This window comes from Streptomyces gardneri, from assembly GCF_006539185.1.
In the GTDB taxonomy this organism is placed as follows: Bacteria; Actinomycetota; Actinomycetes; order Streptomycetales; family Streptomycetaceae; genus Streptomyces; species Streptomyces gardneri.
In genome coordinates this window covers 1-53,131 of record NZ_BJMN01000029.1, presented here as the reverse complement: position 1 = coordinate 53,131, position 53,131 = coordinate 1, and the positions used below count along the sequence as shown (strand labels likewise).

Below are 53,131 nucleotides of genomic sequence, written 5' to 3'. Positions count from 1 at the left end.
GTGCGGTGGGCCAGGGGTACGCGTCGGGGCTGAGGGGCATCGCTCTAGACTTCGGGGTCAACGTTTCGTAAAGCCATGTAATTTCACGATGGGGTAGACAGTGGTTCTGAAAACCTTCGGCTGGTCGTTCGCGATCACTGCGCTCGGTCTGGTCGCAGCGGTGCTCTACGGGGGGTGGGAGGCATTCGGGATCGTCGCGATCCTCTGCGTCCTCGAGATCTCGCTGTCCTTCGACAACGCGGTGGTCAACGCCGGAATCCTGAAGAAGATGAATGCCTTCTGGCAGAAGATCTTCCTCACCATCGGTGTGCTCATCGCCGTCTTCGGCATGCGACTGGTCTTCCCCGTCGTGATCGTCGCGATCAGCGCCAAGATCGGCCCCATCGAGGCCGTCGATCTCGCCCTCAACGACGCCGAGCGCTACGAGCAGCTCGTGACCGACGCCCACCCGTCGATCGCGGCCTTCGGCGGCATGTTCCTGCTGATGATCTTCCTCGACTTCATCTTCGAGGACCGTGACATCAAGTGGCTCGGCTGGCTGGAGCGCCCGCTGGCCAAGCTCGGCAAGGTCGACATGCTGTCGGTCTGCATCGCCCTGATCGTCCTGGCGATCAGCGCCATGACCTTCGCGACCCAGGCCCACCAGCACGGCGGTACGCACATCGACGCCGCGTCGACCGTCCTGCTCTCGGGCGTCTTCGGTCTCATCACCTACCTCATCGTGGGCGGTCTCTCCAGCTTCTTCGAGAACAAGCTGGAGGAGGAAGAGGAGCGCGAGCACGAGGCCGAGGAAGAGGCCAAGCGCAGCGGCAAGAAGGTCACCGTGGTCCAGCTGGCCGGCAAGGCCGCCTTCTTCATGTTCCTGTACCTGGAGGTCCTCGACGCCTCCTTCTCCTTCGACGGTGTCATCGGCGCCTTCGCCATCACCAACGACATCGTCCTGATGGCGCTCGGCCTCGGCGTCGGCGCCATGTACGTCCGTTCGCTGACGGTCTACCTGGTCCGCCAGGGCACCCTCGACGACTACGTCTACCTGGAGCACGGCGCCCACTACGCGATCGGCGCGCTGGCCCTGATCCTCATGGTCTCCATCCGCTACGAGATCCCCGAGGTCGTGACCGGTCTCATCGGCGTCGCCCTCATCGCCTGGTCCTTCTGGTCCTCCGTCCGGCGCAACAAGGCCCTGGCGGCGGCCGAGGGCGGCTCGGGCGGTTCGGGAGACAAGACCGAGGTGTCCGCCGGGGTGTGACACCCCCGGTAACGAGGAACGCTTCACTGCGGGGCGGTCGGTGCACCCGGCCGCCCCGCAGGCATGTGCAGGGTGATCAGTGGCAGATCAGTGGGGGGTGAAGGCGTCATGGCCTTCTGGGACAACCTGTTTCCGGGGCGGGCGGCGCAGTCCGACATGGGCGGCGCCGCGTCGAACACGATCGACCTGACGAAGAGGCGCCCGTCGGTCTCGCTCACCAAGCAGGGCGCCGCGACCGGCAACCTCCGGGTCAACCTCTCCTGGCGGATGCGGACCTCCGACCTCGAAGGTCGCTCCCGCCAGAGCGGCCGACTGCTGCGCAACCCCTCGCAGCTCTTCAAGCCCGAGGTCGTCCAGGCGCACACCCAGGGCATGGTCAACGTCGACCTGGACCTGGGGTGCCTGTACGAGCTCACCGACGGCAGCAAGGGCGTGGTGCAGCCCCTCGGCGGCTTCTTCGGCGACCTCAACGGCGCCCCGTACGTGAAGCTCAGCGGCGACGACCGCTTCGGAGGCTCCTCCGGAGAGACGATCTTCATCAATCTGGACCACAAGGACGAGATCAAGCGGCTGCTGTTCTTCGCGTACATCTACGACCAGACACCGGCCTTCGACCGCACCCACGCCAAGGTCACGCTCTACCCGAGCAACGGCCCCCGGATCGAGATCGACCTCGACGAGCGAGCCCCGCAGGCCCGCTCCTGCGCGGTCTTCACCGTGGACAACACCAAGGGCGAGCTGACGGTCCGCCGCGAGGTGCGGTTCGTCTACGGCTTCCAGGCCGAGCTGGACCGCCTGTACGGCTGGGGACTCCAGTGGGGGCGCGGCTACAAGACCAAGGCGTGACGGTGCGGCGCCCCCGGGCCGCAGGGCGGTCCCGGCTGCCGGTGCTTCCCCGAGGCTTAGGGCGCTCCCGGCTCCCGGTGCTTCCCCGGGGCTCAGGGCCTGACGAACTGGGGGCCCATGGGGGGCATCCGGAACTCGGGAGCCGCGTGCGGGTCCGGCCGGTGGACGGGCTGGGGGTAGCCGTAGGCGGGGGCCGGGCCGTTCGCCGGCTGTCCCCCCGGAGAGGTCCCCTGCGGGTAGCCGTAGGCGGGTGCGCGGTCCGGCATGGGCGGCGCCGTCGGCTGCGGCGGCACGGGGGCGTGGACCACGGTCGCGTCGAGATCGGCGGTGCCGGGGGCGGGGACGCCCGGGGCGCCGGTCGCGCCGTCCTGGGCCTCGGGGAGGTCCTGGACCCCCTGCGCGGCCTCCTGGGCCGCCTCCTGCGCCGCTTCCTGGGCGTCCTCGTCGACCGAGATGCCGAAGTCCGTGGCGAGCCCGACGAGACCCGTCGGATAGCCCTGCCCCACCGCGCGGAACTTCCAGCCGTCCCCGCGCCGGTACAGCTCGCCGCAGATGACCGCGGTCTCCTCGCCGGTCTCCGCCGTCACGTCGAACAGTGCCAGCGGCTCACGGTCCGGTCCGGCCGTCGCGTCGTACAGCAGAATCCGCAGGTCCGAGACGGACCGGAAGGTGCCGCCGTCGGAGGAGGCCGCCACGACCACCCGGTCGACCGAGGCCTCCAGATTGCCCAGATCGGCCTCCACGGTGTCCGTCAGCCCCTGGGCCACCCGCTTCTTCGGCAGCCGCCGCACGCACCCCGAGGGGTGGCGCGGCTGGTTGTAGAAGACGAAGTCCTCGTCGGACCGCACGCGCCCTTCGGCGCCCAGGAGCAGGGCCGAGGCATCGACGTCAGGGACCCCGGGGCCCGGGGTCCAGCAGAGCACGGCCCGTACGGCCGCGGTGTCGAGAGGGACGTTGGAGCCCTTCAGCATCGCGTGCGTCATGACCGTAATCCTGCCCTCCCGCCCGACCCGTGGACAACGCGGGGGCGTCACCGATACCGGGACGAGATGACGGATGCTGACGAGTTACCTGAATTTCATCCTCGGAGGGAACTACGGACACCCGCACCTACGTACTATTACCGGCCACATGTCGTCAGGGCCCAGAGAGGCAGACGGGGGACTTAGATGCGTCATTTCGGGCACATCCCGTCCGCAACGCGGACCGGGTTGTTCCACAGCGAGCCGGCCGAGTTCACGGCCGACTCGCCTGCGCGCACGCTCGCCACGGCCCTCGGGGCCACGCTCTACAGCCCGGCCACCCGGCCGCGGCTGGCCGACGACATCCGCAAACAGGCGGCGCGCGGAGTGGTCTCCATGGTGCTCTGCCTGGAGGACTCCATCAGCGACGCCGATGTCGAGGCGGGCGAGACCAACCTCGTCCGGCAGTTCGCCGACCTCGCCGCCGGGGCCGAGGCGGATGCCCGGACGGACGCGGGGACCGCCGTCGGCGTGCCCCTGCTCTTCATTCGCGTACGCGATCCGCGCCAGATCACCGACCTCGTCGCCCGGCTCGGCGAAACGGTCCGCCTGCTGTCCGGATTCGTACTGCCCAAATTCACCGAGACGCGTGGCCGCGCCTTCCTCGAAGCGCTCACCCAGGCCGAGCGGACGAGCGGAAGGCGACTCTTCGCCATGCCCGTCCTGGAGTCCCCCGAGCTCCTCCACCTGGAGACCCGGGCCGAGACCCTCGCCGGGATCGCCTCGATCACCGACAAGTACCGCGACCGCGTCCTCGCCCTGCGCCTCGGCGTCACCGACTTCTGCTCCGCCTACGGCCTGCGCCGCTCGCCCGACATGACCGCCTACGACGTCAAGATCGTCGCCAACGTCATCGCCGACGTCGTCAACGTCCTCGGCCGCTCCGACGGCACCGGCTTCACCGTCACCGGGCCCGTCTGGGAGTACTTCCGTCCCGGCGAGCGCATGTTCAAGCCGCAGCTGCGCCGCAGCCCCTTCCTGGAGGGCAGCGCCGAGGACCTGCGCACCGCGCTCATCGAGCACGACCTCGACGGGCTGCTGCGCGAGATCGAGCTCGACCGCGCGAACGGCCTGCTCGGCAAGACCTGCATCCACCCCACCCATGTGGTGCCGGTGCACGCCCTCTCCGTGGTCAGCCACGAGGAGTGGAGCGACGCCCAGGACATCCTGCGGCCCGAACAGGGCGGCGGCGGGGTGCTGCGCTCCGCGTATACGAACAAGATGAACGAAGTGAAGCCGCATCGCGCGTGGGCCGAACGCATCCTGCTGCGCGCCGAGGTCTTCGGCGTCGCGAAGGAAGACGTCGGCTTCGTGGATCTGCTCACCGCCGGGCTTGCCGGCTGACGAAGGGACGTCGACGACGTGGTGTGGACCGGAACGTGGGTCGCGGAGCGACTGGGCGTCGAACTGATCGGCGGCGAGGAGCTACCGGCCCTGTTGGGCCTCGCACTGCGTCGTAACCCCAAACGGGCGCACCTGCTCGTCTCCAGCGTGCTCGGCAAGCACGTGCCGCAGCGGCCCTCCGTCGTGTACGGCTCCGGCCTCGGCCTCGGCGTGCGCGTCCGCGAGCTCCTCGGCGACGAGGAGGCGGCGCGCTCGGTCGTCCTCGGCTACGCGGAGACCGCCACCGCCCTGGGCCACGCCGTGGCCGACGGCCTCGGCCTCGCCCCATACCTCCACTCCACCAGGCGGCCGGTGGCCGGGGTCGCCCGCGCGGGCGGCTTCGAGGAGTCCCACTCGCACGCGACCTCGCACCTCCTGCTGCCCGAGGACCCGAAGCTCCTCGCCGGCGGCGGGCCGCTCGTCCTCGTCGACGACGAGTTCTCCACCGGCAACACCGTCCTCAACACGATCAGGGACCTGCACGCCCGCTACCCGCGCGAACGGTACGTCGTCGTGGCCCTCGTCGACATGCGCTCCGGCGCCGACCTCGGCCGCCTGGACGCCTTCGCGGAGGAGATAGGCGCCCGCGTCGACCTGATCTCCGCCGCGGCCGGGACCGTACGCCTCCCGGAGGGCGTTCTTGAGAAGGGCCGGGAGCTGGTGGCGGAGCACGAGACCGCGCACGCCGCCCCGGCGGCCGTCGACGGGACGCCGGCCCCTGTACGGGTGGCGCTCGGCTGGCCCGAGGGCCTGCCCGACGGCGGACGGCACGGCTTCACGCCCGAGCACCGGGAACACCTCGAGGAGGCCCTGCCCGCCCTGGCGGCCAGGATCGCGGAGGCCCTGCACGACACGGGCACCGAGACCCGCCCCGGGGCCGACGGGCGGCCCGCCGCGGGGGAGCGCCCTGGGGCCGGCGGGCGGCCCGGGACCGGCGACCGCGTCCTCGTACTCGGCTTCGAGGAGCTGATGTACGCGCCGCTGCGCCTCGCCGGCGCCCTGGAGGACGCCGGGCACGACGTCCGCTACTCCACCACCACCCGCTCGCCCGTCCTCGCGGTCGACGACCCCGGGTACGCGATACGCACCCGGATCGTCTTCCCGGCCCACGACGACCCGGCCGACGGCCCCGGCGAGCGCTACGCGTACAACGTGGCGGGCGCGGGCTTCGACACCGTCGTCCTCGTCGTCGACTCCGCCGCCGACACCCCGGAACTGCACGCCCCGGACGGCCTGCTCGCCCAGCTCTCCGCGCACGTCCCGCGCGTCGTGCTCGCGGTCGTCCCCGCGTACGAGCCGGCCGTCACCTCGTCCACGCCCACGGTCTCCGAAGCTCCCGAAAGGAGCTCCATGCTGCCCGAGCCCCTCCGCGGCCCCGCCTTCTCCTCGTACGCGCCAGAGGAGGTCGGCTGGCTGCTCCAGGACCTCTCGGGCGTCGAGCTGGAGGCGCCCACCGAGGAACGCGAGGAAGCCATCCAGAGCGGCGGAGCGCACTACGCCGAATCGCTCCCCGTCGAGTACCAGCCCAGCGCCCGCTATCAGGAACTCTTCCACTCCGCCCTGGACAGCTCCGCCGCCCGGATGGCCCGCGCGGTCGGCACCGTCACCGAGACCGTCCTCGCCGAGCTCCCCCTGCGCCGTGGACGGCACGGGAGGGACCCCCAGAGCCGCGGCCCCGTCCTGGTCTCGCTCGCCCGGGCCGGCACCCCCGTCGGCGTCCTCATGCGCCGCTGGGCGAAGGCCCGCCACGGCCTCGACCTCCCGCACTATGCCGTCTCCATCGTGCGCGGCCGCGGCATCGACGCCAACGCGCTGCGCTGGCTCGCCGCCCACCACGACCCCGCCGACGTCGTGTTCGTCGACGGCTGGACCGGCAAGGGCGCCATCACCCGCGAACTCGCCGACGCGATAAAGGAGTTCGAGGCGGCCGAGGGGATATCGGGCTTCGATCCGGAGATCGCGGTCCTCGCCGACCCCGGCTCCTGCGTCCGCACCTACGGCACCCGCGAGGACTTCCTCATCCCCTCCGCGTGCCTCAACTCCACGGTATCCGGGCTGATATCCCGCACCGTGCTCCGCTCCGACCTCGTCGGACCGAACGACTTCCACGGCGCCAAGTTCTACCGCGAGCTGGCCGGATCCGATGTCTCCGGCGCCTTCCTCGACGCCGTCGCCGCCCGTTTCGACGAGGTCGCCGAGACCGTCGACGTGGACGTCAAGGAACTCCTCGCCGCCGACCGCACCCCCACCTGGGAGGGCTGGGCCGCCGTCGAGCGGATCAGCGAGGAGTACGGCATCCACGACGTCAACCTGGTCAAGCCCGGAGTCGGCGAGACCACCCGCGTCCTGCTGCGCCGCGTCCCCTGGAAGATCCTCGCGAAGCGGGGCGCCGACGCGGACCTCGCGCATGTCCGCCTGCTCGCCGAGCAGCGCGGTGTGCCCGTCGAGTTCGTCGACGAACTCCCGTACACCTGCGTCGGTCTGATCCACCCTCAGTACACAAGAGGTGCGACAGGCGCCGACGGCAAGGCGGTGGTGTCCCAGTGAGCACGCCGCTGAACACCCAGCCGAGCGAGACGCCCAGTACGCAGCCGACCACACTGCCAAGTGCGACGCCGAGCACGACCCTGGTCGCGAGCGACCTCGACCGCACCCTCATCTACTCCAGTGCGGCCCTCGCCCTCGGCATGCCCGACGCCCAGGCGCCCCGGCTCCTCTGCGTCGAGGTCCACGAGTCGAAGCCGCTCTCCTACATGACCGAGGACGCGGCCGGCCTCCTTGAGCGGCTGGCCGGCGAGACCGTCTTCGTGCCCACCACGACGCGGACGCGCAAGCAGTACCAGCGCATCCAACTCCCGGGCGCCACACCGAAGTACGCGATCTGCGCGAACGGCGGGCACATCCTCGTCGACGGCGTCTCCGACCGCGAATGGCACGCGAAGGTGGTGAACCGGCTGGTCGAGGAGTGCGCGCCGCTCTCCGAGATCCGCGCCTACCTCACCGCCACCACGGACCTGTCGTGGGTCCGCAAGCACCGGGTGGCCGAGGACCTCTTCGCCTACCTCGTCGTCGAGCGCGAGCGGCTCCCCGAGGAGTGGCTGCGCCGCTTCGGCGAGTGGGCGGGGGAGCGCGGCTGGACCGTGTCGCTCCAGGGCCGCAAGGTGTACGCGGTGCCGAAGCCGCTCACCAAGAGCGCGGCCGTCCGCGAGGTCGCCCGCCGCATCGGCGCCACGCTCACCCTGGCGGCGGGGGACTCGCTGCTCGACGCCGACCTGCTGATGGCCGCGGACCGGGCGTGGCGCCCCGGCCATGGCGAACTCGCCGAGACCGAGTGGACCGCGCCCCATCTCGACGTCCTCGCGGAACGCGGCGTCGCGGCGGGGGAGGAGATCCTCCGCCGCTTCCGCGCGGCGGCGGCGAGGTAGGACCCCGCCGAGGGCGCGACGGCTCAGCCGCAGCAGCCCCCACCGCAGCAGCCACCGCCACCACCACCGCCCGCGCCCTGCGCGGGGGCGGCGGTGCTGCTGCCGCCGACGGCCACGGCCGAGAGCAGCTTCACGGTGTCGTCGTGCCCGGCGGGGCAGGAGGCCGGGGCGGAGGACTCGGCCATGGGACGGCTGAGCTCGAAGGTGTCGCCGCAGGTGCGGCAGCGGAATTCGTAACGAGGCATGGGGACAGGCTAACGGCGGAGGCCCGCGGAAGTCAGTGACGCAAGACGGACCCCACTCCTCCTAGCCTCTTTCCCTCCCCCTTCCCCCTCCCCAGGCTCAATGCCCGGCGGCGGCGGTGCCCCGATCCTCTCGAATCTGCTCGACGACACGGGCGGCGTCGGTACGGACGCCCTCCAGCTCGGTCAGGAAGTGCCAGTAGTCCGGGTGACGGCCCTCCAGCGTGCCGACCGCGCGGTCGAGCCGGGCCACGGCCTGGTCGAGGGGGCGGGCGTGCCGCGGGTCGGGGGTGTTGCGCCCCGCCATCGCCAGCCGCTGGGCGTCCCGTACCGCGAACCGCGCGCGGTCGGTCTCCGCCTTCGGGTCCTTCGCGACGGCGTCCAGGCGGCGCAGCCGCTCCCCGGCGGCCGACACGGCCTCGTCGGTCGAGTCGAGGAGCGCGCGGACGGTGGAGAGCCGGGAGGTCGCGTCGGGCCAGTGCTGCTCCTCGCGGGCCTTGGCGGCCTCGGCGAGCCGCTCCTCGGCCTGCCGGAGCGTGCCGGCGGCCTGCTCGGGCACGTGCTGGAGGTCCTGCCAGCAGGCCGCGGAGAACCGCCGCCGCAGTTCCGAGAGGACCGGCTCGACGCCCTCGGAACGGGTGGTCAGCGCCTCGGTGCGGGTACGGAGGGAGACGAGCCGCCGGTCGATCTCGGCGGCGAGCTGCGGCAGCCGCTCGGCCTCGGCGCGTACGGCCTCGGCGTCCCGCAGGACGCGGTCGGCGCGCTGGAGGGTCTCGGGGACGCCGTGCCGTCCGGCGCCTTCGTTGAGCCGGGTCAGTTCGGGCCCGAGCTGGGCGAGCCGCAGCGCGAGGTCGTCGGCGCGCAGCCCCCCGTCCCGTACGGCGTCGAGGGCGCCGCTCGCGCCGCGCAGCGCCTGACGGGCCCGCTCGACGGCGGGGGCGAGCCGGGCGAGCTGGGTCTCGGCGCGGTCGAGGAGCGGCCCGAGGCCCTGCTCGAACCGGTCGAGCTCGCCCTTCACCACGTCCAGCTCGTCCTTGGCGCGGGTCAGCTCGGCGCGGGCGCGGTTCGCGGTCGCCGCGTCGAGCTCGTCGCGGTCGAGGTCGTGGGCGTCGACGGCGGTGATGTAGCCGTGACTGACCTCGTCGATCCGACGCCCGAGGGCCTCGAAGCCCTCGACGGCGCGGCGGGCATCGGCGGAGCTGTCCACGGCGGTGATCGTCTCGATGGAGATCCGCAGCCCGCGCTGGGCGGTGTCGAGCTCGTAGAAGGCGGCCGCGGCGGCGTCCTTGGCGGCCTGGGCCTCGGCCCGCTGACCTTCCCCGCGCCCGCCGAACCAGCGACGCGTACCGCCGCCGGCGAAGGCCTGCGGCAGCAGCGCCGCGACCAGCAGCGGCAGCGCGAGGGCCAGCCGGACCGTGGACGGAATCCTGGGCGTCGCACTGCCCCCAGGGGTTGTCCTGCCGTCGCTCGCCGCCACGTACCTCTCCCCGTGCTGTGTCCGCCGTCACCGGTCCGGTTCATTCTCCCACCCGGTAAGGACGAACACACGGGCCGGTCAGTTCGCCGTTCGGACGGAGATGTCGCCGTCGTCGGTGCGGACGTTCAGGGAGTGCTCGCCGCCGGCGCGGCGGGGGACGTCGAGGTTGACGTCGCCGTCGGCGGTGGAGGCGGTGGCGTCGTACTCGGCCGTGGGCACGGTGACGGAGACGTCGCCGTCCTTGGTGAGGACCTCGACGCTGCGGGGCACTGCTCCGAGGGTCAGCTGCACGTCGCCGTCGTCGGAACGGGCGAGGACCTTCGGCGCGCGGGTGTCGCCGTCGACGGCCAGGTCGCCGTCCTTGCTGCCGAGATCGACGTCCCCGGTGCTCCCGGCGACCCTGACGTCACCGTCGTCGGAACGCACCTTGAGGGGCGTGGCGAAGCCCTCCGCCGTGATGTCGCCGTCCTTGTTCTCGACGGTGACGGCGACGTCGCGCGGGACCTTGATGCGGTGCACGGCCTCGCAGTGGGAGGCGACGGCGTCACAGTCCACCCGCAGCGTGAGCCGCCCGCCCTCCAGCTTCCAGGTGGTGTCGGGCCCGGACCCCATGACCACCCATCCGTCGACCTGCCGCTCGACGAGCACGTCGTCGACGTCGGCGGGCGTGAGGACGAGCGCGGAGTCGTCGGAGTCGACGACGAGCGTGTCCCCGTCGAACGCGAAGGTCTTCTTCTCGACCGGCGCCGCTCCGGCATCGGCGGTCCCACAGGCACCGAGCGCGAACAGAGCGACGAGGACCCCGCCGGTGGCGAGGAGCGGGTGGCGTGCGTTCATGGCGATCTCGAACCCCCAGAAGAAAACGTCGTTCCGTCGAAGGTACGAGCCCCCCACCCCCCGTCACGATCCGGCGACCCACCGTCCCGGGGTGGGGCTACCCCCCTACCGAACCCTTCGGATTCGGCCCCCACCCATCGGCCATGTACGCTGTTGTCTCTTCCACGGGTGCGTAGCTCAGGGGTAGAGCGCTGCTCTTACAAAGCAGATGTCGGCGGTTCGAAACCGTCCGCGCCCACCAGTGCAAAGGCCCCTCGCCGATCATGGCGAGGGGCCTTTGACATCTACTTTTGACATCAACGGGTGCGGTCACTCACGACCGGGGACGCCTCCTGAGCAGCCGGTCCATGTGGCTGATGGCGTCGCGTTGGGTGTCCTGGACGACGTGGGCGTAGACGTTCATCGTGACAGCGATCTGGCTGTGCCCGAGGATCTCCATGACGACGCGGGGCGGGACGCCGGCGGCGGTGAGGAGAGTTGCCGTCCCGTGCCGGGCGTCGTGGAGTCGGATGACGCGGAGGCCGGCGTTCTTCGCGACGCGGGTGAACGAGCGGTAGAGGTTGCGCGGCTCGATCGGCCGTCCCGTACGTGTGGTGAAGACGTACCCGGTCTCTTCCCAGTTCTCCCTGGCGAGCTCGCGGGCAGCGGCCTGCTTGAGGCGCTGCCATCGAAGGGGCGCGACGCAGATCCCGGGCAAGGGAAGCGTCTGCTTCCGGCGGCGCCCCTTGGGATCGTCCTCGTACACCTCGCCACCGACCCGCTGACGCTGCGTCCTGACCCGGATCTCCCGCCTGTCGAGGTCGACGTTCTCCCAGCGGAGGCCGACGATTTCGCCGCGGCGGAACCCGAGCGCGATGGCGAGCACGAACGCGGCGTACAGCGGGTCCTTCCGGGCGGCGGCGAGGAAGTCGAGCGTCTCATCGAGCGACCAGGGGTCCAGGTCCCGATCCGCCACCGTCGGCGGCTCGACGAGGGTCGCGACGTTGCGCGGGACGAGCTCCTCGCGGCAGGCGGCGGTGAGAGCGGTACGCAGGACGCGATGCGACTCCTTTGCCGTGGCGGCGCTGCTCTTCCTCTCCAACTCGACTAGGAACCGTCGTACGTCGGCGACGCTGAGGGACTCAAGCCGCTTGGAGCCGATCATCGGGACGAGGTACAGCCGGACGTGCACTTCGTACTTGGCGGCGGTGGTCCGCTTGCGGCGGGGCTTGACGATGTTGTCGAGCCAGTACGGCAACCACTCGGCGAGCTTCATGGACCGGGTGGGGACCGGAATGCCGTTGTCGACCTTTTCCAGCAGCGCCCGGCGCTTGGCGTCGCACGCGGCCCAGGTCTTGCCGTACACGAACTTGCGGGCGCGGGTGCCGTCCGGCTGGAGGACGTAGACGGCGGCCTGGTAGCGCCCGTCCGTGCGCTTGGTGACGGTGCCGGAGCCGTTGGGGTTGCGCTTGGGCTTTCGCGGCGCGGCCATCAGGCGGCCTCCTCGATCTCGTGGTTGATGAAGTCCCGTACGGAGTCGGCGGGGACGCGCCGAGCCCGCCCGATGGTGATGGACGTCAGGCGGCGCGAGCGGATGAGGTCGTAGACCGTGGAGCGACCGAGCTTGAGCCGTGCCATGACTTCGGGCACGGTCAGCAGCTCGGCGGTGGCGATAGCGGTGGTCATGTTGCGGCTCCTTCCAGGGCCAGTTGGTCGCGCAGGGCCTCGCGGGCGGTCTCGCGGTTGAGCTGGATGTCCCGGGCGATGGAGGCGGCGAGGGCGGCCTCGCCGGGGGAGTGGCCCTGACCGGCGTAGGCCCAGGAGGTGAGGACGAGGACGGTGTCCGGCTCGATGTCGTCCAGGCCGCGGGCGGTGCGTTCCTGGGTGGCGCGGTAGTCGGCGCGGGTCTGGCGGAGTTCGCTCAGGGTGGTGGAGTACTGGCGGGACTTGGTGGAGAAGTGGCCGCGGAAGCCGAGCATGTGGGCCCAGGCGAGGAGTCGGCGGTCGGGGTAGAGCGGGTCGAGGTCGAAGCAGGCTTCGACGAGGCGACGGGTGTGGTCGGGGACGCCGAGGAGGACCAGGGCCTCACGGTTGCCGATGCGCCGGTCGAGGCTGCCGGTGGTCTCGGCGGCTTTGGTGGCGTACTTGGCGATGTAGGAGGCGACGGCCTGTTCGGTGATGTCGGAGCCGTCGCCGAAGGCTTTGACGGGTCGGATGTCGAGCTGGGTGCCCCAGCGGAGGAGGCGTAGCGGCTGACCGCCGGCGGCAGGGACGGTGACGGTCGTGTACGCGTGGGCCGCGGCGGCCTGAATGGCTCGGGTGAGGAGTTCCGTGGTGGCCCAGGACGGGGGCGGGGTGCCCGGTCCGTCGGGTCCGTCGAGCCGGATCACGGCGTGGAAGTGGACGGCGCCCCGCTTCTGGAACTCGGCCACCTTCCCGTACGAGAGCCGGAGGACGTCTTTCAGCGCCCGCTGGGAGAGCCCGGCGTAGGCGGCGACCTCCCGGCGGAGGCGGGTCGCGAAACGCTGCCAGAGTTGTCCGGCGTGGTTGTTGAAGAGCACGGCGCCGGCGTAGTCGTACGAGTCGGGTTCGAGCGGGGTGCCCAGTTCGGCGGCGTCCTCGGGGTGGCGGGCGCCGCAGCGGCAGGGGCGGGTGCCGGGGCGGTTGTGGACGGCCCCGAACGACGGCGCGGTGAGGGTGAGGAAGACCCGCGGGTGGTCGCGGACGGTGGCGGGGATGTCTCGGCGGTCGTCTCCGGCGAGGCCAGCGCGGATGAGGTGGTAAGTGTCGCCGGCGTAGGTCCAGGCGCAGGCGGGGCAACGGGAGGCCCGGCGGTTGCCGCAGGCGATGCGGAGGCGTCCGTCCGGCTCGGTTCCGGTGGAGTAGTGGTGGACGGTCTCGCCGGTGGTCTTGTCCCGGGTGTGGGTCCAACCGGTGAGGTGGATGGGGTGGGAGCAACCGCCGGTGCGGTGGATCTGCTCGCGCCAGCGGTCGAATCCGGGGGAACCGGCGACCCGGAGCATGTCGCTCAGGGTGGCCGGGTCCAGGCCCGGTACGTGGTTGCGGTCGGTCATCATGGGCGGGTGCCTTCTGGTTCTCTGGACTGGACAGGGGCGGGGCTCCCGGGCGGCGGAGACTTGGCGGTTGAGCCGCCCGGGAGCCCGACTAACGGCGCTTGTGCTGACCGTTGAGCAGCGAGCGCAGGACGACGGCGCAGACGGCGATCGAGGCGGCGCTGACGGCGACGGCGAGGAGCATCGAGACCAGGACCGTGCCGACGATCAGGACGAGTCCGGCGCTACCGGCGACGACGGTCACGAGACCGGCCGGGGTGAGGCGAACGGCCGGAGCCTGGATGTGGGGCGTGGCCGGGACGGGCGCCGGGGCGTCGTTGTGGTGGCAGGCCGTCGGCTCGATGTCGGACGTCGTGGTGGTCGGCCGGACGAGCGGGGTGGCGAGGCCGGTCGGGAGCGGGTTGACCGGGATGCGAGGTCGGAACATGGCGGGTGTCTCCCTACTTGGCGATCGGGTCGATGACCGGCGTGAGAAAGCTGTCGGCGAGGAGGTAGCCGCCGAGGAGGATCACGACGACGAGCCACCAGGGCGGGCGGATGAGCTTGATGCCGAGGGCGCCGACGACGACCAGGGCGAGCCAGAGCGGGACGTCCATGGGCGTACTCCGTTCAGTCGGTGATGCGGCAGCGGTGGGTGCGGGCGGCGAGCTGGGCGGCGGAGGAGCTGGAGTAGTCGGAGGACCAGCCGCAGCGGTCGGCGGTGCAGACGGCGGCGTACTTGGTGCGACCGTGGCGGTCGCGGTGGGTGCCGATCTGCACGGGGCCGATCCGCATCACGGAGTGGAAGTGGTCGCGAGGGGACATCGCTCAGACCTCCTTGGTGAAGTCGTCGGCGTGCTCGTTGAGCCACCGGCGGATCTCGTCCGACTCGAACTCGTCGGCGGCGATGATCACCGGCTCGGCGATGGTCATGGCCTCCACTAGACGGTTGTTCCGAGTCAGTTCGGCGGCGCGTTCCAAGGCGTGCCGGGTCGAGTCGCGCATGAACGGATCTCCCTCTCAGGCGAGTTGGGCGGTGATGGCAGCGGCCATCTGGGGCGGGACGCCGAGGCGGGTACGTAGGGTGTCGGCGTCGATCGGGTAGCCGGTGCGGGCGCGGTGGTCGGCGGCGACCTTCCGGGCGTGAGCGACGAGGGCCGGCGGTACGGCCACAGGGGCGGGGACGGGATCTGCCTCTGGCACCGGGACCGGCTCAGGCTCGACAACGGGAAGAGCCGGTACGGGAGCGGTCTCGGCGGTGTCATCGCGCTCGATGACCGCTTCCACTGCGGGAGGCTCCTCGGCGTCCGGTCTTGAAGGCCCCGCGGTGGCCGTTTGTCCGGCAGGGGAGTGGACGAGGAGGGTGCCGCCGAGGAAGGCGAGCGCGGGCCATCCGGCGACGAGAATGCGCAGCCAGTCGGGCACGTGGGCGAGGTCGAGGAGCCCAGCGGTGGCGATGTTCGCGCCGAGGGACGCGGTCAAGGCGACGGTGAACCAGGTCCAAGCGGACCGGGCTGAGTCGCCGGCGGCCCGGAGGATGCGCAGACGACGCCAGGCGGCGACAAGGAGCAGGTCGACGGAGACGGGGTAGGCCCACGCCTTCCATCCGGTCTGGCCGGCCGCTTCGGCGAGGTCGTGAAGGTGGGCGAAGGACAGGGCACCGGCGATCGCGGCCTGTACGAGAACGGCGTCCGGTCGCAGTGTCGAGTTCACGGCGGGGTCCTCCTTCCGGATTCGGGCATGGGAGGGGTAGGGACACGGCGTGAGACGGTCACGCCGACCGAGGGACGAGGTGCGTCAGGCGATCGCGGGGGCCGTACCGGCAGCAGGTGTCGGGGTCTTGGCCAGGGGCGGCAGGACGGGCCGGAAGGCGTCCAGCGCGGGGATCTCCGGGGTGCGGTGGGCGTGGGCGTTGCAGGTGTTCACGGCCCGCCGCAGAGTGAGGTGCGGGGTGCGGATCCGGACCCAGCCGCCGGAGGAGTCGCCGACGACGGCGGTCCCGGGTCGATCGGTGGGGATCTGGATGGTGGCGAGGACGGCGTCCGGGGCAACGTCGCCGAAGGCCATGTTGGCGCTGGTCTCGTCGTTGACGCGATGGGCGGTACGGCCGGTGAGCTGGGCGCGAAGCATGGTGATGCCCTTGCCGAGCTCGGAGCCGAAGCGCTGCCCGCAGATCTCCAGGTAGATACCGGCGGCGCGGCCGAGCTGAGAGAGACGAACGAGGGACGTGATGATCCGGTCTCGTCGCTTCTCCTCATCCTTCGTGGCGAACAGGGCGAGTTCGGCGACCTCATCGACCATGAGCACGATCGGCGTGGGGCGGAGGCGATCGGGCAGGTCCCAGATGTCGGCGGTGATCTCCGCGTCCGGGATATCCGCGCTCAGCCGCTGTTCGCGCCGGATGAGCTGATAGACGTCCTCCATATGCCCGACGAGCGCGTCAAGAAGGTCGACGGCGGTGTCGGGATTGTCAGCCAGGGCAGTGAACCGACGGGCAAGCGGGGCAAGTTCGACTCCCTGCTTGCAGTCGATCCCGACCAGAGCGACATCAAGAGCGGCAAGACCGGCGACGAGGTTGCGCTGATAGACGGACTTACCGGACTGAGTGGCGCCGACATTCAGCGCGTGCGGGATCTGCCGGTAGTCGCGGTAGTAGACCTCTCCGTCCTCGCGAATGGCCACAGGAACCCGCATCCCCCCACCATCAGGTAGAGCGGGCATCTGAACGCGCTTGAGAACGTCGTAACCGGTCATCCGCAGCTCGACGACACCGGAGCGGATCTCCCGGGTGGTGACGTTCCGCATGACGAACGAGTGCCGCAGCCGGTCCGACGCGGCAGAAAAGTCGAACGCATCCTGACCGGGACGAAGTTTCACTCGCAGGACCAGTCCCGTCCGCGTCGGCCGAAGCCGCAGAATCCGCGGGGCCCGAGCCTCCGGAACGGGTCGCCTGGTCATCCGGGCCAGCGTCAGGCGCCAACGGGAGGGAGGAACGGTCAGCCCGCACGCGTCCATCACGGAGGCGTATCGACCGAGGACCCGCACGAGCGCGAAGAGGATGCCGAAGGTCATCCAGTACCAGGCCGGACGCTGCCACCGCAGAAGCAGCGCGACCGAGGCGACCAGAGCGAGCGAGACCCATAAGGCGGTCATGGGTCAGGCCGCCTTCGCGGCGACGAGCGAGGTGACGGCGACCGCACGGAAGCTGATCCCGTGGCGCTTCTGACCGTTGAACTCGTTCTCCCACGGCCGGGCGACGACCCCGGTCAGTGCGACGGGGGTACCCATCGCCAACTCGCCGGAGATGCCGCTCTGGGGCACGGTCAGGTTCAGGATCTCGGCGTTGCCGTCCATCGCGAACATGACGTCGACCGTCATCAGCGTCGCGCCGGTCTCGCGATCGGTGGCGACCTCACCGGTCTGCCGGTTCGCGATCTTCGGGGTCGGGGGCTGGGCCACCATCACCATCGCGGCGGACGTGTCGACGGGGATCTGACGCACAGTGGATCACTCCTCTATAGATGATGAACTCCGTCACTCATGTATATGAGTGACATGAAGAAGAGTGCCTGACTCCTGTACATGAGTCAACCCGCTACGAAGAGGAAACCGCAGCGGGTTGTGGGGAGTTGAGAGAGCGTCAGTCGGTGGCGGGGATCCGGTACTGGAAGACGAACTGGTCAGCGGCCATGAGGGTGTCGCAGACCTCCACGACACGACCCTTCTTGGTCACCGCGTCGCGCAGCAGATGAATCACGGGGGCGCCAGGACTCAGAGCCAGCTCCGAGGCCTCAGCCTTCGCGGCCGGCCGAGCCTGGAGGGTCTCCACGAACTCGACGAAGGAGTGGCCGTGGTCTTCAAGCCGGGCGTAGATGCCGCCAGGCCCAGGGTTCTCGGCAAACAACTCAGGGATGTCCTTGACGACATCCCAGGGCAGGTATGACGAGGCCGTCTCGACGGGAGTCCCGTTCCGGAAGTAGAGACGCCGCCGCGCAAGCACCTGCGTACCTGCGTCGACACCGAGCCGCTCGGCGATGTCCGCCGGCGCTTCCATGGGCCCGATGTAAAGCACGCTCACTTTGGCGGTGGCACCAGACTGCGCGGACTCGGCGAGGTACGCGGCCTTGCCGCCCCGCCGATGCGAAGCGCGGAAGCGATCCGAAGACCGCAGTCGCACAGGAGGCCGGTCCTTAACGATCGAACCCTTACCGTGCCGAGTGTCCACGAGCCCACTAGCCCGTACCTCGACCATGGCCTTCCGGATCGTCCCCCCAGCTACCCCGTACCGCTCGACGAGCTCCGACTCACTCGGAACCATGTCGCCGGCCTTGAGGACACCTGCACGGATCTGCTGGACGATCTCGTCCGCGATCTGCACGTACCGAGGTACGGCCCTACCAGCTCCTGCTGGAGTTCCCACAGTCCTACCCACTCTCCTATGCTCCTGTACATGAGTAACAGCGCCCGCGAACCCCAGTCAACGCCACTGCACTCCGTGTCGGTGGCGGGAGCAGTGGTCCGCGACGACGGGCGCCTCCTCGCGATCCGCCGAGCGGACAACGGAACGTGGGAACTCCCGGGCGGAGTCCTAGAACTCACCGAGACTCCCGAGGCCGGCGTCGCCCGCGAGGTCCTGGAGGAGACCGGTATCCACGTCGAGGTGGATGAGCTGACGGGCGTCTACAAAAACACGACGCGAGGCATCGTCGCCCTGGTCTTCCGATGCAAGCCGTCCGGCGGCACCGAGCGCACGTCGGACGAGTCGACCGCGGTCGACTGGCTAACGCCGGCAGAGATCGAGGACCGGATGTCCGAGGTCTACGCGATCCGCCTCCTGGACGCAGTCGACGGCAACGGCCCCCACGTCCGAAGCCACGACGGCCGGCACCTTTTGGGCACGTCCGCATGACCGGAGCGAAGCCCGTCAGCGAGTGGCGCGACGTCTATGACTTCCTGGACCAGGTCCGCATGCGGCCAGGGATGTTCGTACGCGGCGGTTCCCTCGTGGAGCTCCAGGCGATCCTGTACGGCTACCGAGTCGCATCCGAGATCCACGGTCCCCAGGCGATGATGGACTTCGAGCCTCAGGGTCCGTTCACCGAGTGGCTGTGGCCGCGACTTGGCTATGCCTACGCCAGCCCCTTCGGGTGGGGGATAGAGATCACGAAGGCCGCGGAAGCAAGCGGCAGGGCAGGCATCGACCTGTTCTTCGACCTGCTGAGCGAGTTCAAGGCGGAGCGAAGCCCAGAAGCGCGGTAAGACTTTCTCTACTTCATCAAGGCACCCGCCGCGCACAGCGCGGCGCGCGCGGCCCGCCGCCCGGGCCTGCGCTCCTGTCTACGCCCCGCTCCAACCCGGCCGCCGGCCCGCACGCCTGACAGCTCGGGTTGATGGGTGGCGAACCACGACGCGGCCGAGGCAGTCCGCGAGTGCGGCTCAAGACGATGCCTCCGGCGGGGGCACAACAAGCACCAGGATGGGCGGGGGCCGTACGCGGGTGCCGGCCGGTGGGGTGTGGCGGTGGGGACTCCCATCCCGTCTGCCGTCGACCCAGGCAGAGCCGAGCAGACACGGCACCGGGCGTCCAGGTCGTTCGTCCAGTTGGGCGCTCCACCTGGACGCCCGGCACCGCGCCTGCTCCACGGTGTGTGGGTCGACGGCAGACGGGATGGGAGTTGGGGTGAGTGGTGGGCAAGGCCGCCGCTCGAGTGACCCATCACGGCGCCAGCTCAGCGCTGGGCCACTTGAACGAAGTCTCAGAGCCTCGCGATCGGCTCGGTGCCGGTTCTGGCGCAACTCGTCAAATGCCGGACGGGCATGCAAGTACTGGTCATACTGGGACGTCAGGAGGGTGCAACATGGCTAATCGTCCCAAGGTTTCCGAAATGATGCTGGCCTTCGATGAGCACGTGGCTGAGCAGCTCAAAGCCATGCCTGAGGTGGAGCCCACCGAGGGTGAGATCGATGTGTCCGACCTTTACATCAACGTTCCCAAGTGGCGGAAGTACGCGCAAGTTTCCTGTGTTTTTGCTGACCTTGCAGGATCGACGAGTCTCAGGAAAGGGAGGTTGGAAGCTTCCACGGCGTCGATCTACGAATCTGCGATTCGACCCGCAGCAGTGATTTTGGATGAGTTTGGCGCGGATTTCATCGACATTCAAGGCGATGCGGCATTCGGACTGTTTGTTGGGGAATACTCGCGAAGTCGGGCTATCTGTGCGGGCATCACCATTAAGACATTCGGGGAGCAGGTGCTGGTGCCAGCGCTTCAAAAGAAGTGGTCTCACGAGCCTCCAGAAACCGGATTCAAGGTAGGTTGCGCGATCAGCGATCTCCTGGGTAAGAAGATCGGGATTTCTGGCACTGCTCACAATGCACCCGTCTGGGCTGGTCGGGCCGTGAACTATGCAGCCAAGTGCTCTCAGCAAGCTATAGCGCACGAGATGATTGTGACGAAGCCGATCGCTGAGGCGGTTCGTCGAAACGAGTACCTCTACTATTCGTGCCAGTGCGCCGACGCCCCGGTTGAGCTATGGAAAGATAGGCTCGTTGACAAGGTGGCAGAAACCGACAGCGCTGGCTTGCTTCTTAGTAGCTCGTGGTGCAACAAGTGCGGTGACGCCTATGCAGAGAAGATCTGCTCGGGATCCTGGAAGCGTCCTGATCTGGACGCATTTAGGATGTCTGGAATGCGAGAGCAGTATCAGAAGGTCCTGAAATTCAGAGACTTGAATGCACGTCAGATCCGGAGGGGTATTAATGGATAGTGGGTCCGAGGGGGCGAGTCGCGACCCTGCGCCACTGAGTAGGGTTCTCCTCGTGGAGACACGTGAGGAGCTGGTTAAGGCCGACCAAAAGGCAAATCTCCTCTTGGCCGCGATGGGTGTTGCGGTGGCGGCTTTGGTTGGCGCATTTGCCAGCGCCAAGGTTAACCCGATCTGCTTTCCAGTTCTTGGGCAAGTTCTTTTCTGGATCGGCTGCGCACTGGCGATCTTGGCCCTTGGGGCTTTCGCGCGAGCTGTCTTCCCTAATTTGGGATCCGGCGAGGCGGGTCGAATGCATTACTTCGGCGATGTGGTAGAGAATGACGCCTCGGTGTCCGTCGTGGTCGATCTGGTGTCACGAGTGAATATCGCGCATCGCGATATTCAGCAGTTTACCGTTCTCGCTAAATCTGTGTTGGACAAGTATAAGAACATTCGACGGGGCATCGTGTGTGCGGTCATCGCTGTCCCACTTCTCTTCGCGGGGTCTCTGCTGGGGGTGGTGCTCGACTAGCCAGGTCACGCGAAGGCGCGTGCTTCTCCTGCTGTGGCCGGAAGGGACCGGGGCATGAAATGTAGGCGAGAGGGGCAGCCGGGCATGAGCGGCTCCCATGAGGGGCCAGCGCTAAGGCTCTTGCCCACCTTCGTGCCACACCTGTGCCAGAACGGTCGGGGAAACACGGGGACTTGCGGTCGTCAGTGGTGCGAGCGTCGGTTCCTGTCCAGGTCGAGTAGTCGCAGGCCACGCCAGGGTTCGCCCTCCCTCTCTTGTAAGACGTCGTTTCACTTGGTGAGTCGTCGGTAGTTGATGAGGGTGGTGGCGATGGCCGTGAAGCCAAGGAAGTGCTCTGGCTTGCGTTCGTAGCGTGGGTGGAGCCGGCGGCAACCGGCGAGCCAGACATGGTCCGCTCGATGACCCAGCGGTGACGTCCAAGTCGCTGTGAGGTCTCGATCCCCCGGCGAGCGATCCGAGGGGTGATGCCGCGGCTGCGGAGCCATCGCCGCAGGTGGGGATAGTCGTAGCCTTTGTCCCCGTGGAGCTTGTCGGGCCGTCGTCGGCGTGGTCCGCGGCGGCTGCTAATCGGCGGTATCGACGCGACGAGCGGCTGGAGCGCGAGACTGTCGTGGGTGTTCGCCGCGGAGATCGCGACCACGACCGGCAGGCCCGATCGATCGGTGACGAGGTGGATCTTCGATCCCTTCTTGCCACGGTCGGTCGGATTCGGTCCGGTCAGCAGCCCCCTTTGAGGGCCCGGACACTTACCGAATCGATGGCGAAGCGCGACCAGTCCAGCTCTCCCTGGGCGCCGAGTTCGTCCAGGACGACGCGGTGGAGCCGGGCCCAGACCCGGTCAGCACTCCAGCGCGCGAAGCGCCGGTAGACGGTCGGCCAGGCCGGGCCGAACACCGGCGGCACCTGCCGCCACGTGCAGCCCGACGTAGCCACGAACACGATCGCGGCCAGACACTCGCGGTCGCCGGCCCGCCGACGGCCACCACCCTGAGGCCGCACCACCGTCGTGTCCGGCACCACCCGCCGGAACAACTCCCACAACTCATACGGCACCAGCCGCTCGGCAAGACTCTTCATGCCCAGCACAACGAACTGAACCGCCAAAGGAAACGACGTCTTAGACTGCCGCATCGATCCATAGACCGCATACTCCGCGAATTCCTTCCAGTCTACGACGGAGATCCCCCCAATCGGTCCGATTAGACGCATCATCGTTGGCGAGAAGGTGCAAAGTCTCGTAAATATCTAGACGCTCTGCGAGGGGCATGAGCGGTGCGCCAACTTTTCGGTACCCAGTATTTAGACTGGTTTGAAATACGATATCCAGGGAGTCGATAGCTTCACGTGCCCTTTGCAGCTTTTCCGCTTGAGATGAATCCCTCATCGATGGATTATTGCTGATGAGGCTATTTCGATCGATGGCGCGTTTAGTCAAATCGTCCATTCTGTAGATAACTGAAGAGAGTCGCTCCACGGCGAGGGTGCACAATTTTCTGGCACGGGCAAAGGATTTATTTACGGCCACCAGGAGTGCCAGCACTAGGCTGAGGCTGATGGTGATCCGGGGGGCCAGTTCCAATTTATCGGACTCTGCGGACGAGATCATTAGGAGAATTCCCAGGGTTAGTAGAAGGAGTGCGAGGCAATGGAAAACAACTTCACCCAGAATGTGCCACCTGAGACTCTCTCTTAGATCTGACCACTTCGTGACTCGCGACGGCCAAAATCTGAAAACCGCGACGCCGGTCAGAATTGCCCCAACAAGGAGGCGGCTGACGCCCGTCAAGATTAGGCCGCAAATCGCCAAGGTGCCCACGAAGATCGCGACAGCGAGGGACAATCGTGCGCGTCGTTCAAGCTCGTAAGTCACCTTGGGGGCTACCAGTTGAGCAAGTCCTGCGATGAGCCCCAGGGCTAGACCTACCGCCAGAGGGGTAACAATGTACGAGGCGAGATTCCCTGGAGTATCGGGAAGGTAATTTCCAATCAGGTCAATTAGGGAAGCTGCCCCAAATCCACAAATCGCGGCAACGGTAATCTGGAATAGGATCCCGAGGATCTTCTTGAGCCTTCGCTTGGTGTCGTCGGCCGAGAACCTCTTTCCGCTGCCATTCGACTTCTCCCCCATGTCGCCTCCTTCGTGTCAACTTGACCCACAGGGGTGGAAATGTTAGGCAGAGTTCATGGGGTGATGTAGACCTTGGTCAGCGAGTCGCGCCAATACCTTCGTTTGGCCCAGCTTGGGTGCGCGAGGCGCAGCTACGAATGAAGGCCCCGGGGTAGTTCCGGGGCCTTCTGTTTTCGGTTGGATCAGCATCCGCTAGCCGAAGGCTGCTGCCGGCAGTTGAGGGTTGTCGTCGCCTCCCCGAGCGGAGGGTTGCGGGGTCGGCAGGCGTTGGCCGCGGCTGGACGCTACGCGGAGAGTGTCCCGTAGGGCTCCGACTAGGTCCCTGGACAGGTTTCGGAGGTCCTCCGCGTCCGTCTGTTCGTCGTCGAGGAGTTCCAACGCGTGTCTCATGAGGTCGTCGGCCAGGCCGAGCTGGAGCGCTTCGGTGTTGTCGGCCAGGCGGGACAGGTGGCTGCTGTCGTCGTCGGTGCTCAGGTAGCAGGGCTTCCCGTCGGGGCCCGACCAAGGGAGAAGGCGGAGCTCGCTGATGGCTGTCATCCTTCCGTTCCTCTCTCTTCGTTTGTGTGGTGGGTGGTGAAGAGCGCGTTTGCGCGGTCGCCAGGGAGGACCAGGCGGGCAGCCTTGAGCACGCGGCCGGCGGTGTCAGACGAGACACGGGTGATCGCGAGGACGGCCTGTGTCGAGCTGATTCGGAGGGTGGAGGCGTCCTCTGGGGTGGGGAGTCGGGCGGTGACCGTTTCTTGGGTTGCCGCCAGCCCGGTTGGGCGCCAAGGCAGTTCGGCCGGTGCCAGGTCGCGCGGGACGTAGATGCGGGCCAGGCTGTGCGGGGACTCTCCCTGGTGGGTGAGGCAGAGGAACTCAGTCAGTGGGGTGCGCGAAGGGACCTTGAGTAGAGGGATCAGGTCTCCGCGGGCTCGGAGGTTGGTGGTGCGGATCGTGACGTGGAGGTCTGCGTCCGGGGTGAGGCGGCCTCCGGCGTACGTGAGTCTCCGGAGGGGGTGGCGGACGAAGTTGCCCTTGCCGTGGATCTTCTCGATCAGGCCCTCGGCCTGGAGGAGTGCGAGGGCGTTGCGCAGGGTCGGGGTGCTGACCTTGTAGTCCGAGGCGAGCCGAGGTTCCGAGGGGAGTCGTTCGCCGGCCTTGAGGCTGCCGGTAGTGATCTGAGCCCGGAGGTCGGCGGCGATGGTGTGGCGGAGGGACGGCACGTCGATCACCACCTTCTGAGCACTCGTACGGCGATGAGGCGCGTATGGGCGTGCATGGTCAGGAGTTCGCCCGACTCGAAGCGGAGGCGTTTGGCGCCGCGGGGGAGTTGGAAGAGGTCGGTCACTCGGTGGAGCCGGCCGCCGATCTGGATGACGTCGCCGCGCTGCACGGTGGTCGTGGTGATCTCGACCGGGGTAGCGAGTGCGCCGCCGGAGGGGGAGCTGTTCATGAAGTCGCCTCCGGTGGGGCGGTCGCCGTGTGGCAGGGGCAGGCGCATGCCTCGTAGATGACGGGGATGCCTACCGGTGCCGTTGCCGGGGAGGAATGGGCGCACTTGTGGTGCGTGCCGATCTGGCAGGGGCTGGACCGGTAGGGGGTGGCCGCTACCTGGGAAACGCCTGTCATCCGTGGGCCTCCGCCGGCGTGAAGCAGGAGTGGGCGAGGAGGTGATGCGGGAGGGGCGTTGAGCGCTGCCGTGTGCGTTGTTCGCTGGCCAGGACGTACGGGCGGACGAGGGCTGTTTCCTCGCCCGGGAGGAAGTCCGCGCGGGCTTGGAGCTGTCGGAGGGGCAGTGTCTGTCTGTCGGGCGGCGTGGGGTGGGTGAGCGTCGGGCGGGTGAGCGGTAAGACCCTGCGGTGACGGGGCTTTTGGGCGTTCCGCTCTCTGGTGCGCGCGATGGCGCGGCGGATACGGTTGAGCACGCTGATCAGCTCCTATCGCTGATGGCCAGGTCCCCGGACATCGCCCGTCGCGGGGACCGCTTTGTGTACGGCGGCCCATAAGGTGCGGCCGCCCAGGCTGGTGGCGAGGAGTCCGAACCGGTCTGCCTTTGCCACCACTTCCAGGACCTCCCGCCATGTCTCGGCGGGGAGGGATTCCGGTACCTCCGCTTCGATCGATGTGTGTCTGGCGTGGTCCAGCACGCGTGTGGTCAGTCCGATGGCGGACAACCGGGTGGCGATGGCCTCCGCGCTTACTTCTGGAGCAGGCACAGGGCAGCCTCCGTCACCGACGATCACTTTGAGTGAAGCTAGTTAACTATATTAGAGCTAGTGGACTAGATTTTCCACATGCCTGAGCAGCCGCCTTATCTCCGCATCGCCGACGTCCTTCGGGAGCGGATCGCGGAGCACGAGTGGACGCCCGGAGACCGGCTCCCGTCGCGGGCCCAGATCGCCCAGGAGTGCGGTGTGGGCGAGAACGTCGTCCGCCGCGCCCAGGAGCTGTTGATCTCTCAGGGCGTGTTGGAGGGGCGGGCCGGGTCGGGGACGTATGTCGCCGAGCCTCGGCAGCGGGTGCGGATGGTTCGCTCCGCGGCGCGCGAGCAGCCCGACGGGTCGCCGTTCCGGGCCGACATGAAGGCCGTGGGGCGGAACGGTGGCTGGGAGAGCCGGACCGATGCCAAGGTTCCCGCGCCAGCGGAGATCGCTGCGCGGCTCGGGATCGGTGAGGGCGAGCTGTGCGTCCGGACCACGTACGAGTTCCTTGCCGACGGGCGGCCCGTGCAGTTGTCGACGAGCTGGGAGCCGTACGAGCTCACCGGCGGGACGCTTGTTGTCCTTCCCGAGGGTGGGCCTCACGCTGGGGCCGGCGTCGTGAACCGGATGGCCGAGATCGGCATCACGGTCAGCCATGCCGTCGAGCAGCCGGAGCCGCGGCAGGCGACCGTCGAGGAAGGATCGCTGCTCGGGATCCAGAAGGCTGCACTCGTTACGCACATCCGGCGGACGTACTACAGCGACCAGGGCCGCCCCGTGGAGACAGCGGACATCGTCGTCCCCGCAGCTCTGTGCGAGATCGTCTACGAGATTCCCATCAGCCGATGATGGGGATGGTGGATGATCTCCAGTTCAGCTGAACTGAGCGGAACGGGGTGCGTCGCATACCGAATCACCGAGGGTGCTTCGGAGCGCACGAGCCAGCCGCCGGAGAAATGAGAGAAGGCCGAGCGGTACGAGAGGCCGTCCGGCCAGAGCGCACTACACGACAGAAGGCGCACAGTGGGCGTACCGAACGACCGAATCGTCATTCCTGCGGCCGTACCGGGGAAGACGGCTCTCTATCGGTTCTTCAACGAGGCAGGTCAACTTCTCTACGTCGGGGTCACCGGCAACCCTGAGAAGCGGTGGGCGGACCACCGACGGTTCGCGGCAACCACGTGGTGGCCATTGGCGGCGCGGGTAACGGTCAAATGGTACGAGGCCCGCGAAGAAGCAACTGCCGCTGAGCTGCGGGACATTCGCACCAAAGCTCCGCTCTACAACGCGGGTGGAGCGCCGTCCCCGCTTCGCGAGTTGGCGCCGGACGAGAAACTGTGCCCGCACACGAGCCATGGCAAGTTCTTCCGGGAGACGGGCGACCGGTTTAACGTCCAGCGCATGCACATGCACGAGGCCGTCGCTGACGTTCTCGCGGGTGACATCCGAGACGGGCGGCTGGTCAAGGGGAGCAAGCTGCCAACGGCTACGGAGCTGGTGGCCCGGTTCGGTGTCGGCGTGGGGACCGTGCGACGCGCCATCAGCCATTTGGTGGCGGCTGGGCAGGTTATCGTGCGCGGAGAGGGATCGGGGACCCGGTACTTCGTCGCTGAATAGCCATGCCTATGAGGCCTCCGTTTGGATCCTTTCGTCGGGGGCTTTGTCGTCCCCGTCGCCTATCCGGACCGGGGCCGGCCGAGGAGTACGTGGATCGCCTGTCCGGACCGGTCCGGATCCAGGGTGGGGAGATGGAATCGGCAGGGATTACCCCCCCCGGTCGGGGACGCCTCGGACTATCGGCGGCCGTTCACGGACCGGCGCGAGGTGACATCCAAATCTGACATCAACGACGGTGGATGACAGCAGCCCTGCACGGCCCTTCGCGGTGAGCGCGAGCTGGGGCCGACCCTCGCCGACCGTGGTTCGCGCGAGCTTACAAAGCAGATGTCGGCGGTTCGAAACCGTCCGCGCCCACCAGTGCAAAGGCCCCTCGCCGATCATGGCGAGGGGCCTTTGACGGTAGTGGCTGACGGCAGTCCTACTCAGAACGGCGCCGTCGGAGCAGCCGGTCCATGTGTCCCATTGCCTCCCTCCGACGCTCGTCAGAAGCGTGCGAGTAAATGTTCATCGTCCCCGCGATCTGCGAGTGTCCCAGGATCTTCATCACCACCCGCGCCGGCACGCCTGCGGCGAACAGGAGCGTCGCGCGCCGTGCCGGGCGTCGTGCAGGCGGATGTGGGGGAGTCAGGCCGTCTCCGTGCTGCGCTGGAACGAACGGCTGAGGTTCATCGGCTCGACTGTGCGGCCGGTGCGCGTCGTGAAGACGTAGTCACTGTCCTGCCCCGCTGTGCGGCCTGGCGGAGCTGCTGCCGGCGCAGCTGCGGCATGCACATCCATGCAGGCTTTCGGACGGAGCGCCAGCAGGCATACAGATGCCATCGCATGAGACACCAGGCGAGCTTGCTGCTTCGCTGCAGTTTGGGTCGTTTACAGGAGCGCGTTCAGGGTGGCCTGTTTCAAGAGTATCTCCCTCAGATCGACCTCAACTCCGTAGGTGCATCAGAGCTGTTGTGTTTGTGTTGATCGCAGCGGAATGACCAGCCGCTTACATCTCAAGGGGGAAAGTCTCATGACATCGATCTCTCGTAAGGCCGCCCTGGCGGGGCCCTGGCTCTCGGAGCCGGGATGCTCATCGTTCCTCAGGCACAGGCCACGACGCCCGGAGAGGAAGCCTGCCCGCCGGACGTGTGGACCAAGGTCGTGCGGATCAAGTCCGGCTACGAGGACATCGGCCCTACCGCGGGAAAGAAGAGCGGCGGAGGGGGTACTTCTCGTCTGACCTACGCCATGACGACGACCACCGCGAAAGAAACCAAGTGGACCTCCGGACTGACCGGCAGCGCCTCCTGGGGAATTGCGAAGGTCGAGGCGTCGGTATCCCGCGACATCGTCAACAAGACCGAGAAGGGCGTGTCGGTGACCAACTGGATGGAGGTGCCCTCGGGTAAGTACGGCTACACCACCCCGAAGATCGAGCGGACCAACTACGTCGTCGAGCGCTGGCAGGACACCGCCAGCTGCGGCGCGAGGTTCCTCGGCAACGAAGGCAGCCTGGCCGCCATCACGGTCTACCCGTTCTTCTCGGAGTGCATCGCCAGCAGCCCTTGCACGCCTAAGCCGTAGCAGCACCGTGAGGGGGCCGATCTCACAGGATCGGCCCTCGCACGTGTCCGCCACGATCCGTCACACCGCGCCAAGGAGCCCCCATGACCGCAGCCACCCCCTGCCTCCGTGCCGCACTGCCATGGCTTACCAGTGCTGTCCTCGGCGCCCTGGTGCTGACCGGATGCAACAGCGACGAACCCCAGGCCGCGCCCCCGCGAGGCATCGTCCTGAACCTCGGAGGAAGCATCGGCGTCCTCGACGAGATCAACTCCCCCGTGAAGATCGCGGCGAAGCGTCCCGCAGAGGCCAAGCCGGACGAGGACATCTACACGCTCAACGAGCAGAGCCAGCTGTCCTCCGGCGAGATCGTCGGCATCGACGACGGCACCCTGGTCTCCCTGGATCCGGCCCGCCCCGAACGTGCCACCGTCCTCGGGCCCGCCGTGACCTGGTTCCCCTCTCAGCAGGAGCACAAGGCCTGGGCCGTCACCGAACAGCCAGCCACTACAGCGTGTGCGGGCGAGACCCTGCCCGAATCGGTGACCGCCCGCTACGCAGTACGGCAGCACGATCTTTCCGGACGGCCCGGGCCGGCAGGCTACACCCTTCCCTGTGGGATCCGGCCTCTGGCCGACAGCACCCAGGGCGTGATCGGTCTGCTCACCACGGCGGATGACCCCAGCACGGGCAACGCGAAGAAGGCGCGAACCGACGTCGTCCTCCTCGACGCGAAAACCCACCTTCTTACTCGCACACTGGCGAAGAACGCCTCTGTCGTCAGCACCGGGCCTTCACGGGTGATCTGGCGGCAGGAAGATTGTGAGCAGAACGGCTGCGTCACCGCCTACGACACCACGGCGAACAAGAACACCTCTCTGCCCGACTGCACCGCCGGCACCCCTGCCGGACGAGGCGTGATCTCCGCCGACGGACGGTGGTACGCCACAGCGCTCAACACCACCACCGCAGTCAATCACCTCGCAGTCCTCGACCTTGCCGAAGGCGGCTGCAAGGACCTGGGCCAGCAGGCAAACCTGACAGGGACCGACCTGGACGGGCCTTTGAAGGCCGCCTGGTCCCAGAACAACCTCCTCACCCTCGACACCACAAACGGCGCCCTCTCCAGCTTCGACGCCACATCCGGCCAGAAGACCGACCGCAAGTCGAACCTGTCGATCACCGGAACGGCGCAAATCTGGGGCACTCGCCTGAACTGACCCCATCCCATCAGATCCCGGCCCGTAGCTGTCCCTGACTGGTTTGCCGGGAAGGGACAGCCACAGGTCGCGGTTCCCAGCACTGAGCCTGGTGGGCGCGGACGGTTTTGAACCGAAGTCATGATGCAGTCCGACAAGCTGGACGCCATCGTGCCGGACCGGGCGGTCTGGTCGGGGATCTACGCGATTTCCGGGACCTTGGAGACGACTCTGCCCGAGGTGTTCATGCCCGACTACGCCGGCCGCCTGGAGCAGGCGAGGCAGCGTTTGTTGGAGGTCGTGGGCGGCGACGAGGATGACGAAGCGGGGGCGTGAAGGACTTGGAGACGCTCGGGTGCGCGGTTGCCGCCCTGGTGTGGGGTGGTGTCCCTGGTCCTACTCGCATGTGGGGTCGCCACAGTGCTGGTCGTCAGGTGGCGTCGGCGCGCTATTGCGGCTCTGGAGAGCGAAGAGCTGACCTTCGAAGCCGCCCCGGGCCGGGCTGACATCTCTTCCTGACATCACCAGTGCCAACGTCGGCCGTCCCGCCCGAGGTCCTCTTGGGTGTGGGGCGTTCGGCGGACAATGGCGGCATGACGCTGACGATTTGGGTCGATGACTGGCAGATGCAGTGCTGCGGAGAGAGCTTCGCGCCAGGGGATGTCGTCTCGTGGACCCTGTTGGAGGTCGATCCGGAGGAGTACGCCGACGTCGTCGGTGGCGAACGTGCGGAGGGGATCGACTTTCGCGAGGAGCATCACGGCCAGGGGGAGGGGTACGTACCCACTTCAGTGGAGGTGGTGTCGATCGTCGAGGTGCACTGCCGTTACGGGGTGCTCCCGGGTGCCACGGACAAGGTGAACCACCCCGTTCCGGGCACGACCGTACTGGTACCCGTTGAGAAGGCGGACGGGTGGGCGAAGGCCAGGGCGGACGTCAGATTTTCGGGCTACCTGGTGACCGCTCGGCGTGTCACAGATCTGACGGAAGGTGCGGCTGCCTTCGGTAGGTGAGGGAGGTGGCGGACATGGACCAGATCGAGCGGGCCGTCATCGTCAACCGGCCGTGTCCATCAGGGAAGTTCCCGGTCGATCATGGTCGGGGGCTTCTGTGTGTCGTACGGTCGTGGCGGTGCTGTGGGTGTGGTGGGGGTGTCTTGGTGGGGCGGGACTGGGATGACGACAGTGAGTACCGGGCGGCCGTGCGGCGTACGCGGGTGCTGATGGGGATCGGGCTGGTCGTCGCCCTCTGCGTGGTCGGGGTGGTGGCTCTGGGTGTGCTCGGGGTGTCGCTCTTTGCGGATCTCGTGGAGATCCTCGGCGGGTAGGCGGGCCCCGTTGGTGGGAAGTTGACGTGGGGCTGACCCGGCCGGTGTACTCCGGGCATGGCTGACGTGGGGGACGCGCCCGAATCCGTGGTGCAGGGCGGCGAGATGACGCCGCAGCGGTACATCGAGACCAGGCTCGCGCAGTACCAGGAGTGGTACGACGTCAAGGCGACCCGGATGAAGGCGATGCATCTGCGGATGCGGACCGTGTCCGTCGTCGGTGGGGCGCTCGTGCCGGTGTTCGTGAATGTGGACCTGGCGTTCGCGCGGGTCACGGCCACCGTGCTGAGCGTTGTGGTCGTCGCCGCCGTGTCGCTGGAGAGCGTGTACCGGTACCGGGAGCAGTGGAAGAACTACCGGTCGACCGAGCAGCTGCTCGGGCACGAGCGGGTCTACTTCGAGACCAAGGTGGGGCCGTACCACGGGCTGTCGAGGCGCGAGGCCTTCTCCGCGCTCGTCGCCCGGGTCGAGCGGGCCATCGCCGGCGAGAACTCGGCGACCTTGAACGTGATGACGCTCGGCGGGCAGGTCAATGCCGATGTGGCGCAGCATGGTGTTCCCGCCGCTCGGCAGGAGGCGGAGCCTTCCTGAGGCGGCCGAGGGCCCCGGGATCGACGGGGCCCTCGGTTCGTCAGGGGTGGTGTGGCGTCAGCACCACTTGTAGTCGACTCGCGTCGAGTTGTACGAGCAGCTGTCGACCCACGTGCCGTTCGCCTTGCGCAGCGTCGCCGTGTCCTTGTCGTTGTTCCAGACGTACCAGCCACGGTTCTGGTAGACGTTCGTGGAGCTGTTCGTGCCGCGGCCCGTGCGGACCGTCACGATCTTGCCCTTGCCGAGGGTGAAGTTGCCGAAGGTGTACTTGTGGTTGGCGGCGTCCCGTACCGTCCAGCCCCGCAGGTTCACGGCGGCGCCGGTCGTGTTGCGTATCTGCACGTACTCGGCGTTGAGGCTCGTGTTGGCGCCGCGGTCCGAGCCCGGGCTGTCGTAGTAGATCTTGTACAGGTGGACCGAGCCGGCGGCCTGGGCCGGCGAAGGCAGCAGCAGAACGCCGGAAGCGGCGGCCGCGGTCACGGCCGCGAGCGTGCGTGCACGAAGCATGAATGTCCCTCAGTTTCTGCCGGGCACCCGCCGATGGGGCCCGGCGAGCACACAGGATACGCACGCTCTTCACCTCTTCGGCACAAGTTCGGTCAGGGCAGTGGGTGGAGGCCTAGGGTGGGGGCATGGGTTCTGACGTCTTGCGGATCACCGTCCTCGGGTCCGCCACCCCTTACCCTCGGCCCGGCAACCCCTGCTCCGGCCATCTCGTCGAGGGCGGCGGCGTCCGCGTCTGGGTGGACGCCGGGACCGGAACCCTCGCCGAGCTCCAGCGGCACGTCGCGCTCGGCGAGGTCGACGCCGTCTGGATCTCGCATCTCCACGCCGATCACAGCGCCGATCTGCTCACCGCCTACTACGCCCTGCTGTACGCCGGACTCGACGTGTCCGTGCCCCTGCCCCTCTTCGGGCCCGCCGGCATCGCCGACCGGCTCGCCGGCTTCCTGACCAACGGGCCCGAGCGCAGCCCCGTCGAGCAGGCCTTCGCCGTCGAGGAGTTGTACGACGGGCACGTCGCCGCCGTCGGCGGGCTGACCCTGAGGTCGTGGGCCGTCGAGCACGGCGGTCCGGATGCCTTCGCCCTGCGTGTCGAGAGTGAGAGCGGGCTTTCGTTCGTCTACTCCGGGGACTGTGAGCCCTGTCCCTCCCTCGTCGAACTCGCGCGGGGCTGTGATCTGTTCGTCTGTGAGGCCGACGGGGAGGTGCCCGGGCATCATTCCGCGGCGCAGGCCGGGCGGAGCGCTGCCGCCGCCGGTGTCGGGCGGCTCGTCGTGACCCATGTGGGGTCCGGCGTCGAGCCCGACGAGGCCGTCGCGCTCGCCGCCGCCGAGTTCCCCGGCCCGGTCGCCCACGCCGACCCCGGCGCGCGGTTCGAGGTCACGCGTCGAAGTCGTACTCCAGGACGTACGACGACGAGTCCAGCGTCATCTCGTTGAGCTCCACCGCGACCCCGTGCCCGGTGAACGCCGTCCGCCCGATCAGGACCACCGGAGTACCGAACTCCAGGGCGAGCCGGTCCGACTCGTCCGCCGTCGGCATCCGGCAGCGGATCTCCTCGCGGAAGCGCACCGGCCGGTGCCCCAGCTCGGTCAGCCGGGCGTAGGTGCCTCCCGGACCCGTGTCCCGCTCCGTGATCGGCGTCCCGCGCACCAGCTCCGCGGAGAGGTACGAGACCGAGAGCAGCACCGGCTTGGCGTCCAGGACGAAGCGGCGGCTGCGGACGCAGACGGGCGCGCCCGGCGCGAGGTTCAGCGCCCCGGCGACCCGGGCCCCGGCCGCCGTCTCCGCCACCTCGATCTGGTCGACGACCAGGTCCCGGTCCTCCACGTCCGCCGACCAGACCGAGCGGCCGCTGCCCCAGCGGTCCCCGGCGAGGCGCGGGATGCCCCGGCGGCGCAGCGGGCGGAAGACGCGGACGAAGACCCCGGCGCCCTTGCGGGCCTCGGCGAGGCCTTCGTTGCGCAGGACGGAGAGGGCCTGGCGCGCCGTCATCCGGGCCACTTCGTAGGTCGACATGAGGTCGTTCTCGCCGGGGAGCCGGTCACCCGGCGCGAAGGCGCCTGACTGGATCGCGGTTCTCAACTCGTCGGCGATGCGCTGGTACTTGGGCCGACGAGCGCTGTCCTGGTCAGTCACGGGTGGACCACTCCCTTCATCTGCGGGACACCCTACGGCGCACCCCCGGGCCGGAGTGCACACGTGTGCGCCGTCCCGCCGGGTCGATCCATCCATCGGGGGACATCTCTAGAGATACGTTGACAGGGCGGGGTGACCCCGCTTCTCTGGTGGTCCCCAGTTTCAGGATTCGGTACGGAGGGGATGCGTGCAGCCACTGCCGGAGGTCGGTGACCTCGTCCGTGACACCGCCACCGGGCGGGTCGGTTTCTATGTGGAGAGCGCCTCCGGACGCTTGCGGATCCGGGCCGTCCACGGTGGCGTCGAGTGGGACGCCGAGCCCGCCGACGTACAGCTCGCCACGCCCCTGCGCGAGCTGCGGGCCCGCGCCGCCGAGATCAACGCGCGCAGTCGGCGTGGTCTCGGGGCGTGAGGGTGTGGCGGCCGCCGGGGGTCGCGGCGATTGTCAGTGGGGCGCGCCACACTGGAAGCATGTGCCGCAGCATCAAGACGCTCCGACCGCCCGCGCTGCCCGAGGAGGCGACCGAGGAGGACTTCCGCGCCGCCGCCCTGCAGTACGTCCGCAAGGTCTCCGGCTTCCGCGCGCCCGCCGCCCACAACCGCGAGGTCTTCGACCGCGCCGTGGACGAGATCGCGGACGCGACCGCGAGACTCCTCGCCGGCCTGGAGGTGCGCGGGGCGCACCCCGCCGTCACGAGACCGGTGCGGGATCCCCAGCCGGACGCCGTATGAGGTACGCGGCCAGGCCGCCCGCCAGGAAGAGCGCGAGGGTCGACACCCCCGCGCTGAACCAGGTCGCGCCCAGCCACTGCCCGCCCAGCCAGCCGAGGCCCACGCTGTAGGAGGCCCAGGTCACGCCCGCGAGCGCCGACCACGGCAGGAAGTCCTTGATCCTCCGCTTGGCCGCGCCCGCGCCCAGGGAGACCACGGAGCGGCCCGCCGGGGCGAAGCGTGCGAGCACCACGAGCAGCCCGCCGCCCCGGGCCAGCGCGGTGCCGAGACGTTCCTGCGCCAGGGAGAGGCGCCGGGAGCGGGCGATCGCCCGGTCCAGCCTGGCGCCGCCCCGTCGGGCCAGGCGGTACGCCAGGAAGTCGCCGAGGACGGAAGCGGTGGCCGCGCAGAGGAGCAGCGGGAGGACCGAGGGCACGTCGGGTGAGGCCGCGGTGGCCGTCGCCGCGGCCGTGGCGGCGGTGATCACCAGGAAGCCGCTCGGCAGCACGGGCAGGAAGACGTCGAGCAGGATCGACGCCGCCACCACCGGGTAGATCCACGGGCCGGCGGTCAACGACCGCAGCGAGCCGAGGCTGTCGAGCAGATTCACAGGGCCAGAGCCTACGCGGGGGTGGGGTGGGCCCTGCCGGGCGGGTGCCGGGGGAAGGGGACGGGCGCGGTGGGGGTTCGCGCGCGGCCCGTGTTCCGTACGGGAAAGGCCGGAAACCGTCCTCCGGTTTCCGGCCCGTTCCTTCGATACGGGGCTCAGGCCGCGATCGGCGCGCCCTGCTTCTCGTGCTCCTGGCCGGTCTTCGCGGCGCCCGCGCCGCCCCGGGCCCCGAAGAGGCCGTCGAGGGCCAGTGCGCCCGGGCCGGTGAAGACGAGCAGGGCGAGGGACCAGCAGAACAGGGCCGCGGTCTCGCCGCCGTTCTGCAGCGGGAAGAGGGCCTCCGGCTGGTGGACCTTGAAGTACGCGTACGCCATCGAGCCCGAGGCGAGGAACGCGGCGCTCCGGGTGCCGAGGCCCGCCAGGACCAGGACGCCGCCGACGAGCTGGATGACGGCCGCGTACCAGCCCGGCCAGGTCCCGGCCGGGACGGTGCCGCCGCCCATCGCGCCGCCGAGGACGCCGAAGAGCGAGGCCGCGCCGTGGCAGGCGAAGAGCAGGCCGACGACGATCCGGAAGAGGCCGAGCGCGTAGGGCTGGGCCTGGTTCAGGCGGCCTATGAGGTTGTTCGAGCTGTTGTTGGTCGAGCTGATGTTGGTCGAGCTGTCGTTCATGGGGGTGACTCCTTCGGCCTGACCCGGTCCGTGGGGAGGACAGGGCGTGGGGGACGGAAACCGACGAGGCCGCAAGGTTAGGCACCCCTCACCAGTACTTGCAAGTTCAACATTCGGCCACCGGGGAGTGTGTGGCGAGGCTCACTCCCCGGGGCCGCTGTGGTGACGGTGGTTCAGGAGGTGAGTGGTCAGCAGCCGTTGAGCACGGACTGCAGGGCGCTCTTCTCGGCGGAGTCGATGCTGAGGTTCCAGTGGTACTTCACGTGCACCCAGGCCCGGGCGTACGTACAGCGGTAGGCCGTGCGCGAGGGCATCCACTCCGCCGGGTCCAGGTCGCCCTTGGCCTGGTTGACGTTGTCGGTGACGGCTATCAGCTGCGGCCGGGTCAGGTCGTTCGCGAAGGCCTGGCGCTGCGCGGTGGTCCAGGCGTTCGCGCCCGAGCGCCAGGCCTCGGACAGGGCGACGACGTGGTCGATGTCGAGGTCGGAGGCGGCGGTCCAGGTGGCGCCGTCGTACTCGGAGTACCAGCTGCCGCTGACGGAGGCGCAGGCGGAGTCGGTGACGACGTTCACGCCGTCGCGCTTGAGGACCGTCTCGCGGGTGTTGCACGCCCCGGACTGGGTGATCCAGTGCGGGAAGAGATCCCGGCTGTAGCCGGAGGAGGAACCTTCCGCCTTGACCGTGAGGGCGGCGAGGTAGGTACGGGCGGTGGCTGCGCTGACAGGGGTCGGCATCGCGGCCTGCGCGGCCGGTGCCGTGGCGAGGAGGCCGGTGACGGTGAGGGCGGCGGAGGCGGCCAGTACAGCGAGTCGACGCGCGTAGATCATGCCGACGGGCATGTGAACTCCCTTGAGATGGGGGGACCTTGGCGGGGTGCCGTCCCCTGTGGGGGTGCCGGGCGCTGGCCCGGTCATCGTGGCGGCGCGAGGTTTCCTTGCGGGGTGCGCCAGGTAACAGGGTGGCGACATGGGCACGTCACATCAAGGGGTGGAGGGGGCCTGATGGAGCAACAGATTCCGCGCGGCCCCGTCGCGTTGCGGCAGGGCCCTACTGTGGCCGTGTGCTTCTGGACGTGAACGTCACCTTTGGGGCGGTACTCGCCGTCCTGCTCGCCCTCGCCGCAGGCGTCGTCGCCCTCGCGCACCTCGGCCGGGCCCGCGACACCCTGCTCGCCGGCGCGCGCGCCGCCGTCCAGCTGGTCGTCGTCTCGCTCGTGATCGGGTGGGTCGTCCGCTCCGTGCCGCTGCTGCTCGGCTTCCTGCTCCTGATGTACGCCGTGGCGGTACGGACGGCGGGGCGGCGGGTCGTGCCCGCGCCGGGGCGCGGCTGGTGGTGGGCGGGCGTGCCGATCGCCGCCGCCGTGGCGCCGGTGGTCCTCGCGCTCGTCGTCACCGGCCTCGTGCCGGTGAAGGGGATCACGCTCGTCCCCGTGACCGGCATCCTCGTCGGCGGCGCGCTCACGGCCACCGTCCTCGCGGGGCGGCGCGCGCTCGACGAGCTGGAGACGCGGCGGGGCGAGGTGGAGGCGGGTCTTGCGATCGGGCTCGTCGAGCGCGAGGCGCGGCTCGAGGTGGCGCGGAAGGCGGCGGCGGACGCGCTGCTCCCCGGCATGGACCAGACGCGCACGGTGGGTCTCGTCACGCTGCCGGGGGCCTTCGTGGGCATGCTGCTCGGCGGCGCGTCACCGCTGCACGCGGGCGCCGTCCAGCTCTTCGTGCTCATCGCGCTGCTCGCGGTGCAGGCGGTGGCCGCCGCGACCACCCTGGAGCTGGTCGCGCGCGGCCGGATCGCCCGGGCGGCGGCCGGGGAGGCGGAGCCTATGCCAGGGCGGTCAGGGTGATCGTGCCGTCGGGTGCGGCCTCGACCCGCAGGCGGGTGAGGTCCTCGACGTGGATGTCGGGGGCGAAGGCCGCCGCGCGCGGGCCCACGCCCACGATCCGCATGCCGGCCGCGCGGCCCGCCTGGATGCCGGCCTCGGAGTCCTCGAAGACGACGCAGTCCGCCGGGGCGAAGCCCAGCTCCGCCGCACCCTTGAGGAAGCCCTCGGGGTCCGGCTTGCTCGCGCCGACGGACTCGGCGGTGACCCGGGTCGCGGGCATCGGCAGGTCGGCCGCACCCATCCGCGCCTGGGCGAGGGCCTCGTCGGCCGAGGTCACCAGGGCGAACGGCAGCGCGGCGATCGCGGCCATGAAGGCGGGGGCGCCGGGGACGGGCACGACGCCGTCGAGGTCGGCGGTCTCCTCGGCGAGCATCAGCCGGTTGTCGGCGTGGTTCTCCTCCATCGGGCGGTCCGGGAGGAGGACGGCCATCGTCGCGTACCCCTGGCGGCCGTGGACCACCTTGAGGACGGCGTCCGCGTCGAGGCCCTGGCGCTCGGCCCAGCGGCGCCAGCAGCGCTCGACGACGGCGTCGGAGTTGACGAGGGTGCCGTCCATGTCGAGGAGGAGGGCGCGGGCGGTGAGCTGTGCCGGGGTGGTGGCAGCCATCGGGTCTCCAGGGAGGGGTGCGGAGAACGAAGCGGTCCCGCCCGCCGGTCAGGGAGTACGGGCGGGGCCACTTTGTTTTTGTACGATACAAAACCGGAGGCCGTCTTGGCCAGCCGGTCCCGCCCGCAGCGGCGCCCGTCCCGTCAGAGCCAGGTGCTCCGCTCCAGCGCCTCACGCGTGGAAGGGCCGTAGACGCCCTTCGGGTCGTCCTCGATGAACATCCAGGACTGGTAGTTCTTCACCGCGCGCCAGACCCCCTGTCCGTACTCCCCGTCGATGGGGCCGTGGTACGCCCCCGCGAGCGTCAGGCGCTGCTGGAGCTCCTCCACATCGGGACCGCTGGAGCCGTAGCTCAGCGTCGTCGCGGACTCCTCGGTCTCTCCCGGCTCCTCCGGCTGCGCCGGCTCCTCGGGCGGCTGAGACGCGGGCGGGGCCGTCGTCGGGGCGCTCGTCGTCGGCGCCGCGGTCGTCGGGGCGGCGGTGGTGGCGGCCGGCGGGGCCGCCGCGCCGGTCGTGGCGCTGGGGGACGGGGTGGTCGGGGAGGCGGAGGGGGTGGATGTGGCGGACGGGGAGGCGGACGTGGTCGTCGCGCGTACGGACGGGGACGACGAGCTCGGCTCCGGGGTCTCGGAGGAGGCCGAGGGGGACGGGGCCTCGGACACGGCGACGTTCAGGGACGCGCTGGTGGTGATCTCCAGGCCGGTCGCCCGGTCGTCGCCCTCGTCCCCGCCGCCGAGAACGGCCGCCGCGAGGGCGGCGGTGCCGACGACCGCGACGGCGGCCACCGCGGCGACGACCATGCCGCGCCTGCGCCCGCGCGCCGACGTGCGGTCGTCCGCCGGGTCGGCGACGCGGCCGATGCCGTGCAGCAGCAGGGGCATCGTCTCGGAGGGGTCGCCCGCGCGGTCCGCGTGGCCGTCCGCGGCGTGCGGATCGGCGTACGGATCGGCATGCGTGCCGGCGTACGTGTCGGAGTGCGGATCGGCGTACGTGCCGGAGTGCGGGTCGGAGTGCGGATCGGTGTACGTGCCGGAGTGCGGGCCCGGCAGCGCCTCTGTCGGATGAGTCGACGCGGCCGGGTACGGGGTCGCGGCCGGGTACGGGGTCGTGGGGCCGTCCGGGCGGATCGCCGCCAGCTGGGTCGTCGGCGGATCCTCCGCCGCGTAGTTCCCCGAGACGCTCGCGGGTCCCGCGGATCCCGAGAGCCCCGCGGATCCCGCAGGCCCCCCGGACCCTGAGAGCTCCGCAGGCCCCCCGGCCCCCGCGGTCCCCTCGGGCTCCGCCGCGTCCAGCGTCACGTACGGCCTGATCCGCAGCGGATCGAAGTCCTCGGCCGCCGCTATCTCCGCCTGGGCGCAGGCGCAGCCAGGTCTGTGTACACCGCATTCAGGACAGACGTGTCCGGTCATGATGGGTCCCCTCCCCGAGACAACTGCGAGCGATTATGCAGCCCGCCCCTGTTCGAGGGGTGAACGGCACCTCGCGCCGGCAGGCCATATCGGGACATTCGGATCAGGATGGAGGAGTTGTCCGAGGAAAGGCCCGAGGAGACGCGCCCATGGCCCAGGAAACGAGCCCTTCCCAGCTCGGCGGCGATCCCGTGCCGGGGGAGGGGCAGAAGCCCCGCACGGTGCTCGTCGCGATCGGTGCGCTCCTGCTCGGCATGCTGCTCGCCGCCCTCGACCAGACCATCGTCTCCACCGCCCTGCCGACCATCGTCAGCGAACTCGGCGGCATGGAGCACCTCTCCTGGGTGGTCACCGCCTACCTGCTGGCGTCCACCGCGGCCACCCCGCTCTGGGGCAAGCTCGGCGACCAGTACGGCCGCAAGAAGCTCTTCCAGGCCGCCATCGTCCTTTTCCTCATCGGCTCCACCCTCTGCGGCATCGCCCAGAACATGCCGCAGCTCATCGCCTTCCGCGCCGTCCAGGGCGTCGGCGGCGGCGGCCTCATCGTCCTGTCGATGGCGATCGTCGGCGACCTCGTCTCCCCGCGCGAACGCGGCAGGTACCAGGGCCTCTTCGGCGCCGTCTTCGGTACCACCAGCGTCCTCGGACCGCTGCTCGGCGGCCTCTTCACCGAGCACCTCTCCTGGCGCTGGGTCTTCTACATCAACCTGCCGATCGGCATCGTCGCCCTCTTCGTCATCGCCGCCGTGCTCCACATCCCGGTGCCCTCCACCCGGCACACCATCGACTACCTCGGCACCTTCCTCATCGCCTCGGTCGCCACCTGCCTCGTCCTGGTGGCCTCCCTCGGCGGCAGCACCTGGGCCTGGGGCTCGGCGCAGATCATCGGCCTCGCCGTCCTCGGAGCCGTACTCCTCGTCTGGTTCGTGTACGTCGAGCAGCGGGCCGCCGAACCCGTCCTGCCCCTGAAGCTGTTCCGGATCCGGACCTTCACCCTGGTCTCGGTCATCAGCTTCGTCGTCGGCTTCGCGATGTTCGGTGCGATGACCTACCTCCCGACCTTCCTCCAGGTCGTGCAGGGCGTCACCCCGACCATGTCCGGCGTCCACATGCTGCCGATGGTCCTCGGCATCTTCATCACCTCGACCGCCTCCGGCCAGATCGTCTCCCGCACCGGCCGCTGGAAGATCTTCCCCGTGGCGGGCACCGGTCTCACGGCGCTCGGGCTGCTCCTCCTCAACGGACTGACGGTGACCACGTCCACCTGGGAGATGAGCGTCTACTTCCTCGTCTTCGGCGCCGGCCTCGGCCTCGTGATGCAGGTCCTCGTCCTGGTCGTCCAGAACGCCGTCTCCTACCAGGACATCGGCGTCGCCACCTCCGGAGCCACCTTCTTCCGCTCCATCGGCGCCTCGTTCGGCGTCGCCGTCTTCGGCACCGTCTTCACCAACCGGCTCACCCACACACTCGAGGACGTCTTCGCGAGCGCGGCGAGCGCCGGGGAGGAGCTCCCGCCAGGCGCGGGCCCCGAGCAGGTCGCCGCCGACCCGCGCGCCATCGCCGAGCTCCCGCCCGAACTCCGCCCCTCCGTCCTTCACACGTACGCCACGTCCATCACCGAGGTCTTCCTGTACGCGGTACCCGTCGTCCTCGTCGCCTTCGTCGTCGCCTGCTTCCTCAAGGAGGACAAGCTGCGCGGCGCGGTCACGGCGTCCGACACGAGCCAGACCCTCGCCTCGAACCCCGTCGAGCGCTCCTCGCGCGACGAGTGCGCCCGCGCGCTCTCCGTCCTCGGCTCCCGAGAGGGCCGCAAGGCGATCTACGAGAAGATCACCGCCCGCGCCGGGCTCGACCTGCTGCCCGCCGCGAGCTGGCTGCTCCTGCGGATCCGCCGCCACGGCACCGTCGAACCCTCCCTGCTGGCCGAGACCACCCCCGTACCGCTGTGGGTGATCACGGAGGCGTCCCGGCAGGTCGAGGATTGCCGGTTCGCCACCCGGGAGGGGGTCCAGCTGCTGCTCACCGAGGAGGGCCTACAGGCCGCGGCGAAGCTGTCCACGGCGCGGGAGGAGTCGCTCGCCGAACTCCTCGGCGACTGGTGGGGACCCGACCGGCCCACCGACCTCGTGAAGCTGGTGGAGGAGCTGACCTCCGAACTGAACGGCTCCGACGGGGAGCGTCCGCGCTCGCCCGAACCGCCCGGCAACCACCGCGCTTAGGTCGTAACTCGACGGCTGGAAACCCTCTATGACGGCGGCTCAGAGTCGCTCAGTAGGCTGTCCCCTCCAAGATCGCATCACAGGGGGATGGGCAGGATGAACAGCGAAGATCCACGTCACGCGAACGGTCCGTACGGCGGGAACGGTTACGGCGGGCAGGGTGGCCAGGGCGGCTACGACGGGCACGGCGGACCCGGCGGGTACGTGGCGAACGGCGCGTACGGTACGCAGATACCGACCCCTCCGGCCCGCGCGAGCTCGCACCGAGGGGCCTGGATCGGCGCGGGAGCCACGCTGGTGGCGGCGGTCATCGGGGTCGTCGGCACCTACCTGGTGAGCAGCAGCAAGAACGACAACACGAACCCCGCACCGCCCGCCGCGCAGGGCCCGGCGACCGAGACCACCAGTCCCGGCGAAGAGGTCCAGGGCGGCGACAAGGCTCCCTCGGACTCGTCGGAGAGCCCGGAGGTCACCCAGTCCTCGGAGGTCTCGGAGGCCGCGGAGTCCTCGGAGCCCCCGGCTCCCGTGACCCCCTCCGGGAAGCCGGCCGGCACCGTCGAGTGGCAGGGCGCCCTGGCACTCACGTACGCGGAGAACAAGGACCTGGACTCCACGCCCCCCGTCCACTCCGAGATCAACGCGGAGAACGACGTCTCCATCTACACGTTCGGCACGTCCCCGAGGATGCAGCTCGGGAACGGGGTCAAGTCGCTGGTGTGGAAGGACGCGTCGAAGGTGCCCGCGTACGCGGACTGCGCCGGTGTCGTCGACACCCTGGGCACCTCGACGGAGGTGAAGCTGAAGACGGGCCTGGCCCTCTGCGTGAGCACGAACGACGGGCGGCTCGCCCGGCTCACCGTCAAGGAACTGAGCGGTCTGGCCTCCGACACGACCGGCATCTTCGACGTCGTCGTCTGGAGCCGCTGAGCCCTCGGCAGGCGACTCCTCGGTCAGAGCTCCTTGCCGTACCAGACGTCCATGTACGGGCCCGAGCAGTACGCCGGGATGTCGACGTACCCGTGCCGGGTGTACAGGGCGCGTGCCTCGACCAGGTCCAGGCGGGTGTTGAGGACCATCCGGCGGGCGCCGAGGCCGCGCGCCGCGTCCTCCAGCTCGTCGAGCAGGGCCCCGGCCCCGCCCAGGCCGCGGAAGGCGTGGCGCAGGAAGACCCGGGTCAGCTCGGCGCGCTCGCCGTCGAGCAGCAGGACCCCGCCGCAGCCGGCCGCCTTGCCCTCGTACCGTGCGACGAGGAACTGCCCGGTCGGCGGGGTGAGCAGCTCGACCCCGTCGTTCGTGAGCCCGTGGTCGATCTCCTCGGCGGTCGCGGGCCGCTTCCAGTACCGGCTGGCGACGTCGTCGTAGTAGTCGCGGCGCAGGGCGGCGGCGTCCGGGGTGTCGACGCGCTCGGGGGAGAAGTTCCAGGTCATGCGCGCCATTGTGCGGCGCGCACGACCCGGGGCGCAGCTCAGTTCTTCGGGGACGCCTGCTGGACGACCTCGAACGACCAGAGGGTGGACCCGGTGGCGGCCGGCTTCGGCCGCTCGCCGCCCTCGCCGCCCGCACCGCTGCCGCCGCCCCCGTGCGCGGCCTTCATGGAGCCGTTCATCCAGTTCTGGAAGTCCTCCTCGCTGCGCCAGCGGGTGTAGACGAGGTACTGGTCGGTGCCCTCCAGCGGACGCAGCAGCTCGAACCACTCGAAGCCGTCGGAGCCCTCCACGGCCCCGGCGCGGGAGGCGAAGCGCTGCTCCAGGACCTCGCGCTGCTCGGCCGGAACGGTCAGGACGTTGATCTTCACCACGCTGGGCACTCGACACCTCTCAATACGTACGTATGTGTCTGCAGTCTCCTACACCGACCTGTCGGGACGGAGTGAGGTCCGCTCCCCGGCGCGGTCATGATGGTCCCGACACATGCGGGACGGGCGGGGCGAACAGGGGGCGGGACATGGCCGGGTTCGAGTCGGCGGCAGATGCGGGCGCGGTACGGGAGCTGGCGGCGCGGTGGCTGCCGCGGCTCGGGGACGGGGACTTCGTCGTGTCGCCGGTCGGGTTGTGGACGGCCCTCGGGGCCGTCGCCTCCGGGGCGCGGGGACGGACCGCGGAGGAACTGGCGGGACTGCTCGGGGTCGAGGGGGAGGCCGCGGCCCGTGCCGTGACCGAGGCCCGGCGGTGGCTCGGCGGGACGGACGGGGTCGCGGTGGCGACCGGGGTGTGGAGCGCGGTGCCGGTGCTCGACTCCTTCCGGCGGGGGCTGCCCGGGGTCGGGTTCGGGACGCTGCCGGGTGCCGGGTACTCCGGCCTCCCCGACGCGGTCTTCGGGGCGACGGACGACATGTCCTTCGGCGACATTCCTGACGCGCAGGAGGAGATCGACGCGTGGGTCCGGGCCGCCACCGGCGGGCGGATCCCGCGGCTGCCGCTCGCCCTCGAAGGGTCCGAGGACCTCGTCCTGGTCAACGCCCTCGCCCTGAAGGCCTCCTGGCTCACCGCCTTCCCCGGGCACCTCACCAGCGACGAGCCTTTCACCGACGGGAACGGCGACACCCGGCCGGTACCGACCATGCGGCAGCGGATTCCCGCCGGGTGGGTGTGGCGCGTGGGCGGCGGGACGGTCGTCGTCGAGCTGCCCTGTGCCGGGGCCGGGAACGGTGACGACGGTGGCGGGAGCCGGAGCGCTCGGGTGCGGTTCGTGCTGGGGGCGGAGGGCGACGGGCCCGGTGCCGTGCTGCCCGCCGCCTGGGCCGGGGCCGGTGAGCGGGTGCCGCTCGTGGCCGACTCGGTCGATCTCGCGCTGCCGCGCTTCACGCTCCGGACCAAGACGCTGGTCCACCGGCAGCTCGGCGCCCTCGGCGTCCGCCTCGCACTGGGGGCCGAGGCCGACTTCTCCGGGATCTCCGCCGCCGACCTGTGCATCGACAAGGTCGTGCAGGAGGCGGTGGTCGAGATCGCCGAGGAGGGCGTCGAGGCGGCGGCCGTCACCCAGGTGACGATGACCCGAAGCGCAGCCGCGCCCCGCCCCACGGTGGTGGAGCGGATCGCCTTCGACCGCCCCTTCGGCGTCGTCGTCCTCGACGCCTCGGGCGAGGTGCCGTTGTTCGTGGGCTGGCGGCGGAGCGCGCCCGAGCGTTAGCCGACGACGCGGGCCAGCAGGAGGCCGTCGTGACCCTTCGTGCCGACCGTCTGGAACGCGGTCGCGTCCAGGCGGGGTTCGCGGGCCACCAGTTCGAACATCTCGCGGGTGCCCGTGATCGCGGGGTCGTCCGGATGCGCGGTGGCGACCTTCCCGCCGCGTACGACGTTGTCGACGATGATCAGCGTGCCCGGGCGGGAGAGCTTCAGCGCCCATTCCACGTACCGCGGGTTGTTGACCTTGTCGGCGTCGACGAAGACGAGGTCGAAGGGGCCCGCGCCCTCCTCCTCCAGGCGCGGCAGGCTGTCCAGGGCCGCGCCCGTGCGGACCTCGACGAGCTTGTCGAGGCCGGCGCGGGCGATGTTGGCGCGGGCGACGTCCGCGTGGGCGGGGTCGTACTCCAGGGTGATCAGCCGGCCGTCGGCGGGCAGGGCGCGGGCCAGCCAGATCGTGCTGTACCCGCCGAGGGTGCCGATCTCCAGGATGTTCCGTGCGCCCTGCGCCGCGGCGAGCAGGTGCAGCAGCTTGCCCTGGTTCGGGGCGACCGCGATCTCGGGCAGGCCGGCCGCCGTGGACGCGGCGAGCGCGCCGGTCAGCGCCTCGTCGGCCGGGGCGAGCAGTTCGGTGATGTAGTGGTCGACTTCGCTCCACGCAGGGTTCGCCTGAGGGTTCGTCATGCAGTCGAACGTACACCCGGGGTGGGGTGCGAGCGGCGCCTCGACGCCCGTACGGCGAGGAGAGTCGCCGCCGTCGCGAGCAGTGCGCCGCCGCCGACCGTCACGAGCCATGCCGGGATGTCGTCGCCGATCGTCAGCAGGCGGTCGGTGTAGACGACTTCGCGGTACGGGGTGTCGGCGACCGTGCGGAGGTGGTGGTCGTCGTCGATGCGGTCCGGGTGGGGGAACTTCTGTTCCAGGGCCGTCAGATGGACGGGGGCGCCGCCGGTGAGCCGGGCGAGGGCGGCGTTCTCGTCGCCGGCGATCCGGCCCGCGAAGGTCACCTCGGGGCGGTCGCCGCCGATGGGGGAGCGGGGCTCCATCCGGTGGTCGGCGAGGACGTACAGGCCGAGGGTCTGCGGTGTCCTCGCGAGGCGGGACAGTCGCATGGGGTAGACGAGCTCGGGGGAGGCGAAAGTGATCCGCAGCGGGGACAGCTTGCCGGAGAGGGAGGCGCCCTTCTCCTGCGGGGCGAGGCGGACGGCGACGTACTCCCACTTCCGGTCGACGTACGGCTGGAGCGCGCCGGGGAGCCGCTCGGGCAGCTCGAAGCCGTTGGCGTGCAGCCAGTCGCCGAGCGCGTCGGGGTCGGTGGCGGTCAGCCGGGCCACGTCGAAGGGGCCGAGCCGCTCGCGGCCGACGACGCCTACGCCGGGGGCCGCGCCGGGCGCGGCGGCGCCGGCCCCGTCGCCGTACGAGGTGTCGAACGGCCAGTCGCCCTCACGGGGCCAGAAGTAGTACCGGTCGCGTTCCTCGGGCGCGGTGAGCGATTCGAGCGCGTCGAAGAGGGCCGGGTCGCCGAGGTCGACCTCGGCCCGGCTCGGCACCGGCATGATCCAGGCGGCCCGCCGGGCGTTCCCGTGGACGTTGAAGCGCATGACGACGGTCTCGGTGCGGCCGTCCCAGCGGACGGCCGACTCCTCCCGGTCGACGCCGATGCGCTCGGAGCTGTCCGGGATCATCGCGCCGCAGCCGCAGGCGTACGCCGGTGCGACGAGCGAACCGAGCTGGAGCGCGAGCAGCGCGATGAGCGTGGTCAGGATTCTGGTGGCCGGATTGCTTCTCTGTGTCCCCCGCATGTGGGGTCGGACGCGGCCGGTGCCGTTCCGGTTCCGGCCGCTCACCGCTCCGGGGACACCGGCCGTGCCCGGCCGCGCACCGCTCTTGGGACCGGCCGCGCCCGGTCAGGCCGACGTGCGGACCCTGAGTTCTTTCACCCCGTTCAGCCAGGCCGCCCGCAGCCGGCGGGGTTCGCCCGCGAGCGTGAGGTCGGGCATGACGTCCGCGACCGCGTTGAAGATCAGGTCGATCTCCTTGATCGCGAGCGCCTTGCCGAGGCAGAAGTGCGGTCCGCCGCCGCCGAAGCCCAGGTGCGGGTTGGGGTCGCGGGTGATGTCGAAGCGCTCGGGCTCGGTGAAGACCTCGGGGTCGTTGTTGGCGGAGGAGTAGAAGATGCCGACGCGGTCGCCCGCGCGGATCTTCTGTCCGCCGATCTCGGTGTCCTGGGTCGCGGTCCGCTGGAAGGAGACCACCGGGGTCGCCCAGCGCACGATCTCCTCGGCGGTGGTCGCCGGCCGCTCCCGCTTGAAGAGTTCCCACTGGTCGGGGTGGGTGAGGAAGGCGTGCATGCCGTGGCTGATGGCGTTGCGCGTGGTCTCGTTGCCGGCGACGGCGAGCAGCAGCACGAAGAAGCCGAACTCGTCGGAGGAGAGGTTGCCCTGGCCTTCGGCGGCGACGAGCTGGCTGACGATGTCGGCGGCCGGGCACTCCTTGCGGGCCGCTGCCATGTTCATCGAGTAGCCGATGAGTTCCATGGCGGCCTCGGCGCCGATCTCCTCGGTGATGGCGTACTCGGGATCGTCGTACGCGATCATCTTGTTCGACCAGTCGAAGATCCGGGACCGGTCCTCCTGGGGGACGCCGATGAGCTCGGCGATGGCCTGGAGGGGCAGTTCGACGGCGACCTGGGTGACGAAGTCGAAGGTGCCGTCGGGGCCGGCGCTCTGCCGGGCCTCCTCGGCGATGGCGCGGGCGCGGTCGCGCAGGGCGGCCTCCAGGTTCCGGATCGCCCGGGGGGTGAAGCCGCGCTGGACGATCTGGCGGACCCGGGTGTGCTCGGGCGGGTCCATGTTGAGCATGATCATCTTCTGGACCTCGATCTGGTCCCGCGTGATGTGCTCGTTGAAGCGGATCACGGCGGTGTTCGCGTTCGAGGAGAAGAGCTCGGGGTGCGTCGAGACGTACTTGACGTCCGCGTGACGGGTGACCGCCCAGTACCCCTCGTCCTCGAAGCCCGTGATGCCGGCCGGCTGGGGGCACCACCACACGGGTGCGGTCTGCCGCAGCTGGGCGAACTCCGGGAAGGGTATGCGTGCACGGAGCAGGTCGGGGTCGGTGGCGTCGAACCCTTCGGGGAGATGGGGGCAGGGCATCGGCAACACGCTCCATTATCTGATGGCCCATCAGAAACTGCCGGGAAAGTTAGTAACGACTTCGCCAAGTAGCAAGAGGCGGGGCGAGAACTGTTGCGGCCCGGACCCTTGCGTACCCGGGGTAGCAGTCATAAGACTGCACTCAGAACTAGAACGCGTACTAGTTCCCCGTGACGCCGACCGGGCGAGGTGCCGGGACACCCCGACCGGTCGAGGAGAGGACGAGCTCATGGCCGCGGAACCCGTCATCGTCGAAGCCGTACGCACCCCCATCGGCAAGCGCGGAGGCGCGCTCGCCAACCTCCACCCCGCCTACCTCCTGGGCGAGACCTACCGTGAACTCCTCGGCCGCACCGGCATCCACGCCGACTGCGTCGAGCAGATCGTCGGCGGTACGGTCACCCACGCCGGCGAGCAGTCCATGAACCCGGCGCGCACCGCCTGGCTCACCATGGGCCTCCCCTACGAGACGGCCGCCACCACCGTCGACTGTCAGTGCGGTTCCTCGCAGCAGGCCAGCCACATGGTCGCCAACATGGTCGCGGCCGGCGTCATCGACATCGGGATCAGCTGTGGCGTCGAGGCCATGTCCCGCGTCCCGCTCGGTTCCGGTTCCAAGCACGGCCCCGGCAAGCCGTTCCCGGACGAGTGGAACGTCGACCTGCCCAACCAGTTCGAGGCCGCCGAGCGCATCGCCCGCCGTCGCGGCCTCACCCGCGAGCGCGTCGACTCCCTCGGCCTCCTCTCCCAGGAACGGGCCGCGATCGCCTGGGCCGAGGAGCGGTACAAGCGTGAGACCTTCGCCGTCCAGGTCCCCACCACGGAGGCCGAACAGGCGGCGGGGCAGGGCATGTGGCGGCTCGTCGACCGCGACGAGGGGCTGCGCGACACCAGCATGGAAGGCCTGGGCCGGCTCAAGCCCGTCATGCCGACCGCCGTCCACACCGCCGGGAACTCCTCCCAGATCTCCGACGGAGCCTCCGCGATCATGTGGGCCTCGAAGCGCATGGCCCGCGCCCTCAAGCTCCGCCCGCGTGCCCGCATCGTCGCCCAGGCCCTGGTCGGCGCCGACCCGCACTACCACCTCGACGGACCGGTCGACGCGACCCGCGCGGTGCTCGGCAAGGCCGGCATGTCGCTCAAGGACATCGACCTCGTCGAGATCAACGAAGCCTTCGCGTCCGTGGTGTTGAGCTGGGCGCAGGTCTTCGACCAGGACCTGGAGAAGGTCAACGTCAACGGCGGCGCGATCGCCCTCGGCCACCCGGTGGGAGCCACGGGCGCGCGGCTCATCACCACCGCCCTGCACGAACTGGAGCGCACCGACAAGGAGTTCGCGCTCATCACCATGTGCGCGGGCGGCGCGCTGGCGACCGGCACCATCATCCAGCGGCTGTAGGGCGAACGCGGCCCGCCCTCGGGGCCGGGCCGCCGTCCGGAAGCGGCTTCCTCGTCAGGCCGGGAGCCCGCGTCACGCCGGGAGCGGCTTCCCCGTCAGGCCGGGAGCCGCTTCCGTGCGTCCGTGACCAGGTCGGCGAGGTACGTCTCCGCCGACGGGGACTCCTGGGCCAGGGCCGCCGCCTGCCCGGCCCACAGGTTCACGTACTCGGGGCGGTCCTGCTCGGCGGCGGCCCGGCGGATCGGCTGCATCAGGGCGTTCTGCACGGGGTACGGCGGCACATGGTCCTCGTGGGCCGCCATGTCCAGGACGAAACGGTTCGGGATGCCCCGGGCCGTGCGCCCGGAGAAGAGCCGGGTGAGCACGGTCGTCCGGGACTCCGCGGTGCCGAGGGTCCGCCGGTGGGCCTCGCTCGCCCCCGATTCCCGGGTGGCGAGGAAGCCCGTGCCGATCTGGACGGCGTCCGCGCCGAGGGCGAGCGCGGCGGCGATCCCGCGCCCGTCGGCGATCCCGCCCGCCGCGACCACGGGAACGGTGACCGCGTCCGCCACCTGTGGGACGAGGGAGAAGGTGCCGACCAGGGACTCCCGTACCGGACGGAGGAAGGCGCCCCGGTGACCGCCCGCGTCGCTGCCGGAGGCGACGACCGCGTCCACCCCCGCCCGCTCCAGGGCCACGGCCTCGTCGACGGTCGTCGCCGTGCCGACCACGACGATCCCGCGCCGCCGGGCCTCGGCGGCGAGACGGCGCGGCGGCAGGCCCATGACCAGGCTGATCACGGGCGGGGCCGCCGCGAGCAGCGCGTCCAGCTGCTCGTCGAAGTCCGGCCACGCCCGTACGTCCCCGGCGCTCGGCGGCCGGACGCCCAGCTCCTCGTAGTACGGCCGCAGGCGCTCGACGTGCTCCGCCGTCATCCGATCCGCGGCGGCGAGGGCCTCGGCCTCACCCTCCTGCGGGACCCAGAGGTTCACGGCGAACGGCCGGCCGGTGGCGGCGCGGAGCCGGGCCACGAGCGCGGTGATCTCCTCGGGGGTGTGGATGTGGGCCCCGTACGAGCCGAGGCCGCCGCCCTCGGAGACGGCGGCCGCGAGCGCCACGGAGGACAGGCCGCCGCCGAAGGGTCCCTGGACGACGGGGAGCGCGGTCCCGACGAGCTCGCCGAAGCGGCCGGGGCCGAGGGGGTGCCGTTCGGCGGCGGGCGGGGTGGGTACTGCGGACATGGGGCAGCCTCCGGCGTCGCGGCGGGATCCGGGTCCGCCGACACCAAGGACACTAGACGACCGGTCTACTAAATTTCCACGTCTGCGGGATCTCCACCCCGGAAAACGCCGCAGGCCCCGCCCCTCCGAGCGGAGGGCGGGGCCTTGCGGGTGCGCTGTGCGGCGGCGGGACTCTTAGTACCAGCCGTTGGCCTGCCAGAACGCCCAGGCGGCGTTCGGGGAGCCGTAGCGCTCGTTCATGTAGTTCAGGCCCCACTTGATCTGCGTGGCCGGGTTGGTCTTCCAGTCGGAACCGGCCGAGGACATCTTCGAGGCCGGCAGGGCCTGGACCAGGCCGTAGGCGCCGCTGGAGGAGTTGGTGGCGGAGGGGTTCCAGCCGGACTCGTGCGAGACGATCTTGCTGAAGGCCGCGTACTGCGAGGCGGGGACGATGTCACGAGCGAGCTCCTGCGGGCTGGCGGCCGAAGCCGAGCCCGTCGTGCCGAGCACCGCACCCGACGCACCCAGCAGCACGGCTGCGGTGGCGGCGAAGGTCTTCTTGCGGGCGGCGACACGAGTGGTGAGCGAGCTGATCAACGTTTCTACCTAACTTCGGGAACAAGGGCCGCGCCGGGCGATTTCGGCAAGCCGGAACCAGAGCCCGGGAGACCCGGAAACTGGGGGAACCGGCCGTCCGAGGCGCTGTGGTGAGCACCGGCTGCCTGGCGACGTCCACTACAAAACCAGGGCCCGGGCATCGACGCAACGACCCCCTGTACGAGGAAGGTTCGGACCCGGGCGGAAAGGCCCGGGGGGTGGGGTTGGGATGTTTCCGCAGGTCATAGCGGGATGTGGGGCGGTTTGGGTGGGTCTGCCCGACTACTATTTCGGCTCGTACGTGACGTAGGTCCTGTGGGCCGCCTCACCCGGAGCGCCCTTTTTCGGGCCTTCGAATGTGACCTGGGCCTCGAAGTTCGCCCGGCGAGTGGCACGGCGCAGGGCCTTCAGAAGCGTGGATCCGATGGTGAGGGTGAGGACGACGGTCAGGGCGGCGCGGCCGAGGTCCCAGCCGAGGGAGGTGGCGACGACGTAGGCGAGGAAGCGGACGAGGTTCTCGTGGGGCGGAGCGCCGGGTACGAAGTAGATACCGCCGCTTCCGTCGCCCGCGGCGGCCTCCTGGCCCCCGATGGTCACCCAGCCGTACAGGTTGGTGATCGTGCCGTACGCGAACGCCGCCACGAAGCCGTACGCGGCGAGCATCAGCCGCTCACCCCGGCCCCGGAGCCTCTCAGGTGCCGGCAGCAGCCCGGCCCCCATCGTGAACCAGCCCATCGCGAGCATCTGCGTCGGCATCCAGGGGCCTACCCCGCCCGTGAGCAGGGCCGACGCGAACATCGTCACCGAGCCGAGGACGAAACCGAAGCCCGGCCCGAGGACCCGGCCGCTCAGCACCATCAGGAAGAACATCGGCTCCAGGCCCGCCGTACCCGCCCCGAGCGGGCGGAGCGCGGCCCCCACGGCGGCGAGCACCCCCAGCATCGCGATCGCCTTGGCGTTCATCCCGCAGTCGGAGATCGTGGCGATCACGACCGCGATCAGCAGCGGCAGCAGAGCGGCGAAGAGCCACGGAGCGTCTGCCGAGTGCGTGGTGACGGCCGAGGACGCGTCCGCGAAGAGCGGCCAGCAGATGCCGACGATCCCGATGAAGGACACCAGGACGAGCGCGGCGACCGAGCGCGGGCCGAGCCGGACGGGGCGGGTGCCGGTGTGCTTCACAGCGCCGCCTCCACCTGTTCGACCGTGAGCCAGTGCTGCGGCGCGAGGATCTTGGCGACCTGCGGGGAGAAGGCGGGGGAGGAGACGACGACCTCGGCGGTCGGGCCGTCCGCGACCACCTCGCCGTCCGCGATGATCACCACCCGGTGCGCCAGCTCCGCCGCAAGCTCCACGTCGTGCGTGGCCAGCACGATCGCGTGACCGTCCGCCGCGAGCGCGCGCAGGTGCGTGACGAGCCGGGCCTTGGCCGCGTAGTCCAGACCGCGCGTCGGCTCGTCGAGAAGGAGGAGGGGAGGGCGGCCGGTCAGGACCACGGCCAGCGCGAGCGCGAGCCGCTGCCCCTCGGAGAGGTCCCGGGGGTGCGTGTCGTCCGCGACCCCCGGCAGCAGCTCGGAGACCAGGTCCCGGCAGGTCCCGGGCGGCGCGCCCGCGTCCGCGTCGGCTGCCGCGCACTCGGCGGCGACGGTGTCCGCGTACAGCAGGTCCCTGGGCTCCTGCGGGACGAGGCCGACCTGGCAGATCAGCTCGCGGGGGGTGGTGGTGTGGGGGGTGCGGCCGGCGACGCGGACGGTGCCGGTGGTGGGCGCGATCATGCCGACGAGGGTGGAGAGGAGGGTGGACTTGCCCGCGCCGTTGCGCCCCATGAGGGCGAGGGTCTCGCCTGCGGCGACCTGGAGGTCGATGCGGCGGAGGGCCTCGACGCGGCCGCGTCGCACGCCGAGTCCCTCGGCGAGGACGAGGGGGGTGTCGGGGGTGTGGGGGGTGTGGGGGGTGTCGGTGGTGTCGGTGGTGGGGTGGGTGCGGCGCCGTAGGAACGGGAGGATTCCCCCACCCCGCCCCTTCCCGAAACC

The 53,131-nt window shown here is 69.9% G+C and carries 62 protein-coding genes, 1 tRNA gene and 2 pseudogenes (1 of these 65 cut by a window edge); 27 read left to right on the top strand and 38 right to left on the bottom strand.

The features are described 5' to 3' along the window. The 3 genes from SGA01_RS22420 to SGA01_RS22410 form a co-directional block, all read left to right on the top strand. Window positions 1-71: the end of a TerD family protein gene (locus SGA01_RS22420; RefSeq protein ID WP_141298214.1), read on the top strand. Its footprint begins 505 nt before the window's first position; 71 of the gene's 576 nt are visible here — the last part of the coding sequence; its start codon lies beyond the left edge, outside the window; it ends in the stop codon at window positions 69-71. Window positions 72-100: 29 nt separating this feature from the next. Beyond that, window positions 101-1,249 (top strand): DUF475 domain-containing protein, encoded by a 1,149-nt coding sequence (locus tag SGA01_RS22415; RefSeq protein ID WP_141298213.1) that lies wholly within the window; start codon window positions 101-103, stop codon window positions 1,247-1,249. 108 nt (window positions 1,250-1,357) lie between these two features. Further along, entirely contained in the window at window positions 1,358-2,095 is a 738-nt protein-coding gene (locus SGA01_RS22410) for a TerD family protein (protein WP_141298212.1), read from the top strand. 92 nt (window positions 2,096-2,187) lie between these two features. Here the strand turns inward: SGA01_RS22410 and SGA01_RS22405 are convergent, their stop codons facing one another. Further along, the gene (locus SGA01_RS22405; protein ID WP_141298211.1) at window positions 2,188-3,078 is read right to left on the bottom strand and encodes a TerD family protein; all 891 of its coding nucleotides are present in this window, start codon (window positions 3,076-3,078) and stop codon (window positions 2,188-2,190) included. A 186-nt stretch (window positions 3,079-3,264) separates the two neighbouring features. On the opposite strand from SGA01_RS22405, the gene SGA01_RS22400 reads away from it, so the two are divergent. Genes SGA01_RS22400 through SGA01_RS22390 form a run of 3 tightly spaced genes read left to right on the top strand, consistent with a single transcriptional unit; the run spans window position 3,265 to window position 7,925 of the window. Then, a complete protein-coding gene (locus SGA01_RS22400) occupies window positions 3,265-4,461 on the top strand; it encodes an HpcH/HpaI aldolase/citrate lyase family protein (protein WP_141298210.1) in 1,197 nt (398 codons plus the stop codon). An 18-nt stretch (window positions 4,462-4,479) separates the two neighbouring features. Continuing rightward, window positions 4,480-7,047, top strand: a complete 2,568-nt coding sequence (locus SGA01_RS22395; RefSeq protein ID WP_141298209.1) for a phosphoribosyltransferase — start codon at window positions 4,480-4,482, stop codon at window positions 7,045-7,047. A 53-nt stretch (window positions 7,048-7,100) separates the two neighbouring features. Further along, window positions 7,101-7,925 (top strand): HAD family hydrolase, encoded by an 825-nt coding sequence (locus tag SGA01_RS22390; protein ID WP_174867430.1) that lies wholly within the window; start codon window positions 7,101-7,103, stop codon window positions 7,923-7,925. A 23-nt stretch (window positions 7,926-7,948) separates the two neighbouring features. Here SGA01_RS22390 and SGA01_RS22385 read toward each other — a convergent pair whose 3' ends face one another. From SGA01_RS22385 to SGA01_RS22375, 3 genes are all read right to left on the bottom strand, one after another. Then, window positions 7,949-8,170: an FmdB family zinc ribbon protein gene (locus tag SGA01_RS22385; RefSeq protein ID WP_141298208.1), complete on the bottom strand. Its 222-nt coding sequence runs from the start codon at window positions 8,168-8,170 to the stop codon at window positions 7,949-7,951. A 97-nt stretch (window positions 8,171-8,267) separates the two neighbouring features. Further along, window positions 8,268-9,593, bottom strand: a complete 1,326-nt coding sequence (locus SGA01_RS22380; RefSeq protein ID WP_371866121.1) for a hypothetical protein — start codon at window positions 9,591-9,593, stop codon at window positions 8,268-8,270. Window positions 9,594-9,722: 129 nt separating this feature from the next. Further along, complete coding sequence (locus SGA01_RS22375; protein ID WP_141298207.1) at window positions 9,723-10,481, bottom strand: DUF4097 family beta strand repeat-containing protein; 759 nt, start codon at window positions 10,479-10,481, stop codon at window positions 9,723-9,725. A 166-nt stretch (window positions 10,482-10,647) separates the two neighbouring features. Here SGA01_RS22375 and SGA01_RS22370 point away from each other — a divergent pair. Next, window positions 10,648-10,722, top strand: a tRNA-Val gene (locus SGA01_RS22370). A 72-nt stretch (window positions 10,723-10,794) separates the two neighbouring features. Here the strand turns inward: SGA01_RS22370 and SGA01_RS22365 are convergent. The 11 genes from SGA01_RS22365 to SGA01_RS22325 form a co-directional block, all read right to left on the bottom strand. Beyond that, window positions 10,795-11,952: a tyrosine-type recombinase/integrase gene (locus SGA01_RS22365; protein WP_141298206.1), complete on the bottom strand. Its 1,158-nt coding sequence runs from the start codon at window positions 11,950-11,952 to the stop codon at window positions 10,795-10,797. Next, on the bottom strand, window positions 11,952-12,146 hold the full coding sequence (locus SGA01_RS22360; protein ID WP_141298205.1) for a helix-turn-helix domain-containing protein: 195 nt from the start codon (window positions 12,144-12,146) through the stop codon (window positions 11,952-11,954). The genes SGA01_RS22365 and SGA01_RS22360 overlap by 1 nt, the downstream gene beginning before the upstream one ends. Further along, window positions 12,143-13,537, bottom strand: coding sequence for a replication initiator protein RepSA (repSA, locus tag SGA01_RS22355; protein WP_371866113.1), 1,395 nt, complete (start codon window positions 13,535-13,537; stop codon window positions 12,143-12,145). The genes SGA01_RS22360 and repSA overlap by 4 nt, the downstream gene beginning before the upstream one ends. A gap of 88 nt (window positions 13,538-13,625) precedes the next feature. Further along, a complete protein-coding gene (locus tag SGA01_RS22350; protein ID WP_141298204.1) occupies window positions 13,626-13,961 on the bottom strand; it encodes a SpdD-like protein in 336 nt (111 codons plus the stop codon). 13 nt (window positions 13,962-13,974) lie between these two features. Next, window positions 13,975-14,130 carry a hypothetical protein gene (locus tag SGA01_RS41155; RefSeq protein ID WP_167534156.1) on the bottom strand — a complete coding sequence of 52 codons (156 nt, stop codon included), beginning with the start codon at window positions 14,128-14,130 and terminating at the stop codon, window positions 13,975-13,977. Between the two features lie 13 nt (window positions 14,131-14,143). Then, complete coding sequence (locus SGA01_RS22345) at window positions 14,144-14,338, bottom strand: mobile element transfer protein (RefSeq protein WP_141298203.1); 195 nt, start codon at window positions 14,336-14,338, stop codon at window positions 14,144-14,146. A gap of 3 nt (window positions 14,339-14,341) precedes the next feature. Further along, complete coding sequence (locus tag SGA01_RS41150; RefSeq protein ID WP_167534155.1) at window positions 14,342-14,518, bottom strand: hypothetical protein; 177 nt, start codon at window positions 14,516-14,518, stop codon at window positions 14,342-14,344. Window positions 14,519-14,533: 15 nt separating this feature from the next. Then, the gene (locus SGA01_RS22340) at window positions 14,534-15,226 is read right to left on the bottom strand and encodes a DUF2637 domain-containing protein (protein ID WP_141298202.1); all 693 of its coding nucleotides are present in this window, start codon (window positions 15,224-15,226) and stop codon (window positions 14,534-14,536) included. 84 nt (window positions 15,227-15,310) lie between these two features. Further along, complete coding sequence (locus tag SGA01_RS22335; protein WP_141298201.1) at window positions 15,311-16,666, bottom strand: FtsK/SpoIIIE domain-containing protein; 1,356 nt, start codon at window positions 16,664-16,666, stop codon at window positions 15,311-15,313. 3 nt (window positions 16,667-16,669) lie between these two features. Then, window positions 16,670-17,014 carry an SCO3933 family regulatory protein gene (locus tag SGA01_RS22330; RefSeq protein WP_141298200.1) on the bottom strand — a complete coding sequence of 115 codons (345 nt, stop codon included), beginning with the start codon at window positions 17,012-17,014 and terminating at the stop codon, window positions 16,670-16,672. 139 nt (window positions 17,015-17,153) lie between these two features. Then, the gene (locus SGA01_RS22325; RefSeq protein WP_141298199.1) at window positions 17,154-17,891 is read right to left on the bottom strand and encodes a GntR family transcriptional regulator; all 738 of its coding nucleotides are present in this window, start codon (window positions 17,889-17,891) and stop codon (window positions 17,154-17,156) included. A gap of 60 nt (window positions 17,892-17,951) precedes the next feature. On the opposite strand from SGA01_RS22325, the gene SGA01_RS22320 reads away from it, so the two are divergent. The 4 genes from SGA01_RS22320 to SGA01_RS22305 all read left to right on the top strand — a co-directional run bounded on the left by SGA01_RS22320 (window position 17,952) and on the right by SGA01_RS22305 (window position 20,791). Further along, complete coding sequence (locus SGA01_RS22320; protein WP_141298198.1) at window positions 17,952-18,422, top strand: NUDIX hydrolase; 471 nt, start codon at window positions 17,952-17,954, stop codon at window positions 18,420-18,422. Next, entirely contained in the window at window positions 18,419-18,772 is a 354-nt protein-coding gene (locus tag SGA01_RS22315) for a hypothetical protein (protein WP_141298197.1), read from the top strand. Before SGA01_RS22320 ends, SGA01_RS22315 begins: the two co-directional genes overlap by 4 nt. A 599-nt stretch (window positions 18,773-19,371) precedes the next feature. Continuing rightward, on the top strand, window positions 19,372-20,280 hold the full coding sequence (locus SGA01_RS22310) for a hypothetical protein (protein WP_141298196.1): 909 nt from the start codon (window positions 19,372-19,374) through the stop codon (window positions 20,278-20,280). Window positions 20,281-20,332: 52 nt separating this feature from the next. Then, on the top strand, window positions 20,333-20,791 hold the full coding sequence (locus tag SGA01_RS22305; protein WP_141298195.1) for a Pycsar system effector family protein: 459 nt from the start codon (window positions 20,333-20,335) through the stop codon (window positions 20,789-20,791). 269 nt (window positions 20,792-21,060) lie between these two features. On the opposite strand, the pseudogene SGA01_RS22300 reads toward SGA01_RS22305, so the two are convergent. From SGA01_RS22300 to SGA01_RS42185, 6 genes and pseudogenes are all read right to left on the bottom strand, one after another. Continuing rightward, window positions 21,061-21,874: pseudogene (locus SGA01_RS22300) on the bottom strand (IS5 family transposase). A 34-nt stretch (window positions 21,875-21,908) separates the two neighbouring features. Continuing rightward, window positions 21,909-22,919 (bottom strand): MIP/aquaporin family protein, encoded by a 1,011-nt coding sequence (locus SGA01_RS22295; protein ID WP_141298194.1) that lies wholly within the window; start codon window positions 22,917-22,919, stop codon window positions 21,909-21,911. A gap of 192 nt (window positions 22,920-23,111) precedes the next feature. Further along, window positions 23,112-23,456, bottom strand: a complete 345-nt coding sequence (locus tag SGA01_RS22290; RefSeq protein ID WP_141298193.1) for a hypothetical protein — start codon at window positions 23,454-23,456, stop codon at window positions 23,112-23,114. After that, entirely contained in the window at window positions 23,453-24,124 is a 672-nt protein-coding gene (locus tag SGA01_RS22285; RefSeq protein ID WP_229917558.1) for a GntR family transcriptional regulator, read from the bottom strand. The genes SGA01_RS22290 and SGA01_RS22285 overlap by 4 nt, the downstream gene beginning before the upstream one ends. A gap of 5 nt (window positions 24,125-24,129) precedes the next feature. Next, window positions 24,130-24,354 carry a hypothetical protein gene (locus SGA01_RS22280; protein WP_141298191.1) on the bottom strand — a complete coding sequence of 75 codons (225 nt, stop codon included), beginning with the start codon at window positions 24,352-24,354 and terminating at the stop codon, window positions 24,130-24,132. A gap of 484 nt (window positions 24,355-24,838) precedes the next feature. Continuing rightward, on the bottom strand, window positions 24,839-25,117 hold the full coding sequence (locus SGA01_RS42185; protein WP_141298272.1) for a hypothetical protein: 279 nt from the start codon (window positions 25,115-25,117) through the stop codon (window positions 24,839-24,841). Between the two features lie 78 nt (window positions 25,118-25,195). Here SGA01_RS42185 and SGA01_RS22260 point away from each other — a divergent pair, with 78 nt between their 5' ends. After that, window positions 25,196-25,951, top strand: coding sequence for a GntR family transcriptional regulator (locus SGA01_RS22260; RefSeq protein ID WP_141298189.1), 756 nt, complete (start codon window positions 25,196-25,198; stop codon window positions 25,949-25,951). Window positions 25,952-26,125: 174 nt separating this feature from the next. Next, complete coding sequence (locus SGA01_RS22255) at window positions 26,126-26,719, top strand: GntR family transcriptional regulator (protein ID WP_141298188.1); 594 nt, start codon at window positions 26,126-26,128, stop codon at window positions 26,717-26,719. 421 nt (window positions 26,720-27,140) lie between these two features. On the opposite strand, the pseudogene SGA01_RS43125 reads toward SGA01_RS22255, so the two are convergent. Beyond that, window positions 27,141-27,519, bottom strand: a pseudogene (locus tag SGA01_RS43125) (tyrosine-type recombinase/integrase); the annotation flags it as partial. Window positions 27,520-27,787: 268 nt separating this feature from the next. On the opposite strand from SGA01_RS43125, the gene SGA01_RS22245 reads away from it, so the two are divergent. The 6 genes from SGA01_RS22245 (at window position 27,788) to SGA01_RS22220 (ending at window position 31,381) form a co-directional block, all read left to right on the top strand. After that, a complete protein-coding gene (locus SGA01_RS22245; RefSeq protein WP_141298187.1) occupies window positions 27,788-28,285 on the top strand; it encodes a hypothetical protein in 498 nt (165 codons plus the stop codon). Window positions 28,286-28,368: 83 nt separating this feature from the next. Beyond that, a complete protein-coding gene (locus tag SGA01_RS22240; RefSeq protein WP_141298186.1) occupies window positions 28,369-29,484 on the top strand; it encodes a hypothetical protein in 1,116 nt (371 codons plus the stop codon). A gap of 120 nt (window positions 29,485-29,604) precedes the next feature. After that, on the top strand, window positions 29,605-29,799 hold the full coding sequence (locus SGA01_RS22235) for a hypothetical protein (RefSeq protein ID WP_141298185.1): 195 nt from the start codon (window positions 29,605-29,607) through the stop codon (window positions 29,797-29,799). 257 nt (window positions 29,800-30,056) lie between these two features. Then, the gene (locus SGA01_RS22230; RefSeq protein ID WP_141298184.1) at window positions 30,057-30,476 is read left to right on the top strand and encodes a DUF6578 domain-containing protein; all 420 of its coding nucleotides are present in this window, start codon (window positions 30,057-30,059) and stop codon (window positions 30,474-30,476) included. A gap of 14 nt (window positions 30,477-30,490) precedes the next feature. Then, complete coding sequence (locus SGA01_RS22225) at window positions 30,491-30,790, top strand: hypothetical protein (protein WP_141298183.1); 300 nt, start codon at window positions 30,491-30,493, stop codon at window positions 30,788-30,790. 57 nt (window positions 30,791-30,847) lie between these two features. Continuing rightward, on the top strand, window positions 30,848-31,381 hold the full coding sequence (locus tag SGA01_RS22220; protein WP_229917560.1) for a DUF4231 domain-containing protein: 534 nt from the start codon (window positions 30,848-30,850) through the stop codon (window positions 31,379-31,381). Window positions 31,382-31,438: 57 nt separating this feature from the next. Here the strand turns inward: SGA01_RS22220 and SGA01_RS22215 are convergent, their stop codons facing one another. After that, window positions 31,439-31,888 carry a lamin tail domain-containing protein gene (locus tag SGA01_RS22215; protein ID WP_141298182.1) on the bottom strand — a complete coding sequence of 150 codons (450 nt, stop codon included), beginning with the start codon at window positions 31,886-31,888 and terminating at the stop codon, window positions 31,439-31,441. 125 nt (window positions 31,889-32,013) lie between these two features. On the opposite strand from SGA01_RS22215, the gene SGA01_RS22210 reads away from it, so the two are divergent. After that, the gene (locus SGA01_RS22210) at window positions 32,014-32,823 is read left to right on the top strand and encodes an MBL fold metallo-hydrolase (RefSeq protein ID WP_141298181.1); all 810 of its coding nucleotides are present in this window, start codon (window positions 32,014-32,016) and stop codon (window positions 32,821-32,823) included. Here the strand turns inward: SGA01_RS22210 and SGA01_RS22205 are convergent. Beyond that, entirely contained in the window at window positions 32,765-33,523 is a 759-nt protein-coding gene (locus SGA01_RS22205) for a GntR family transcriptional regulator (protein WP_141298180.1), read from the bottom strand. The genes SGA01_RS22210 and SGA01_RS22205 overlap by 59 nt on opposite strands. A 187-nt stretch (window positions 33,524-33,710) precedes the next feature. Between SGA01_RS22205 and SGA01_RS22200 the strand changes: the two genes are divergently transcribed. After that, window positions 33,711-33,935 carry a hypothetical protein gene (locus tag SGA01_RS22200; protein ID WP_055643782.1) on the top strand — a complete coding sequence of 75 codons (225 nt, stop codon included), beginning with the start codon at window positions 33,711-33,713 and terminating at the stop codon, window positions 33,933-33,935. A 59-nt stretch (window positions 33,936-33,994) separates the two neighbouring features. Beyond that, window positions 33,995-34,255, top strand: a complete 261-nt coding sequence (locus SGA01_RS22195) for a DUF2277 domain-containing protein (RefSeq protein WP_055643783.1) — start codon at window positions 33,995-33,997, stop codon at window positions 34,253-34,255. Here SGA01_RS22195 and SGA01_RS22190 read toward each other — a convergent pair. The 3 genes from SGA01_RS22190 to SGA01_RS22180 form a co-directional block, all read right to left on the bottom strand. Then, window positions 34,215-34,838 carry a DedA family protein gene (locus SGA01_RS22190; RefSeq protein ID WP_141298270.1) on the bottom strand — a complete coding sequence of 208 codons (624 nt, stop codon included), beginning with the start codon at window positions 34,836-34,838 and terminating at the stop codon, window positions 34,215-34,217. The genes SGA01_RS22195 and SGA01_RS22190 overlap by 41 nt on opposite strands. Before the next feature lie 161 nt (window positions 34,839-34,999). Further along, entirely contained in the window at window positions 35,000-35,515 is a 516-nt protein-coding gene (locus SGA01_RS22185) for a DoxX family protein (protein WP_141298179.1), read from the bottom strand. Between the two features lie 188 nt (window positions 35,516-35,703). After that, the gene (locus SGA01_RS22180) at window positions 35,704-36,354 is read right to left on the bottom strand and encodes an HNH endonuclease family protein (RefSeq protein WP_141298178.1); all 651 of its coding nucleotides are present in this window, start codon (window positions 36,352-36,354) and stop codon (window positions 35,704-35,706) included. A gap of 221 nt (window positions 36,355-36,575) precedes the next feature. On the opposite strand from SGA01_RS22180, the gene SGA01_RS22175 reads away from it, so the two are divergent. Beyond that, window positions 36,576-37,355, top strand: a complete 780-nt coding sequence (locus SGA01_RS22175; RefSeq protein ID WP_141298177.1) for an ABC transporter permease — start codon at window positions 36,576-36,578, stop codon at window positions 37,353-37,355. On the opposite strand, the gene SGA01_RS22170 is transcribed toward SGA01_RS22175, so the two are convergent. Continuing rightward, entirely contained in the window at window positions 37,333-38,001 is a 669-nt protein-coding gene (locus tag SGA01_RS22170; RefSeq protein WP_141298176.1) for an HAD-IA family hydrolase, read from the bottom strand. The two genes, SGA01_RS22175 and SGA01_RS22170, sit on opposite strands and share 23 nt — an antisense overlap. A 143-nt stretch (window positions 38,002-38,144) precedes the next feature. Then, window positions 38,145-39,410: a peptidoglycan-binding domain-containing protein gene (locus tag SGA01_RS22165; protein ID WP_141298175.1), complete on the bottom strand. Its 1,266-nt coding sequence runs from the start codon at window positions 39,408-39,410 to the stop codon at window positions 38,145-38,147. A gap of 149 nt (window positions 39,411-39,559) precedes the next feature. On the opposite strand from SGA01_RS22165, the gene SGA01_RS22160 reads away from it, so the two are divergent. Both SGA01_RS22160 and SGA01_RS22155 read left to right on the top strand, forming a co-directional pair. Further along, window positions 39,560-41,629: an MDR family MFS transporter gene (locus tag SGA01_RS22160; RefSeq protein ID WP_141298174.1), complete on the top strand. Its 2,070-nt coding sequence runs from the start codon at window positions 39,560-39,562 to the stop codon at window positions 41,627-41,629. 96 nt (window positions 41,630-41,725) lie between these two features. Next, the gene (locus SGA01_RS22155; RefSeq protein WP_141298173.1) at window positions 41,726-42,556 is read left to right on the top strand and encodes a hypothetical protein; all 831 of its coding nucleotides are present in this window, start codon (window positions 41,726-41,728) and stop codon (window positions 42,554-42,556) included. Between the two features lie 23 nt (window positions 42,557-42,579). On the opposite strand, the gene SGA01_RS22150 is transcribed toward SGA01_RS22155, so the two are convergent. Both SGA01_RS22150 and SGA01_RS22145 read right to left on the bottom strand, forming a co-directional pair. After that, complete coding sequence (locus SGA01_RS22150) at window positions 42,580-43,065, bottom strand: GNAT family N-acetyltransferase (protein ID WP_141298172.1); 486 nt, start codon at window positions 43,063-43,065, stop codon at window positions 42,580-42,582. Between the two features lie 29 nt (window positions 43,066-43,094). Then, a complete protein-coding gene (locus SGA01_RS22145; RefSeq protein WP_174867422.1) occupies window positions 43,095-43,436 on the bottom strand; it encodes an antibiotic biosynthesis monooxygenase family protein in 342 nt (113 codons plus the stop codon). A 137-nt stretch (window positions 43,437-43,573) separates the two neighbouring features. On the opposite strand from SGA01_RS22145, the gene SGA01_RS22140 reads away from it, so the two are divergent. Continuing rightward, window positions 43,574-44,758 carry a serpin family protein gene (locus SGA01_RS22140; protein ID WP_141298171.1) on the top strand — a complete coding sequence of 395 codons (1,185 nt, stop codon included), beginning with the start codon at window positions 43,574-43,576 and terminating at the stop codon, window positions 44,756-44,758. On the opposite strand, the gene SGA01_RS22135 is transcribed toward SGA01_RS22140, so the two are convergent. The 3 genes from SGA01_RS22135 to SGA01_RS22125 form a co-directional block, all read right to left on the bottom strand. Further along, the gene (locus SGA01_RS22135) at window positions 44,755-45,435 is read right to left on the bottom strand and encodes an O-methyltransferase (RefSeq protein ID WP_141298170.1); all 681 of its coding nucleotides are present in this window, start codon (window positions 45,433-45,435) and stop codon (window positions 44,755-44,757) included. The genes SGA01_RS22140 and SGA01_RS22135 overlap by 4 nt on opposite strands. Then, entirely contained in the window at window positions 45,432-46,553 is a 1,122-nt protein-coding gene (locus SGA01_RS22130) for a DUF2330 domain-containing protein (protein ID WP_141298169.1), read from the bottom strand. The genes SGA01_RS22135 and SGA01_RS22130 overlap by 4 nt, the downstream gene beginning before the upstream one ends. Before the next feature lie 105 nt (window positions 46,554-46,658). Beyond that, complete coding sequence (locus SGA01_RS22125) at window positions 46,659-47,906, bottom strand: cytochrome P450 (RefSeq protein ID WP_055643794.1); 1,248 nt, start codon at window positions 47,904-47,906, stop codon at window positions 46,659-46,661. Window positions 47,907-48,135: 229 nt separating this feature from the next. Between SGA01_RS22125 and SGA01_RS22120 the strand changes: the two genes are divergently transcribed. Further along, a complete protein-coding gene (locus SGA01_RS22120) occupies window positions 48,136-49,305 on the top strand; it encodes a steroid 3-ketoacyl-CoA thiolase (protein WP_141298168.1) in 1,170 nt (389 codons plus the stop codon). A 95-nt stretch (window positions 49,306-49,400) separates the two neighbouring features. Here the strand turns inward: SGA01_RS22120 and SGA01_RS22115 are convergent, their stop codons facing one another. From SGA01_RS22115 to SGA01_RS22100, 4 genes are all read right to left on the bottom strand, one after another. After that, the gene (locus SGA01_RS22115) at window positions 49,401-50,525 is read right to left on the bottom strand and encodes an NAD(P)H-dependent flavin oxidoreductase (RefSeq protein ID WP_141298167.1); all 1,125 of its coding nucleotides are present in this window, start codon (window positions 50,523-50,525) and stop codon (window positions 49,401-49,403) included. Window positions 50,526-50,699: 174 nt separating this feature from the next. After that, the gene (locus tag SGA01_RS22110) at window positions 50,700-51,101 is read right to left on the bottom strand and encodes an aggregation-promoting factor C-terminal-like domain-containing protein (protein WP_055643797.1); all 402 of its coding nucleotides are present in this window, start codon (window positions 51,099-51,101) and stop codon (window positions 50,700-50,702) included. A gap of 285 nt (window positions 51,102-51,386) precedes the next feature. Then, entirely contained in the window at window positions 51,387-52,280 is an 894-nt protein-coding gene (locus SGA01_RS22105; protein WP_141298166.1) for an ECF transporter S component, read from the bottom strand. Further along, window positions 52,277-53,131: energy-coupling factor ABC transporter ATP-binding protein (locus SGA01_RS22100; protein WP_255325236.1), on the bottom strand; the 855-nt coding region annotated here is incomplete at its 5' end. The genes SGA01_RS22100 and SGA01_RS22105, both read right to left, overlap by 4 nt.

What these genes read in the sequence shown, in the direction of transcription:
- SGA01_RS22410 (WP_141298212.1), top strand. Translation starts at nt 1,358, where the DNA reads ATGGCCTTCTGGGACAACCTGTTTCCGGGGCGGGCGGCGCAGTCCGAC.
- SGA01_RS22405 (WP_141298211.1), bottom strand. Translation starts at nt 3,078, where the DNA reads ATGACGCACGCGATGCTGAAGGGCTCCAACGTCCCTCTCGACACCGCG.
- SGA01_RS22400 (WP_141298210.1), top strand. Translation starts at nt 3,265, where the DNA reads ATGCGTCATTTCGGGCACATCCCGTCCGCAACGCGGACCGGGTTGTTC.
- SGA01_RS22385 (WP_141298208.1), bottom strand. Translation starts at nt 8,170, where the DNA reads ATGCCTCGTTACGAATTCCGCTGCCGCACCTGCGGCGACACCTTCGAG.
- SGA01_RS22375 (WP_141298207.1), bottom strand. Translation starts at nt 10,481, where the DNA reads ATGAACGCACGCCACCCGCTCCTCGCCACCGGCGGGGTCCTCGTCGCT.
- SGA01_RS22365 (WP_141298206.1), bottom strand. Translation starts at nt 11,952, where the DNA reads ATGGCCGCGCCGCGAAAGCCCAAGCGCAACCCCAACGGCTCCGGCACC.
- SGA01_RS22360 (WP_141298205.1), bottom strand. Translation starts at nt 12,146, where the DNA reads ATGACCACCGCTATCGCCACCGCCGAGCTGCTGACCGTGCCCGAAGTC.
- repSA (WP_371866113.1), bottom strand. Translation starts at nt 13,537, where the DNA reads ATGATGACCGACCGCAACCACGTACCGGGCCTGGACCCGGCCACCCTG.
- SGA01_RS22350 (WP_141298204.1), bottom strand. Translation starts at nt 13,961, where the DNA reads ATGTTCCGACCTCGCATCCCGGTCAACCCGCTCCCGACCGGCCTCGCC.
- SGA01_RS41155 (WP_167534156.1), bottom strand. Translation starts at nt 14,130, where the DNA reads ATGGACGTCCCGCTCTGGCTCGCCCTGGTCGTCGTCGGCGCCCTCGGC.
- SGA01_RS22345 (WP_141298203.1), bottom strand. Translation starts at nt 14,338, where the DNA reads ATGTCCCCTCGCGACCACTTCCACTCCGTGATGCGGATCGGCCCCGTG.
- SGA01_RS41150 (WP_167534155.1), bottom strand. Translation starts at nt 14,518, where the DNA reads ATGCGCGACTCGACCCGGCACGCCTTGGAACGCGCCGCCGAACTGACT.
- SGA01_RS22335 (WP_141298201.1), bottom strand. Translation starts at nt 16,666, where the DNA reads ATGACCGCCTTATGGGTCTCGCTCGCTCTGGTCGCCTCGGTCGCGCTG.
- SGA01_RS22320 (WP_141298198.1), top strand. Translation starts at nt 17,952, where the DNA reads ATGCTCCTGTACATGAGTAACAGCGCCCGCGAACCCCAGTCAACGCCA.
- SGA01_RS22315 (WP_141298197.1), top strand. Translation starts at nt 18,419, where the DNA reads ATGACCGGAGCGAAGCCCGTCAGCGAGTGGCGCGACGTCTATGACTTC.
- SGA01_RS22310 (WP_141298196.1), top strand. Translation starts at nt 19,372, where the DNA reads ATGGCTAATCGTCCCAAGGTTTCCGAAATGATGCTGGCCTTCGATGAG.
- SGA01_RS22295 (WP_141298194.1), bottom strand. Translation starts at nt 22,919, where the DNA reads ATGGGGGAGAAGTCGAATGGCAGCGGAAAGAGGTTCTCGGCCGACGAC.
- SGA01_RS22290 (WP_141298193.1), bottom strand. Translation starts at nt 23,456, where the DNA reads ATGACAGCCATCAGCGAGCTCCGCCTTCTCCCTTGGTCGGGCCCCGAC.
- SGA01_RS22280 (WP_141298191.1), bottom strand. Translation starts at nt 24,354, where the DNA reads ATGAACAGCTCCCCCTCCGGCGGCGCACTCGCTACCCCGGTCGAGATC.
- SGA01_RS22260 (WP_141298189.1), top strand. Translation starts at nt 25,196, where the DNA reads ATGCCTGAGCAGCCGCCTTATCTCCGCATCGCCGACGTCCTTCGGGAG.
- SGA01_RS22245 (WP_141298187.1), top strand. Translation starts at nt 27,788, where the DNA reads ATGCTCATCGTTCCTCAGGCACAGGCCACGACGCCCGGAGAGGAAGCC.
- SGA01_RS22240 (WP_141298186.1), top strand. Translation starts at nt 28,369, where the DNA reads ATGACCGCAGCCACCCCCTGCCTCCGTGCCGCACTGCCATGGCTTACC.
- SGA01_RS22235 (WP_141298185.1), top strand. Translation starts at nt 29,605, where the DNA reads ATGATGCAGTCCGACAAGCTGGACGCCATCGTGCCGGACCGGGCGGTC.
- SGA01_RS22230 (WP_141298184.1), top strand. Translation starts at nt 30,057, where the DNA reads ATGACGCTGACGATTTGGGTCGATGACTGGCAGATGCAGTGCTGCGGA.
- SGA01_RS22225 (WP_141298183.1), top strand. Translation starts at nt 30,491, where the DNA reads ATGGACCAGATCGAGCGGGCCGTCATCGTCAACCGGCCGTGTCCATCA.
- SGA01_RS22220 (WP_229917560.1), top strand. Translation starts at nt 30,848, where the DNA reads ATGGCTGACGTGGGGGACGCGCCCGAATCCGTGGTGCAGGGCGGCGAG.
- SGA01_RS22215 (WP_141298182.1), bottom strand. Translation starts at nt 31,888, where the DNA reads ATGCTTCGTGCACGCACGCTCGCGGCCGTGACCGCGGCCGCCGCTTCC.
- SGA01_RS22210 (WP_141298181.1), top strand. Translation starts at nt 32,014, where the DNA reads ATGGGTTCTGACGTCTTGCGGATCACCGTCCTCGGGTCCGCCACCCCT.
- SGA01_RS22195 (WP_055643783.1), top strand. Translation starts at nt 33,995, where the DNA reads ATGTGCCGCAGCATCAAGACGCTCCGACCGCCCGCGCTGCCCGAGGAG.
- SGA01_RS22185 (WP_141298179.1), bottom strand. Translation starts at nt 35,515, where the DNA reads ATGAACGACAGCTCGACCAACATCAGCTCGACCAACAACAGCTCGAAC.
- SGA01_RS22180 (WP_141298178.1), bottom strand. Translation starts at nt 36,354, where the DNA reads ATGCCCGTCGGCATGATCTACGCGCGTCGACTCGCTGTACTGGCCGCC.
- SGA01_RS22170 (WP_141298176.1), bottom strand. Translation starts at nt 38,001, where the DNA reads ATGGCTGCCACCACCCCGGCACAGCTCACCGCCCGCGCCCTCCTCCTC.
- SGA01_RS22165 (WP_141298175.1), bottom strand. Translation starts at nt 39,410, where the DNA reads ATGACCGGACACGTCTGTCCTGAATGCGGTGTACACAGACCTGGCTGC.
- SGA01_RS22160 (WP_141298174.1), top strand. Translation starts at nt 39,560, where the DNA reads ATGGCCCAGGAAACGAGCCCTTCCCAGCTCGGCGGCGATCCCGTGCCG.
- SGA01_RS22155 (WP_141298173.1), top strand. Translation starts at nt 41,726, where the DNA reads ATGAACAGCGAAGATCCACGTCACGCGAACGGTCCGTACGGCGGGAAC.
- SGA01_RS22150 (WP_141298172.1), bottom strand. Translation starts at nt 43,065, where the DNA reads ATGGCGCGCATGACCTGGAACTTCTCCCCCGAGCGCGTCGACACCCCG.
- SGA01_RS22140 (WP_141298171.1), top strand. Translation starts at nt 43,574, where the DNA reads ATGGCCGGGTTCGAGTCGGCGGCAGATGCGGGCGCGGTACGGGAGCTG.
- SGA01_RS22135 (WP_141298170.1), bottom strand. Translation starts at nt 45,435, where the DNA reads ATGACGAACCCTCAGGCGAACCCTGCGTGGAGCGAAGTCGACCACTAC.
- SGA01_RS22130 (WP_141298169.1), bottom strand. Translation starts at nt 46,553, where the DNA reads ATGCGGGGGACACAGAGAAGCAATCCGGCCACCAGAATCCTGACCACG.
- SGA01_RS22125 (WP_055643794.1), bottom strand. Translation starts at nt 47,906, where the DNA reads ATGCCCTGCCCCCATCTCCCCGAAGGGTTCGACGCCACCGACCCCGAC.
- SGA01_RS22120 (WP_141298168.1), top strand. Translation starts at nt 48,136, where the DNA reads ATGGCCGCGGAACCCGTCATCGTCGAAGCCGTACGCACCCCCATCGGC.
- SGA01_RS22115 (WP_141298167.1), bottom strand. Translation starts at nt 50,525, where the DNA reads ATGTCCGCAGTACCCACCCCGCCCGCCGCCGAACGGCACCCCCTCGGC.